Annotated in this window: 35 protein-coding genes and 11 pseudogenes; 16 read left to right on the top strand and 30 right to left on the bottom strand. The window is 57.9% G+C overall.

The features are described from left to right. Positions 1 to 158: 158 nt before the first annotated feature. From AC0L2B_RS02475 to AC0L2B_RS02465, 3 genes and pseudogenes are all read right to left on the bottom strand, one after another. Complete coding sequence (locus tag AC0L2B_RS02475) at positions 159 to 524, bottom strand: integrase core domain-containing protein (RefSeq protein ID WP_473744031.1); 366 nt, start codon at positions 522 to 524, stop codon at positions 159 to 161. Continuing rightward, positions 521 to 1,883, bottom strand: a pseudogene (locus tag AC0L2B_RS02470) (IS30 family transposase). Before AC0L2B_RS02470 ends, AC0L2B_RS02475 begins: the two are co-directional and overlap by 4 nt. Further along, complete coding sequence (locus AC0L2B_RS02465; RefSeq protein ID WP_473744029.1) at positions 1,798 to 2,481, bottom strand: IS3 family transposase; 684 nt, start codon at positions 2,479 to 2,481, stop codon at positions 1,798 to 1,800. Before AC0L2B_RS02465 ends, AC0L2B_RS02470 begins: the two are co-directional and overlap by 86 nt. A 636-nt stretch (positions 2,482 to 3,117) precedes the next feature. Here AC0L2B_RS02465 and AC0L2B_RS02460 point away from each other — a divergent pair. From AC0L2B_RS02460 to AC0L2B_RS02445, 4 genes and pseudogenes are all read left to right on the top strand, one after another. After that, positions 3,118 to 4,497 (top strand): annotated as a pseudogene (locus tag AC0L2B_RS02460) (condensation domain-containing protein); the annotation flags it as partial. A gap of 261 nt (positions 4,498 to 4,758) precedes the next feature. Further along, positions 4,759 to 5,811 carry a KamA family radical SAM protein gene (locus tag AC0L2B_RS02455; RefSeq protein ID WP_473744041.1) on the top strand — a complete coding sequence of 351 codons (1,053 nt, stop codon included), beginning with the start codon at positions 4,759 to 4,761 and terminating at the stop codon, positions 5,809 to 5,811. A 243-nt stretch (positions 5,812 to 6,054) separates the two neighbouring features. After that, entirely contained in the window at positions 6,055 to 6,996 is a 942-nt protein-coding gene (locus AC0L2B_RS02450; protein ID WP_473744027.1) for a methyltransferase domain-containing protein, read from the top strand. 384 nt (positions 6,997 to 7,380) lie between these two features. Further along, a pseudogene (locus tag AC0L2B_RS02445) lies at positions 7,381 to 7,601 on the top strand (IS110 family transposase); the annotation flags it as partial. Positions 7,602 to 7,721: 120 nt separating this feature from the next. On the opposite strand, the pseudogene AC0L2B_RS02440 reads toward AC0L2B_RS02445, so the two are convergent. Then, a pseudogene (locus AC0L2B_RS02440) lies at positions 7,722 to 8,647 on the bottom strand (D-alanine--D-alanine ligase family protein). Positions 8,648 to 9,645: 998 nt separating this feature from the next. Here AC0L2B_RS02440 and AC0L2B_RS02435 point away from each other — a divergent pair. The 3 genes from AC0L2B_RS02435 (at position 9,646) to AC0L2B_RS02425 (ending at position 13,900) form a co-directional block, all read left to right on the top strand. Continuing rightward, on the top strand, positions 9,646 to 10,374 hold the full coding sequence (locus AC0L2B_RS02435; protein ID WP_473744026.1) for an SDR family NAD(P)-dependent oxidoreductase: 729 nt from the start codon (positions 9,646 to 9,648) through the stop codon (positions 10,372 to 10,374). 170 nt (positions 10,375 to 10,544) lie between these two features. Beyond that, positions 10,545 to 11,756: an ATP-grasp domain-containing protein gene (locus AC0L2B_RS02430; RefSeq protein WP_473744025.1), complete on the top strand. Its 1,212-nt coding sequence runs from the start codon at positions 10,545 to 10,547 to the stop codon at positions 11,754 to 11,756. Positions 11,757 to 12,493: 737 nt separating this feature from the next. Further along, a complete protein-coding gene (locus tag AC0L2B_RS02425; RefSeq protein ID WP_473744024.1) occupies positions 12,494 to 13,900 on the top strand; it encodes a CapA family protein in 1,407 nt (468 codons plus the stop codon). Between the two features lie 180 nt (positions 13,901 to 14,080). Here AC0L2B_RS02425 and AC0L2B_RS02420 read toward each other — a convergent pair whose 3' ends face one another. Both AC0L2B_RS02420 and AC0L2B_RS02415 read right to left on the bottom strand, forming a co-directional pair. Next, on the bottom strand, positions 14,081 to 15,304 hold the full coding sequence (locus tag AC0L2B_RS02420; RefSeq protein WP_473744023.1) for an ATP-grasp domain-containing protein: 1,224 nt from the start codon (positions 15,302 to 15,304) through the stop codon (positions 14,081 to 14,083). Between the two features lie 331 nt (positions 15,305 to 15,635). After that, on the bottom strand, positions 15,636 to 16,643 hold the full coding sequence (locus tag AC0L2B_RS02415; protein WP_473744021.1) for a D-alanine--D-alanine ligase family protein: 1,008 nt from the start codon (positions 16,641 to 16,643) through the stop codon (positions 15,636 to 15,638). A 635-nt stretch (positions 16,644 to 17,278) separates the two neighbouring features. On the opposite strand from AC0L2B_RS02415, the pseudogene AC0L2B_RS02410 reads away from it, so the two are divergent. Continuing rightward, positions 17,279 to 17,885: pseudogene (locus tag AC0L2B_RS02410) on the top strand (transposase); the annotation flags it as partial. Positions 17,886 to 18,570: 685 nt separating this feature from the next. Here AC0L2B_RS02410 and AC0L2B_RS02405 read toward each other — a convergent pair. The 7 genes from AC0L2B_RS02405 to AC0L2B_RS02375 all read right to left on the bottom strand — a co-directional run bounded on the left by AC0L2B_RS02405 (position 18,571) and on the right by AC0L2B_RS02375 (position 28,043). Beyond that, complete coding sequence (locus tag AC0L2B_RS02405) at positions 18,571 to 19,641, bottom strand: ornithine cyclodeaminase (RefSeq protein ID WP_473744020.1); 1,071 nt, start codon at positions 19,639 to 19,641, stop codon at positions 18,571 to 18,573. Between the two features lie 1,334 nt (positions 19,642 to 20,975). Then, the gene (locus tag AC0L2B_RS02400; RefSeq protein ID WP_473744019.1) at positions 20,976 to 22,112 is read right to left on the bottom strand and encodes a M24 family metallopeptidase; all 1,137 of its coding nucleotides are present in this window, start codon (positions 22,110 to 22,112) and stop codon (positions 20,976 to 20,978) included. 410 nt (positions 22,113 to 22,522) lie between these two features. Beyond that, positions 22,523 to 23,608, bottom strand: coding sequence for an ABC transporter ATP-binding protein (locus tag AC0L2B_RS02395; protein WP_473744018.1), 1,086 nt, complete (start codon positions 23,606 to 23,608; stop codon positions 22,523 to 22,525). Further along, complete coding sequence (locus tag AC0L2B_RS02390; protein WP_473744016.1) at positions 23,605 to 24,618, bottom strand: ABC transporter ATP-binding protein; 1,014 nt, start codon at positions 24,616 to 24,618, stop codon at positions 23,605 to 23,607. Before AC0L2B_RS02390 ends, AC0L2B_RS02395 begins: the two co-directional genes overlap by 4 nt. Next, positions 24,615 to 25,547 carry an ABC transporter permease gene (locus AC0L2B_RS02385; protein ID WP_473744015.1) on the bottom strand — a complete coding sequence of 311 codons (933 nt, stop codon included), beginning with the start codon at positions 25,545 to 25,547 and terminating at the stop codon, positions 24,615 to 24,617. Before AC0L2B_RS02385 ends, AC0L2B_RS02390 begins: the two co-directional genes overlap by 4 nt. Continuing rightward, entirely contained in the window at positions 25,510 to 26,448 is a 939-nt protein-coding gene (locus tag AC0L2B_RS02380; RefSeq protein ID WP_473744014.1) for an ABC transporter permease, read from the bottom strand. The genes AC0L2B_RS02385 and AC0L2B_RS02380 overlap by 38 nt, the downstream gene beginning before the upstream one ends. An 11-nt stretch (positions 26,449 to 26,459) precedes the next feature. Next, on the bottom strand, positions 26,460 to 28,043 hold the full coding sequence (locus tag AC0L2B_RS02375) for an ABC transporter substrate-binding protein (protein WP_473744013.1): 1,584 nt from the start codon (positions 28,041 to 28,043) through the stop codon (positions 26,460 to 26,462). A 266-nt stretch (positions 28,044 to 28,309) separates the two neighbouring features. Between AC0L2B_RS02375 and AC0L2B_RS02370 the strand changes: the two genes are divergently transcribed. Both AC0L2B_RS02370 and AC0L2B_RS02365 read left to right on the top strand, forming a co-directional pair. Continuing rightward, a complete protein-coding gene (locus AC0L2B_RS02370) occupies positions 28,310 to 30,343 on the top strand; it encodes a CocE/NonD family hydrolase (protein WP_473744040.1) in 2,034 nt (677 codons plus the stop codon). A 371-nt stretch (positions 30,344 to 30,714) separates the two neighbouring features. Further along, complete coding sequence (locus AC0L2B_RS02365) at positions 30,715 to 31,935, top strand: M20 aminoacylase family protein (protein ID WP_473744012.1); 1,221 nt, start codon at positions 30,715 to 30,717, stop codon at positions 31,933 to 31,935. A 330-nt stretch (positions 31,936 to 32,265) separates the two neighbouring features. Here AC0L2B_RS02365 and ctlX read toward each other — a convergent pair whose 3' ends face one another. The 8 genes and pseudogenes from ctlX to AC0L2B_RS02325 form a co-directional block, all read right to left on the bottom strand. Then, positions 32,266 to 33,198, bottom strand: coding sequence for a citrulline utilization hydrolase CtlX (ctlX, locus tag AC0L2B_RS02360; protein ID WP_473744011.1), 933 nt, complete (start codon positions 33,196 to 33,198; stop codon positions 32,266 to 32,268). Between the two features lie 370 nt (positions 33,199 to 33,568). Continuing rightward, entirely contained in the window at positions 33,569 to 34,786 is a 1,218-nt protein-coding gene (locus tag AC0L2B_RS02355; RefSeq protein ID WP_473744010.1) for an arginine deiminase, read from the bottom strand. 1,127 nt (positions 34,787 to 35,913) lie between these two features. Then, positions 35,914 to 37,134, bottom strand: a complete 1,221-nt coding sequence (locus AC0L2B_RS02350; RefSeq protein ID WP_473744008.1) for an ATP-grasp domain-containing protein — start codon at positions 37,132 to 37,134, stop codon at positions 35,914 to 35,916. 267 nt (positions 37,135 to 37,401) lie between these two features. Next, positions 37,402 to 38,397 carry an isopenicillin N synthase family dioxygenase gene (locus tag AC0L2B_RS02345; RefSeq protein WP_473744007.1) on the bottom strand — a complete coding sequence of 332 codons (996 nt, stop codon included), beginning with the start codon at positions 38,395 to 38,397 and terminating at the stop codon, positions 37,402 to 37,404. A 230-nt stretch (positions 38,398 to 38,627) separates the two neighbouring features. Further along, the gene (locus AC0L2B_RS02340) at positions 38,628 to 39,335 is read right to left on the bottom strand and encodes a class I SAM-dependent DNA methyltransferase (protein WP_473744006.1); all 708 of its coding nucleotides are present in this window, start codon (positions 39,333 to 39,335) and stop codon (positions 38,628 to 38,630) included. Between the two features lie 373 nt (positions 39,336 to 39,708). Next, complete coding sequence (locus AC0L2B_RS02335; RefSeq protein ID WP_473744005.1) at positions 39,709 to 40,236, bottom strand: hypothetical protein; 528 nt, start codon at positions 40,234 to 40,236, stop codon at positions 39,709 to 39,711. 207 nt (positions 40,237 to 40,443) lie between these two features. Then, positions 40,444 to 40,999, bottom strand: a pseudogene (locus tag AC0L2B_RS02330) (Tm-1-like ATP-binding domain-containing protein); the annotation flags it as partial. A gap of 458 nt (positions 41,000 to 41,457) precedes the next feature. Continuing rightward, positions 41,458 to 43,401: a CocE/NonD family hydrolase gene (locus AC0L2B_RS02325; protein WP_473744038.1), complete on the bottom strand. Its 1,944-nt coding sequence runs from the start codon at positions 43,399 to 43,401 to the stop codon at positions 41,458 to 41,460. Between the two features lie 210 nt (positions 43,402 to 43,611). Between AC0L2B_RS02325 and AC0L2B_RS02320 the strand changes: the two are divergent. Next, a pseudogene (locus tag AC0L2B_RS02320) lies at positions 43,612 to 43,759 on the top strand (IS630 family transposase); the annotation flags it as partial. 76 nt (positions 43,760 to 43,835) lie between these two features. Here the strand turns inward: AC0L2B_RS02320 and AC0L2B_RS02315 are convergent. Then, a pseudogene (locus AC0L2B_RS02315) lies at positions 43,836 to 43,995 on the bottom strand (IS630 family transposase); the annotation flags it as partial. 301 nt (positions 43,996 to 44,296) lie between these two features. Between AC0L2B_RS02315 and AC0L2B_RS02310 the strand changes: the two are divergent. Further along, a complete protein-coding gene (locus AC0L2B_RS02310; RefSeq protein WP_473744003.1) occupies positions 44,297 to 45,547 on the top strand; it encodes an ATP-grasp domain-containing protein in 1,251 nt (416 codons plus the stop codon). 210 nt (positions 45,548 to 45,757) lie between these two features. Then, a pseudogene (locus tag AC0L2B_RS02305) lies at positions 45,758 to 45,862 on the top strand (IS630 family transposase); the annotation flags it as partial. A gap of 2,710 nt (positions 45,863 to 48,572) precedes the next feature. On the opposite strand, the gene AC0L2B_RS02300 reads toward AC0L2B_RS02305, so the two are convergent. From AC0L2B_RS02300 to AC0L2B_RS02270, 7 genes are all read right to left on the bottom strand, one after another. Continuing rightward, on the bottom strand, positions 48,573 to 48,818 hold the full coding sequence (locus AC0L2B_RS02300) for an exopolysaccharide production repressor protein (protein ID WP_473744036.1): 246 nt from the start codon (positions 48,816 to 48,818) through the stop codon (positions 48,573 to 48,575). A 50-nt stretch (positions 48,819 to 48,868) separates the two neighbouring features. After that, complete coding sequence (gene fdxB, locus AC0L2B_RS02295; RefSeq protein WP_473744002.1) at positions 48,869 to 49,186, bottom strand: ferredoxin III, nif-specific; 318 nt, start codon at positions 49,184 to 49,186, stop codon at positions 48,869 to 48,871. Further along, on the bottom strand, positions 49,183 to 49,386 hold the full coding sequence (locus tag AC0L2B_RS02290) for a CCE_0567 family metalloprotein (protein WP_473744001.1): 204 nt from the start codon (positions 49,384 to 49,386) through the stop codon (positions 49,183 to 49,185). The genes fdxB and AC0L2B_RS02290 overlap by 4 nt, the downstream gene beginning before the upstream one ends. Positions 49,387 to 51,944: 2,558 nt before the next feature. Further along, positions 51,945 to 52,421 carry a cupin domain-containing protein gene (locus AC0L2B_RS02285; RefSeq protein WP_473744035.1) on the bottom strand — a complete coding sequence of 159 codons (477 nt, stop codon included), beginning with the start codon at positions 52,419 to 52,421 and terminating at the stop codon, positions 51,945 to 51,947. A gap of 399 nt (positions 52,422 to 52,820) precedes the next feature. Beyond that, on the bottom strand, positions 52,821 to 53,225 hold the full coding sequence (locus tag AC0L2B_RS02280; protein ID WP_473744033.1) for a phytanoyl-CoA dioxygenase family protein: 405 nt from the start codon (positions 53,223 to 53,225) through the stop codon (positions 52,821 to 52,823). Beyond that, on the bottom strand, positions 53,110 to 53,529 hold the full coding sequence (locus AC0L2B_RS02275; protein ID WP_473744000.1) for a phytanoyl-CoA dioxygenase family protein: 420 nt from the start codon (positions 53,527 to 53,529) through the stop codon (positions 53,110 to 53,112). Before AC0L2B_RS02275 ends, AC0L2B_RS02280 begins: the two co-directional genes overlap by 116 nt. A 202-nt stretch (positions 53,530 to 53,731) precedes the next feature. Beyond that, positions 53,732 to 55,039 carry a lysine N(6)-hydroxylase/L-ornithine N(5)-oxygenase family protein gene (locus AC0L2B_RS02270; RefSeq protein ID WP_473743999.1) on the bottom strand — a complete coding sequence of 436 codons (1,308 nt, stop codon included), beginning with the start codon at positions 55,037 to 55,039 and terminating at the stop codon, positions 53,732 to 53,734. A 78-nt stretch (positions 55,040 to 55,117) separates the two neighbouring features. Here AC0L2B_RS02270 and AC0L2B_RS02265 point away from each other — a divergent pair, with 78 nt between their 5' ends. The 3 genes and pseudogenes from AC0L2B_RS02265 to AC0L2B_RS02255 form a co-directional block, all read left to right on the top strand. Then, on the top strand, positions 55,118 to 55,558 hold the full coding sequence (locus AC0L2B_RS02265; RefSeq protein ID WP_473743997.1) for a hypothetical protein: 441 nt from the start codon (positions 55,118 to 55,120) through the stop codon (positions 55,556 to 55,558). Positions 55,559 to 55,854: 296 nt separating this feature from the next. Further along, on the top strand, positions 55,855 to 56,145 hold the full coding sequence (locus AC0L2B_RS02260; protein WP_473743996.1) for a GDP-mannose 4,6-dehydratase: 291 nt from the start codon (positions 55,855 to 55,857) through the stop codon (positions 56,143 to 56,145). A 355-nt stretch (positions 56,146 to 56,500) separates the two neighbouring features. Beyond that, positions 56,501 to 56,762 (top strand): annotated as a pseudogene (locus AC0L2B_RS02255) (acetoacetate decarboxylase family protein); the annotation flags it as partial. Between the two features lie 402 nt (positions 56,763 to 57,164). Here AC0L2B_RS02255 and AC0L2B_RS02250 read toward each other — a convergent pair. Continuing rightward, positions 57,165 to 57,308, bottom strand: a pseudogene (locus tag AC0L2B_RS02250) (FAD-dependent oxidoreductase); the annotation flags it as partial.

Below are 57,308 nucleotides of genomic sequence, written 5' to 3'. Positions count from 1 at the left end.
TTCGGCATAAACTTTTTCGGCGGTGCCTGCTTCAAACTTTGTGGTGACAATAGCATTGTCGGTGATCTGCGGGCGCATAGAGTATATTACAATTATTCGAAGGATCTGTTGCAACCCGCCGTTACCCAGTGAAGTGCACCCCTCGGGTGAGACAGAGATCAGTAACAGTTCTCCGTCTCTGAGATTGCCGCAGGGGCTTCCCGCCGCAACCGCATCAGGCCGGCTTCATATTCATCCGGCGATTGATAATCAATCGCGGAATGTAGGCGCTGCTTGTTATACACGGCGTCGATGAATTCGCCGATCCTGTTCCTTGCATCGCCGATGTCGCGATAGGCTCGGCCGTCGGCTTCCTCCTCCTTCAGCGTTCGCATGAAGCGCTCGGCCTTGGCATTGTCGTAGGGATTGCCCACCCGGCTCAGTGCTCGGCTGGATGTCGTGTGCCGCAAGTCGTGCGGCGTACTCGGCGCAGGCATACTGGGCGGATTCAAGCGATCGTCGCAACACCGATTGTGTTCACTCATGGCAGCAACTCGTCAAGCGCTTCTGCCGGCGTTTCCAACGCAGGGTCTTTCTCGGCCGGCCCGCTGCCACGGCGGCGATCTCGCCGGCGCTGTGAATGCTCAGGTCGGTGCCTTTCGGGAAGTACTGACGCAGCATCCCATTGGTGTTCTCGTTGTTGCCGCGCTGCCATGGGCTTTGCGGATCGCAGAAGTAGACCTGGACACCCGCATCGATTGTGAGACGATCGTGCTGGGCCATTTCGGCTCCCTGATCCCAGGTCAGCGAACGGCGTAGCTCTTCGGGCAAGGTGATGATGGTGCGCGTAATCGCGTCACGCACGGCCTCAGCTCCATGTCCCGCGAGCGCAGGTCCGTTCTTCGTGCGCGGAGCTTTGCCATGCCCCACCAGCCGGGGAAGGTGCAGTAGCATCGTGAAGCGCGTCGTGCGCTCGACCAACGTGCCGATCGCCGAGCTGCCAAGACCGAGGATGAGGTCTCCCGCCCAATGTCCCGGCACCGCTCGATCAGCCGCTTCGGCGGGACGCTGACTGATCATGATCTCCGGTGAGACAAAGCCCTTGCCTCGCCTACGTACGCGCGCCCTGGCGACCCGTAATACACGTCCTGTTCGCAAGCAGGCCGTCAGCTCGCGGCGCAGCACTCCGCGGCCCTGAACGAAGAGGGCCTGATAGATGGCTTCGTGGCTGATGCGCATCGTCTTGTCGTCCGGGAAGTCGATCGGCAAGCGTCGGGCAATCTGCTCCGGGCTCCAGGCCCTGGCCCATCGCCGATCCTTTCGCGGGCCATGCCGGCGGCCCTTCCACGGAACGGTGGGATCATGAAAAGAGCGCCGCTCGGGGCCACGACAACGCCAGCAAGTCTCTCCTCCACATAAGTGCGCAAGGTTGCGTTGAACACAAGCTTGGGAGGCTTGGGCCGACGGGCCGATCGATCCGCATGCCACTGAGCAGTCGTCGCCCGATACTCCAACCCGCCGCTGCGGGTGGCCGCGTTGCGCCGCAGTTCACGGGAAATTGTCGAGGCGGACCGACCGATCCGGCGCCCAATCTCCTGCATGGAATGGCCCTGTACCCTGAGAAGTGCGATCTCTTCGCGCTCCACCAATGACAGGTACCGCCCAGAGAGCGGCTTCGCCGAGGATTTGAACATCGCTGGTGGCATACCGCTCGCCTTTCGGAACCATCTGGTTCCTACAGGCTGCGACACTCCGGCTTCGAGCGCAGCATCTTCGCTGCTCAGCCCCGCGGCGATCGCCCGCCAGAATCTAATCTGTTCATCGCGCCCCACCACAGGCGGCCGTCCTAATGAAGGTAATGGCGCTCGTCCAGACCGGGCCGATCGCCGCTTTCGAATGCTCATCGCAACCCCCAACTTCAGAGTGTTGCGACGACCCCTTGAATCCGCCCTGCACACTGCGATCGCTGTGATGGATGATGGATCCCGGCGCCGGCCTGCGCACCGCAATCGCTTGGTCGAGCGTCTCGATCGCCACTTCAGCCCTGAGATGGATCCCCAGGGCCCAACCGATGACTTTGCGGCTGAACGCATCGAGCACGACAGCCAGATAGGCGAATTCCTCGGCGAGGTGGACATAGGTGATGTCGGCGACCCAGAGTTGGTCGATGTCCGCCAGTTCGAGGCCTCTTGCCAGATTGGGCACGATCCGCCAGCCATGCCTGGAATTCGTCGTCATCGGCACGAAAGCGGCCCGGCGCAGGCAAAGCAAGTTGTCCTCCCGCATCAGGCGCAGCACGCGCTTGTGGTTCACATGCCAGGCTTCCCGGCCCAGCAGCACGGCAATCCGGCGATAGCCGTAGTGTGGGTTCGCCAGCGCCAGACGTTGAATGGCATCGCGCAAGCCTGCTTCCTCGCGGCGTGGCGACGAGGCCTGCCAGTACCGGTAATAGCCTGACCGGCTCACGCCAGCCAGCCCGCACATCCGCTCAACCGCGATCATCTGACAGCTTCCGAGGAGGTTAGGAGCCCAAACTGAATCTGTGCGGGAGGAGATCGACGAACAAATGGCTTAGCCGCTGTCTCTGCCTCCGGCTGGGGGTGATACGAATTCCACGGACGTTGTTCGTTCCAGCAACAAAACCGGCTTTGGCGACCAGGCGGAGGTGTCGCACCACAAGCTCGCGACGCAGCCCAGAAACGGCCCCTTCCCGCCCAGCCAGCGCCAGCGGCCGAGTGGCCGCGCTCGCCGCCATTCCACTAGGCGCTCGGCAGGAAAACCAGCATCTCAGGGTGCAGTAACTGGCAGCGGCGGTCTGCTCCGCAACGCGCGCACGCTCGTCATTTCGTCGGTCATGAGTGGTCCTCCGGATTCGCATTGGCTGCTTAGCAACCAAACCCTTATCGAAGCGGATGACCGGTGTGCTGTCGAATTTCTCTATGCCAGCAGTATTCCGTGGAAGACGTTGCTGTTGGGAATCCGACACAATGAGGCGCAAGCATTCCGCGGTTGCGGCGCAAAACACTGTTTTGCCCGTCTTGCTCGCCCATCTTCCTCGGTGGCACGCCAATTGCATGGCCGCGGTGGAGGACCCTTGCGGCCACAGCGGTGTCGCGTTCTCCGACCGAGGAGGTCTACATGAAACTTGCTCGAACAATCCAAATCAACGCAAGAGACCATTTCCTGAGGCCGATCCCGGCAATCGCAACTTTGCCGCGTCCGTCCAGGATCCCGCTGTCGTTTCCCCAGCAACGGCTTTGGGCCTTGTCGTGTCTGGAAGGTGACAGTGAGGTCAGGCACATACAAACAGGGGTTCGGCTTCGCGGCGAGCTGGACGAGGCAGCCATGCAATCAGCCTTGGACGGGTTGATGGCGCGTCATGAGGTGCTCCGCACCACTTTCGGGAAAGAGGACGGCGAGCCGTTTCAGCAGATCGGGCCGGCGGACGTCGGCCTGCCGCTGAAGCTGGATGATCTGACGGCGGCAGCGGACGTACAGGCGGCCCTCTCGGAGCTGGTGCGCCACGAAGGGCAGGCGGAATTTCATATGGAAGCGGGGCCGCTGATCCGCACACGACTGGCGCGCTTGGCAGAGGACGATCATATGCTGCTGATCACCATGCACCACATGGTCTCAGACGACCGATCGCGGGAGATTCTGATACGCGAGCTCGGCGAGCTCTACGCCGCAGCCCACGAGGGCCGCGCGGATCGACTGACGCCATTGCCCGTGCAGTATGCCGACTACGCGATTTGGCAGCGACGTTGGCTGACGGGCGAGGTCTTGGAGCGGCAGTCAGAATACTGGCTCCGAATGCTGGATGGCGCTCCATTGGAGCTGGAGCTGCCGACAGACCGGCCTCGTCCGGCGCAGCAGGAATACAGCGGCAGTTACGTCGAGTTCGTGTTGCACGAGACACTGAGTGCACAGCTGAAGGTGCTGAGCCGGCGTCATGGGGCGACACTGTTCGTGACCCTGCTGACCGGATGGGCGTTGGTACTGGCGCGGCTGACAGGTCAGAACGATCTGGTGATTGGCACACCGTTTAACAACCGGGCTCGCTCGGGACTCGAGGGGCTGATCGGCTGCTTCGCTCACACCTTGCCGCTGCGGATCGATTTGTCGGGGAATCCAACGCTGGAGACACTGTTGAGCCGGGTCAATGCCGCCACGTTTGGCGCACAGAGCCATCAGGAATTGCCGTTTGACCGGACGGTAGAATTCATCGGCCCAACGCTAAACTCGGACCAAGGCCCGATTTTCCAGGTTATACTCACATGGCGAAACAATGCTCCGGAGGCTGTGGAACTGCCAGGGCTCGAAATTGACTACGCCGATGTTGGTGATCGTGTCGCACCATATGATCTTGCGCTCAATCTTTCCGCGGTCGGTAAAACGGTTTGCGGGAGGCTGATCTATCCGATTTCGCTTTTTGAACGGCGCACAGTGGAACGGTTTGTGAGCTATTTGCAGCAGGCACTGAGCCAGATCGCGGACGACCCCGGGCAGCGAGTCTGGTCTGCACCGCTTCCGTTGGCGGAGCAACGTCGATTTCCGGTTGAGTCCAATTCGAGGGAAGCTGCCTCCCTCCAAGACCGCTGGGTTCACGAGCTGATTGAGGCCCAGACGGATCCGGATCCGGAAGCGAGCGGGGTCATCTACAAGGGCCTGAGTCTGAGCGATCGTGAGTTGTCCGCGCGGACAACCTCCGCGGCGCCCCTCACTTACCCGCCCGAAGCACCACCCGCCAACTCGGACCCGCGGCCCGACACCGCGGTCATGAATTTCATCGAGGGGACGCGCGTCGTTACCGAGGGTGAACTGCAAGCCAATAGCATCATGCGTTATCATGTCACAAACTTTTATCGTGAGCAGATCACCAGCAGCGGTTATTATGAACAGCTCAAGTACATTGTGCAGCCCTCATTCGAAGAGTTCGAGAGTCCAGGCAACCTGGATACGAGCGGCGAGCAAGATAACACGGTCCTTCCCGGCTTTCAGCACAAGTATGCCCAAACCGGGTTGTTGCTGTTGACGAACCGTTGCGCTTCGTATTGCCGTTATTGCCTGCGAAAACGCATGGTAGGCAAAGATTCCGATGAAGTAGCCGTGGATTTCGCGGAAATTGCGCGATATATTCGCATCCATCCCGAGATTACGAACGTGCTGCTAACAGGGGGCGACCCGTTCGTCCTGAGTACGGCCAAGCTCGACAAAATTCTTGATCATCTGCTGCCAATCCCGCATCTCGATTCGATTCGAATCGGCACAAAAATACTGGCTTATCAGCCCAAGCGTTTCGAGGATCCGGGCTTGCCGGGCTTCTTTCAACGGATCCATCAAGCGGGCAAGGCCGCTGTGATCGTAACACACTTCGATCACATCGGTGAGATCTCCGTCGATGCGGAGCGGAACATTTGCTCCCTGCGCGCACTGGGGGTGCAGTTCCTGAACCAAACCGTGCTTCTTGCGAACGTCAACGATGATGCCGAGATATTGGCTGCCACTTTCGCCAAGTGTCACAGAATGGGTGTGGGTCCTTATTATCTCTTTCAGGCTAGACCGGTGAAAGGCGCATCGCACTTTCAGGTTTCGCTGTCTCGCGGAATAGAGATTACGCGCGGAATTAACCAGCGTCTCGGGGGCATTCAAAAGACATTCAGATACATCATGTCCCATCACACAGGAAAGATCGAGATCCTCGACCTCGCAGCCGATGGTCGCGTGTACATGCGGTATCATCAAAACAAGAGTCCCGAAAAGATCGGAAAGGTCTTTTCTCGGCCGCACCTTGAGGGGGCCTGCTGGTTAGACGATATGCCCGAAGCATGAGGTCCGAAGCCGCGCAAGAGATATGGCGTGCTCAACGTCGGCTTAGAAATTGGCCCGCCTTAGGCTGGGGGGGTCTTCGACAGTTCTCTTGGCGTACGATCGCTACAGATCCGCAGAAGGAGTGACCCCACGGTAACGCCGACAGTCACGGAAGTTCCCACGCGGCAACAGTTCCTCGAAAGAAGGAGCCGCAAAATTCAGTCGCTGAGCGTAGCCCTCGGCTGGTCACCAAGGAGTTCTAGAATGTTTTCCATCGGTATCGATTCGCATATCGCCCGCTTAAAAAAGATAAATCCGGTGGCCTTCAGCGCCATCGAACCCCGAATAGCCAGAGAATCATTCGACTGTCTTGCCAATCCGTCGCGCAATGAGTTCACCTCGGACGGGCGTGGGTCGGATTATCTCGATAGCATCCAACTGTCGCCGCTCGCACGATCGGAGGGTGTGATGGATCTCTTGGGCAGGATGCATCCCAACGGTCGCGACGGACTTTGTTCATCACTGATCATCTGCGATCTTCTCGCCGGTGACGGATACGTTAACAAGGTAGCGCACCGGCTTTTGGGTGCGGCGCGCTGCCCGAGTTTCATCAACTCTGACCTCTCTCAGTTCATGGTAGACCGTTGCATCCGCGACGGGATGTTTGCGATATGGCAAAGCGCGACCGATCCGTTCTGGATCAAGGACGGATCAGTGGATGGTGTGCTTATGGCTTACGGCACGCACCACATCCCGCGCTCTCAGCGCGCCACCGCTGTTCGCGCGGCTGCGCGAATTCTCCGGCCGGGTGGGGTCTTTGTTCTTCATGACTTCGAAGAGGGCTCGCCTACTGCACGCTGGTTCGCTGACGTGGTGTCAACTCATTCCGTCACTCCACATGACTATCCTCATTTTACCGCGGGCGAGGTACTCGATCTGTTCGCGGCTGCCCAGTTCGATGAGGTAACCGTGCAGCGTATCAACGACCCATTCGTCTTCCACAGCGGGGACGAAGAGAGCGCTCTCCAATTATTGGCCGAATACGTCGTGAAGATGTACGGCCTGGAGAGCCTCCGGAGCGACACGCAGCGCGTGCTCGCGCTTCTTGATGAGTATTTCGGGCTCATCGTGTCACAAACCTCTCACGGTGAGTTCGAAGCACGCATAATACGCAATGCCTTGGTCGGGAGCGGGCGACGCCTGTGAAACACATTGCCGCTGTGGCTGGGGCTTGCTTCCTCGGCGTGTCTTAGCGGTCTGCCTGCGCCTAGTAAACCGGACCCGGCGCTGCCTCGAAGGCTTAATCGCGGGCAAGACGGGGCCGGCTCTTCTTGCATCAAGGGGCCTGGGAGTTTCAACGCTTCAACGATCCAGCCGCCGCGTACAGCTTGTGCGCGGTGACTGCTTGCGGCGTAATACCGTATGTCCGCCTCTGCCGGTGAGGTGGCCCGCCCTGCACTGCGCCTCCGAGGGTTGCTCGGGCGGTCCGAGCCGATCCTCATCACAGGAGGGCGAGCCCTGGCAGACTATAGGAAGCATTTGCCGGAATTTATGTCGCGGAGCTGAGGAACGCCATCGCGATTGCGGACGCTGGCCGGGAGCGCATGGACCTGTAGGGATCTGCCAAGGGTCGCCGCGAAGAAGCCCTACTGTCTGGAGGAGGCATTGCCAAAGGTGCGGGAGATCGCCTGGAAGGCACAGACCCCCTGACCGCCCGCTATCGAATGTTGAGTGGACGGGGCAAGAGGACAACAGTGGTCTGGACCGCGATCGCCTGCGAACTGGTCGGCTTCATATGGGCCGTTGACCGGGGAGGCGCAAGCAACCTGATCGCGTCGCCGCCGCGACACACATCATTCGCGCATTGGCGGAGGTACCGCTTTGGCCATACCGTCATCGGCCGGTTCTGCTGCTCCTCGCTTTCAACGAGGTCAGGGCATTGCCGTTCCGAAATAGCGCGTGTGAGCGACGTCCAGAATGCGATTGACCAGCCTTGAGAAGCTGTATCCAGCGGTGATCGCCGCCGAGGCGTAAGCACTTCCCGTATCGAACCCCGGCATAGTGTTGATCTCCAGGACAAGCGGCTGGCCGGAGCGGTCGATCCGGAAGTCGATGCGAGCGTAATCCCGGCATTGGCAGGCTTGGAAAGCCGCAACCGAAATATCCCGCAGCACCGTCGCAAGGCTGCTTTCGATCTGAGCCGGGCAAACCTTCGGCGGCGGCGCGGCTGCCATGTGCTTTGCTTCCCAAGTCACAATGCGGGTTTCGCGATCGCCGAAGTCCTGCTCCACCAGAGGCAGGATTTCGGGGTCTTCGTTTCCCAGCAGCGCGACGCAGATCTCTCTCCCTTCGATATACTCTTCCACGAGCGCATCCTGGGCATATTGCGTGACGATCACTTCTACAGCCTGCCTTAACTGAGCGGGTTCATGTACAAGTTGCACTCCGCAGCTGTCGGATTCGTGGCGCGGCTTCACGACCAATGGGAATTGGATGAGCTGCTTTGTGATAACCTTGTCGAGCGCCAGCCCATGCCCGAGCGGGCCCGATCCGGTGTACGGACGCCGGCCATCTCGAGCTTGGCTGGGACGTGGGTGAGACGGCACTCGCCCTGAATTCCGTATGCCATGTTGAAAACGATTCCCGAGGGGCGGCCTTGGGACTCAGGTGGCATGAATCGCTGGAGCGTCACGAGAAGTCCCTTATCGCCTTCGCACAGCAGCGTCTCGTGCCCGCCCTCTTGCAGTGCCGCCGCCACGCTTTTGCTCGTCTCACAGCCGAACTTGCCGGGGCAAGGCTGACCAAACCGGTCGATCACGCCGGTATTATCATCGTTCCGCACGATAGCTATCCGCACGAGCTGCTCCTTGGATGTTTGTCCCGGTGTCAGACCTCCTCCGTCGGAGACTGCGACACCGTTATCGTTACATTAGATCCGTTCACAGTGTGCGACGCAATCCGCGTGCCACCGCGGAGATTGTGCGAGCGAGAGGAGCAAGACCATATGTTTCGTGCCGCGCTACGGAACACTTGCACCTCTTCGTGTCGGGTTCCGAACACCGGCGGCTTCAACAGGATGCGCGGACGTACGGTAATGCGGACATTGAATGGCGGTTGGCCGGCGCTTTATCCTTCTTCGTCCCTGGATGGTGGGATGATCCCGTGGCCGACGAAATATTTCGCACAGGGTGTCATGCGCCAATGGTGTCGAGCCAACTGGAGCGGCCGCGCTGCGAACGCCCGCTCAAATCGCGCGTGGGCCGCCGGGCGGTCGGATCACGGCGCAGGTTCAGTCCACCTGTCGCCGCCACATCCCCCAGCAAGCAAACTCCCGCCGGCGGCGCCGTAATCACTTACCCTGCCGATAATCTCCCGCCCGCCAATTCCGCGCATCACTCGCCGTTGCCGCAGGCCCGGAGATGACGCGAGTTTACCCCTAGGAACACCGGGGGCGGGGACGTCCGCCACCGCCGGACTCTTGAGCGCGAAAGCCGAATGGCTGAGCGACTCGACCCCGCCGGCACCAATTGTCAGCTTTGTCGAGCCCGTGACATGGCAGCGTTCGACTTACGTGTTCATCGACCTTTGGTAAGCCATTGAATAATTTTGCAGGAACACATTTCTTACGCTCCTTCTGGTCAGTTGGCACGGCTTTTGATGCTTGCTTGCAGCTAGGCCAGCAGGAGCTGCCGGCGGCGGTGGCTTTGCGGAGCACCTGGCTAGAGGAAGCTTAATAGACGAGAGGACCCCTTCCCGGTGAATGGCGAAACTAAGGCGTTCCACGCGGAGCGGCGGGAGAACCGGTTGGCATGCTCCCAGCCGTATGACGCGCGCGAACGGCGGGAAGTATATGGCATGACCAGGTTCGCCGGCAAGGTTGCCTTGGTAACCGGCGCCAGCAGCGGCATCGGGGCGGCAATCGCCGACAGACTTGCCAGCGAGGGCGCTAGGGTCTTTGCGGTCCAGCTCGAGGAGTCTGCTCATATAGAAACGATAGTCGCAGACCTTTGCGACCCCGATATTCCGGCCGTGATCATTGACAGTGTCGTTCAACGGGGCGGCCGCTTGGACATCCTCGTCAACAACGCTGGGCGAATGGTTGAAGCGAGCGTGGATGAGACGGGGCTGGACGAGTGGCGACGCACAATGGCGCTCAACCTTGATGCTCCTTTCCTGCTAATCCGTCACGCCATGCCTCATCTTTGCAGAAGCGGCGGTACCATCGTCAATATCGGCTCAATAGAGGCGTTGGCGTCGAACCCCCGGCACGCGGCGTATTCTGCCTCCAAGGCGGGGCTGCATGGCTTGACGCGTGCCGTCGCGGTCGATGGCGGGCCAGAGGGGGTGCGTTGCAACGGGGTTGCTCCTGGCTGGATCGATACGGACCTCAATCTCAATTTCGTCGCCAGTATGCCCGAGTGGGCACGCGGACGGCTGGGTGCCATTCATCCCTTGGGTAGAACCGGGCGTGCCGAGGAAGTCGCGGCTATGGTCGCATGGATTGCCTCCGACGAGGCTGCATTCGTCACGGGCCAGATTTTTGTCGTCGATGGGGGCCGCACTGCCAAGCTAAGTCTTCCCTAGAGGCAAGTTATTTTCCGCTAAACAGGTCTTAAACTCATTTAACAAAACCTTTGCGACGTCATGTTGGCCAAAATGGTAACTTCGCAGTAAAATCAGAGCTCAGGCGCGGCCGAGAATTTATGTCTCTTCAAGCTCGCATCGTCGCACTACATCCAACGGAAAATCACGCCATGGGAAAAAGAGCGCTCGTCATGGTTGAAGGGAATTCGTATAGTGGTCCGCTATTCGTCCAAGCAGCTCGTCGTCTGGGTCTTCATCCAATTACCTTGTCAGCGGATCCAGCTCAGTACGCTTATGTTGCCGCGGGAGACTGCAAGGCAATCCGTTGCCAGACAGACGATCTCGATTCACTGATCCGAGAATGTTCCCGCCTCGGGGCGACTTACGACATCGCGGGCATTACGGGCGCCTTGGACGCTTTCTACGCGACAGTTGGCAAGCTCTGCCGGCATTTCGATCTGCCGGGACCGAACCCCGCATCCATTGAGCGATGCTGCGACAAATTCCTTCAACGTCAGCTGCTCGCGGAGGCCGGCGTTCCAATACCTGCTTATCGCCTTGCAGTGAATGCCGCGGAGGTGGAAAGCGCTGCCGCGGAGATTGGCCTGCCCTTAGTTATCAAGCCGGCCATGGGCGCAGGCAGCAGCGGTGTCCGATTGTGCCGCGACGCCGATGAGGTGGCCGAACATACGGCCTCTCTGTTGGGCGGAAATCACATATGGCAATGTTCGCCCAAGATATTGGTCGAAGAGTTTGCACAGGGCTCCCATTATACGGCTCACACAATGGGAAATGCGATTGTTGGGTTTTCCGTCGATGACTTCGGTCCCCCGCCGCATTTCGTCTTTCGCGAGACAATGTTTCCAGCGCAGCTTACAGATGACGAGCATGCGCGTATCACGGGTATTTCGCTGGGCTGTTTGCGAGCTCTCGGCCTTGGCTGGGGGCCTACGAACATTCAATTCCGTTGGACCAAGCGTGGTCCAGTCGTCATTGAGGTCAATCCGCGTCTCGCTGGCGCGCCCGATCCTCAGCTGGTTCAGCTGGCTTACGGGGTCGATCTCGTTACCGAGCATATTAAGCTCGTCATCGGCGACGAATGGGATTTGCGCAAAAGCCGTTCGCAGACTGCGGCCGCGCGATTCCTAATTCCTGAACGTGATGGCATCCTCGATTGGATAGAGGGCGGCAGTCGGGCGGCTGCTTTGCCGGGCGTCGTCGAGGTCAAACTGTATGCTAAACCCAAGATGCCGATCGTCAGGAAGGGCGACTACCGGGACTGTATCGGACGTGTCATCGCAGCTTCATCCAGTCGTGCAGAGACAGAGGCAATACTTCAGCGTGCCGCCGACTCAATCGACTGGTCAATCAAACCATTTTGAGCGCCCACGTACCAAACTGCAAAGTTGCGGATTCCCGGAATTGACTACGATCGGGAGAGAGACAGGATTACCGGTGACAAGGCTCACGCGTGATCGCGGCCTACCTTTGTATCAGTGAATAACTTACTTCGCCGAGAGGAAGATCCAGCGCACGCCAGGCGATCAATCCGTCCACAGAATCGCAGCGTCACCAATCAACTTAGGATGAAGGTGCGGATCGGCCGGTGCATGGCGTCGCCGAGCACGCTCCCGATCCGGCGATGGTGCGCTCGCGATGGAGTTCGTAGTGGCGCCTGTCGAAGACATCAAAGTCGCTGCCCTGCCCTACCGACCTTTGATCCGTCACCTGACCAGCGGTCACCGATACCGATGATGCGCACACCTCCGGCGAAGCCTCCGCCGAATGGACACGTATCGAACTCACTTATTGGAAGGGTGCCGTCAAAGTCCATGGGAGCGACCAGTAATCCGCCCTCGCTAATTCAGATGAGCGGGCGAAATAACATCAATCGCGGGCTTACTTTTTCGCCTACTTTCGATGCAGGCAGTCATGCTAAACCTTCCTAGGCGGAAGCTGGTCCCCAAAGCCTCTTAGGGTCCGTGGCTAAAGGCCTCCCGACGTCGAGTCGCAGTTGTGCATGCTGATCATGCGCTTGTCGTATGCTTCTGCAACTGGTGCTCGCTATCTATTCAACAAGAGCCGAACGTTTCATCGGATAGAGCATAGGAGCATAACTTTGGAAGAACGCAACCATCAGGATGGCTATAAACTCCTTCAGCGAGCTGATTTTGATTCCGTCGGGTCAACAGCCACTAGCGTTGCGGACGGCTTCACAATGATAACAGTTGGGGACCTTATCGTGTCACGGGCCTTGACTAAATTGGATGATCCTGGGTTCAGCGCTGTTGTCAAGATACTGAGGGATGCGGACGTCACATTCGGCAATCTTGAGACGAATATCTTTGACATTCGTTCATTCGAAGGGTCGCCTCAGGCTGAGCACGGTGGTGCATATCATGTTAGCCTGCCAGAGCTCGGTCCCGACCTAAAGAAAATGGGCTTCGACATGCTGAGCTACGCCAATAATCACACATTTGATTGGGGCGTGGAAGGTATGCGCGAGACATGCCGAATACTCGACGAGAATGAAATCATCTACTCGGGAGTAGGCGAGACTTTGGCGCAAGCGGGATCTGCGCGCTTTTTTGACACTCCACGTGGTCGCACCGCGCTACTCTCTTTTTCTTCAACATTCCTGGCTATGTCCCGTGCCGGTGCCCCGGCTGGTGAAGCACCCGGCAGACCGGGGGTCAACGCTCTGCGTTTGTCCCGAAAGATTGTGCTTCCTCGAGAGATGCTTGAGAGCGTAAGGCGAATTCGCGATGCACTTCCCGGCTTCAAGTTCATGCCTGATAATGCAGACGAAGTTACTGTTGCTGAGATAACCTATAAATTAGGTGCTCAGGCTGGTTATAGCTACGAACCCAATGCGCGAGATGTCGCAGAAATCCTGAGAAATGTCCGGAGAGGCAAGCAGTTTTCTGACTTCTGCCTTGTCACGAACCACGGGCATGAACCGGGCAATTGGAGTCAGGATCCGCCTGACTACGAACGAGCGTTCGCGCACAAGGTAATAGACGCTGGGGCCGACGCGTACGTGGTACATGGGCCACACCAGCTAAGGGGCATTGAGATCTATAAGGGACGTCCAATTCTTTACAGCCTGGGTAACTTCATAATCGACGACCTCCGCACGCCTGTAGGAGCGGATATGTTTGAAGAACGAGGAATGGATCCGCGGATTCATACCGATGCCGAAGTATCGGTCCACGAGATGGCAGAAGGATATCACGACGATGTCGCATTCACAGACCCTGTCTTCTATGAAAGCGTGATTGCGATCAGCAAATTCGAGCAGAACCACCTTGCTGAACTGTTCCTCTATCCAGTTGAACTTGGTTATTCTCAAAGATTTGCGAACCGAGGTATTCCCCGGCTTGCCGCCGAAGGACAAGCGAAAGCCATATTGGAGCGTCTGCAGAAGCTATCAGAGCCGTTCGGGACCAAAATCGTCATCAGGAACAATATCGGGATAATCGAGATGGGCTCTGCCTTGCCATCACGCGGCTTAAACGCGCCATAACATTCGCTCGATAAAATCTGGAGTTGCGGCACGCTCGGGCGCCATGTTGCAGATGGCTGGGCGTCGGGGAGACGGGGGACCAGTCAGCTAGACGCTCGAACACGCCGCGATCAAACATCTTCTAGGTGGCCACCACTCCCGCGACTATGTCATGTTCGAACCCCACTCAGTAGATTGTCACTACCGCGACAATGGCGTAATCGACCAATGGATTAAGTCGACCGCTCGCTGAAGGATCGTCTCGGCCTCAGCAGGACAGGACCCAACTGCGATTACGTGTCCAATACAGTCCCGGGCATCACCTTTCCTAGTTATCCGCGTCGGCAACTTCGAATACAATTTGACGTCGGCGACCCCTGGCACAGCGGCCGCCCGAATGTGCCCACCGATCCAGTCGAGGATGCCATCGCGATCGGGGACCAGGATCCGCGCGGCCGCAGTCCGCGAATGGCTTTTCCGCAAATCCAATCGCTCGCCGATCACAAGCTTAATGTGCTCCCTAATGAGATCTATCCCGTAGGCCGCATGGACCATTTGAGGATCGGGGGCGCCAGCGATACGCGGATTGACTTCTATGACAACCGGGCCACGGTGGGTCCAGCGGAGTTCAATGTTTGTCGGCCCCCAGCCAAGGTCGAGGGCTCGCAAACTCTTCAGGGAAACATCGGCGATACGTTTTTGCTGATCGTCGTTCAGCAGGGCCGGCATGGTGAATTGACGATAAACAAATTGTGGTAGAGGGCCATATTCTGCCGCGACAATCCCGACAATCTGATCTCCCATCATCTCGACCGTGTATTGGGGGCCTTCTACAAACTCTTCAACCAGGATTCTCGGGGAAGACCGCCATATGTGCTTGCCTCCGAAGAAATGACTCGTGTGTTCGGCCAACTCCTTGAAGTCGCGGCACAACCGGACACCGATGCTGCCGTTGCTCGCGGCTGGCTTAACAATTACCGGCAGGCCGATTTCGGCAGCATTTCGTTCGACCTCTCTCGCATCATGTGCCAAACGAAAAGCAGGTATTGGGACGCTGCCATCGGCAAGGCACTGACGTTGAGTGAATTTGTCGCAGCATCGTTCAATAGCTGCGGGGTTCGGCCCTGATAGATGGAAGTAGCGGCAGAGCCTGCTAACTGTGACATAGACCGACTCGTCGTCGCCCACCAAGCCGGTAATGCCAGCAATATCATAATTTGCACGCAGACGGGAAATTTCGTGGATGACCGCGTCCAGATTGTCTGTATCGACCCGGATGGACGTAATACCTTCTACAAGATAGTCATACTGAGTCGGGGCCGTGGACAGCGTAATTGGATGAACACCCAGACGCTCGGCAGCTTCGACGAACAGCTGACCCATGCCCCTGTGGCCTTCAACAATGATGAGCGCTCTTTTTGCCATTTAGTCCCTCTTGTGCGCTGGTCCGAGCAAGACGGTCGTCATCCGTGACAGCATGCGAGGTCTTGGACCTGAACTGACCGTAACATCGTCAGCGACTCTCCGTTGCAAAGAGTTTGTGAATGGTTTTTGAAGACCCTGTCTCAAAACTTGGGAAAACCTGCGGCTGCGGCCTAAGGAACTCCCCCGCCCCGCGTTGATGGTGGAACGACATGTTCGAGCGTGATCGCGCGCTCCGTACCTGCTCTTTCAGCGGCCGTCGAGGAGGCAAGGTGATCCAGCATGGCGGCCATGTGCCTTCCGGAATTGCCCATTATTCCGGTTAATCCGAGATCTAGGAGATGCCGATTCCGAAATATCGCGTGTGAGCGACTTCGAGGAGGCGATTGATCAAGCTCGAGTAGCTCCGTCCGGCGGCCCTCGCGGCCATAGCATAGGCGCTGCGCTCGCCGATCGACGGCATAGCGTTGATTTCTAGGACAAAGGGCTGGCCGGAGCGATCGACCCGGAGGTCGACGCGCGCATAGTCCCGGCACTGGCAAGCACGGAACGTCTCAACCGAAATATCCTGCAGCTCCCTCGCTAGCCTGCTCCCGATTTGCGCCGGGCAAATCGTCGTGAGCCCCGCGACCGTCGTGTACTTCGCTTCCCAAGTCATTATACGCGTTTCATGGTCGCCGAAGTCATGCTCCACCAAGGGCAAAACCTCGGGTTCTCCGTTCCCGAGCAGCGCGACATGGATTTCTCGCCCTTCGACGTATTCTTCCACGAGCGCATCCTGCGCATATCGCGTGACGATACCTTCCACAGCCTGCTTCAGCTGAGCGGGGTTGTGTACGAGCTGCAAGCCGAAGCTGTTGTCTTCGTGACGCGGCTTCACAATCATTGGGAATCGCAGGTCGCCGGTACTCTCGGTGCCGCGGCGCATAACGCAATAGTTCGGCGTCGCCAAGCCCCTACTGCGGATGAGCGTCTTGCTGATGACCTTGTCGTCCATGAGTCCATGCCCGAGTGGGCTCGATCCGGTGTATGGAACGCCGGCCATCTCGAGCATAGCCGGAACGTGAGTAAAGCGATATTCCCCCTGAATTCCCTCTGCCAAGTTGAAGACCAATCCGGAAGGGCGGCCGTCCGGATCGGGAGGAATGAACCCTTCGAGCGTAGCAAACAGTCCTTTGTCGCCTTCGCAAAGCAGCGTCTCGTGACCGCCCTCTTGCAGTGCCGCCAACACGCTTTCGGCTGTTCCTGCCGGCGGCCAGGGCTGCGGGGCCTGCGGATACGGTTGACCGAACTGGTTGATCACGCCCGTAGAGTCAATGTTCCTCACAATGGCTACCCGCATGAGCTACTCCTTTGGTATTTGCCTGCCGTCACGATCATGCGCTCGGACTTAGTTCCTTGTGCGGAACAGCCCGTCTGGTCCCAACGTGCTTACACGGAGTCATGCAAAGGGTGTGCCACTGACGAGTTGTGCGAACCAAGGTTGAATCCATTTGTTTACGCCCGCGCCGGCGGAATACTCACCCCTCGGATATCCGGTTTCGCACATAGACGTCTTCAATCGGACACAGCTGAACACCAGAACGTGCAACATCGAATTGCGACGGTCGGCGTCTCGTGCCTCCCAACGGGAGATCTCACTTATTATCTGAATTGAAGTTCATCAGATCATTTGGCCTAGTGTGCCGCCACTGGAGCGGCCTGTTAGGGATTGAGGAGCTGTCAACGGGGTGTGGCCCCAGTTTTGATCTGTGCGCGGCGGTGACAAATTAGGCCGTGGAGCGCTGGCCAAACGCGGGTGCCGGCGGAGTAAAAATCGCGGCCCCACAGGTGGTGTGGTGTAGCGCGGCTGTAGCGAAGCCACTCGCGAGCGCGCCCTTTATAGCGCTGTAGCGAGCGAGCGGCTTAGCGGTGGTCATCGACACCTCGCCGGTAAGGCCGGGTTGCTGACACCAACCTGATTCGAAGGAACCATCGATGACCGACGAGATGATGAACCTGCGCACGTTCGTGGAGAAGACCCCAGGTTCCGATCTCTTGCGCGAGATGATTGGCTTTGCCGCCGAGCGGCTGATGGAGCTGGAGGTTGGGGCCGCCCACCGGCGCCGCCTATGGCGAGAAGAACCCGTTGCGCACGGCCCAGCGCAACGGCTATCGCGAGCGCGACTGGGAGACGCGCGCCGGCACCGTCGAGCTGCGGATCCCCAAGCTCAGGAAGGGCTCCTATTTCCCCGGTTTCCTCGAACCACGCCGCAGGGCCGAGAAGGCGTCATCCAGGAGGCCTACGTCCAGGGTATCCCGACCCGCTCGGTCGACGACCTGGTCAAGGCCATGGGCATGAGCGGCATCTCCAAAAGCCAGGTCAGCCGGCTAGGCGAAGAGATCGACGGCAAGGTCAAAGCGTTCCGGCCATATCTGTGGATCGACGCCACCTACCTGAGGGTGCGCCGCGGCGGCCGCATCGTCTCGGTCGCCGTCATCATCGCTGTCGGCGTCAACGCGGACGGCCGGCGCGAGGGGCATGGAGGTCGGCACGTTTGAGACCGAGCCGGTCTGGACGGAGTTCCTGCGCAAGCTGACCCGATAGCCCCGGCCCCATGCCGGATAGAGCGGCGACCAAGGCGTCAGTTACACCACTCCCTAGGAGACCATCGGAGTAAAAAAATGTCCAGTGGTTAGGCTGGGAATATTTGCCGTGGAATTCTACGGCGCCGTCCGGGCATTTCGTCTTCGTGGGGCAACAGCCGTCGTGAGGAATACGGCCCGAAAAGGCTTAAGAAAGCAGCGGCAAAGGAGCCCGCCAGAATTTATTCAGCAGTTCCCGGCCTTGACCTCGGCCGACGTGCTCGACCGCATCCACGATCACAGGATCAATCGTCTCGGTGAGTTAGCCTTCACATATCCGAACATATTCGGGCGGCATCAGCCGGATCGTGTCACCGGAAGCTCCGAGTAGCCGGCCCAAATAGCGCGCCGCAGCATGCTTGCATAGCCACAACGCAAGGCTCCATATTCCCGACCGTGTCCGCAACGCCGATACGACGAAGGCGCAGAACAACAGCGCCAGTCTCCTCCAGCGCGACGAGGCTGAATAAATTCAACCAAAAAATCTTCCAAGCACAAATGTCGATATCGTCCGTTCTCTCTCGTTCCAAACAACGCAAGCCTAACGGATCGCTCCAGAGAGCAGCAGGCCATCCCCTAATCATAGCGAATCCGCTTGCGGAATCCTCAATCCAATACCTGAGTCAAGTCGTCGTCCACACCGCCTAAAGAACGTTTGGTATCGCCGCAGAGTGTCTGTTCGCAGCGCGCAGGATCATGCCGAAGAGATCGCGGGGCTCGTCGGGATCGGCGAGCAGATCGAGCTCCTCGTAGAGACCAGTGTCCTTGATACGGTCGCGGACATATCGAAGAGCGGAGAAGTCTTCGATTGCGAAACCGACGGAATCGAACAACGTGATTTGGCGTTCATCGGAGCGACCGGCCGCCTTGCCCACGATGACCCGCCAGAGCTCGATAACCGGGTGATCCGGTTTGAGTTGCTGGATCTCTCCTTCAATGCGCGTCTGGGGCGGGTATTCCACAAAGATCTCTGAGCGCAGCAGGATGTCGTGATGAAGCTCCGTCTTGCCGGGGCAGTCACCACCAACAGCGTTGATGTGAATGCCGGGGCCCACCATGTTGTCGGTCAGGATCGTTGCATACTGCTTGTCAGCGGTGACGGTGGTGATGACCTCGGCCCCTTCCACAGCCTCCTGCGAGGAAGAGCAGGCCTTGATCTGGAAGCCCATACCGGCAAGGTTCTTCTGACAGCGAGCCGTGGCAGACCGATCAACGTCGTAGAGACGGAGCTTGTCGACGCCGAGGAGAGCTTTGAAGGCGATCGCCTGAAACTCCGACTGGGCACCATTGCCAATGATCGCCATAGTGCGCGCGCCTTTGGGTGCAAGATATTTCGCGGCAACGGTCGACATGGCCGCGGTCCTGAGCGCCGTCAGGATCGTCATTTCGGTTAACAGCATCGGATAGCCATTGCCGACATCAGCGAGCACACCAAAAGCCGTTACCGTCTGGCGGCCGGAACGGGTGTTCTTTGGATGACCGTTGACGTATTTAAAGCCGTAGGTCTCACCATCGCTGGTCGGCATCAGCTCGATAACGCCGTCCGCACTGTGCGAGGCGGCACGCGGCGTCTTTTCGAAACACTCCCAGCGCCGGAAGTCTTCTTCAATATAGGCAGCTAATTCAATAAGGAATCGCTCGACGCCAGTTAGGAGTACCAGCTTCATCATATGGTCGACACTTACGAATGGGACGGTATTAAGCTTAACTTGCATTTTGTTGACTACCTATAATGCGTGACTAATGACGATTGCAGCAATATCAACTATAATGACCGAAATGTGACTGAGGCAGCGCGCACTGAAATGCATTGAAACTATTCTTTCTGTCAATACCTCGGGCAATCGAGGAATGGACATGCATGGCGGAGGTTCTGGTCGATGCTTGCCAGAAAACAAACGGAGTTGGTTGCATCATCACGCACTGACAGTTACGGAGCCCTCCCCCACATCGCTCCAACAAAATGGGCATGCCCACACCCATGCCGCCAGCGATGCAAAGTGTGGCCCCGCCTGGCCAAGCGGCCTTTCATTTCGAAGAGGAGCGGATTGGGGATCGGGCTGTGTCCTTCGCAAACAGGGCGCACTGGCGAAAGGCCTATCATTTGTGCCAGGCATCGACTCCACGACCTCATAGAACTTGACTGTATCAGAGGCCTCGCGCCTGGCCTGCTTAGCTCTGCTGATGTGACTTCGCGTTTTCGAACCAGCTCCCGCGAATCCTTTATTATCTTGAGCAGCATATTCGAACAACTTCATGCTGACTTCTACATTGTGCTCACCTGTGAGCGTTCATGAATTGCTCCGACATCGATATGGAGTGCGAAGCCTTGGGACACGCTGGACGACTACCGAGAAACCACAGGAAGGCCAAATGCAAAAAAGTTATCCCGGTGTTGACAAAAACTTTGGCGGCAATGTCGACACCCGCCTTGGCGTACCTGCTGCGGTTAGCCGATGTTTCGTGGATCGACGCCGATCAGGCAGGGCAGATTTCTCGGAGTGCCTAGCGCCCAACGTATGCTAGGTTGAGACACTCGTCCGTCGGATGCAAACGCCTGCCGAAATATAATCAACTCGCACGTTATTTTTTGCACCGAGTCTCCGCTGATGTCCTAGTCAAGGGCTAACGGGTGGCCTTCCAAGACCTGACAACGTCTTGCTGACAGCCTTTGCCGCCAGCCTCTTTGTCGATGTGGAGCCGCTCCAGCAAGGACTGCTCCTAAAGCTTGCTGTTTGAGGTGCCGACGCCGAGCTACTAATCGAGTGGTGCTGCGTCCCCCACTGGCCGGGCTGAACGTTGGGACATTCCTGGTCTTGGCGCTACGGCTGGGGTGGCCGGGCGAAGCTGGTCCGGGTTCCGCAGCCGGCCGCTGGGTCAGGAGCGCATGGCTGGGATGCTGCCGCAGAATGGCCAAGGACTAGAAGAAATCCATCGCTTCCGAGGAAGCCTGGAATATACTTCGCCCACATTCGTCTGCTCACACGCAGGCTCGCAAGAGCTTGATATTAAAAACGTCTTTTTGATTCGGCTCTAAAAATCGGGAGCCTTAGTAGAAAAGCTTACGCTGCATCCCAGTCAATCGCTTTCCCCCTCCCTGCGTGACGAGGATGGTTTCGCTGAACGCCATGCCTGCTGCCCAGGTATACATGTGAAAAACCTGGTTTTCCTGTAGTGTCCAGTCGCTGCTTGCCCGGAAGACGCGGGTAAAATCTGTAGTACGGGGTGGGTGCTTCAACCCTAAGGTGTAGCCGGTTACATTGGTATAACTGTCACGGACTCGAGCAGACAACATCCCCTCCCGAACGATCCGGTCCACCTCCTTTGCGTTCGCCCCGGGCGTCATGGCACGGAATTGTTCATCCTGAATCCCGACCATGGTTTCTGCTATTCGCATCTGTTCATCAGTTGGGCTACCAATTGATTTCGGGCGCATCATTCTCGAAGTGTAGCCGCGAAAGAATGGAATGGGTTCCACATGCAGGATGTCCCCTTCGGCTAACGTGCGGCCGGCTAGTGGGGCATGTAGTATTCCCGAGCGAGGTCCCGACGCCACCACGGCGACTTGCGCATTGTCCGCACCATTGCGCCACGCTTCGCCTGTCATGGCGACGAAGACCTCGCGCTCGTTCACACCTGGCCGAGCTACTGCAAAGCCTGCCTCGGCTGCGCGATCGCAGATTTCCGCAGCGACCTTGAGGCAAGCAACTTCAAGTAGGGTTTTGACCTGGCGCAATTCCCACATAACGGAGGAGAAGTCGACGAACCCGGCCTCCGGCAGCAGTCTTTCGAACTCTAGCGCACGGTTCACAGTAAGAAAATAGCTGTCGCGCTCGACGCCGATGACTGAAGCTCCATATCCGCGGGCTCTGATCGTCTCGGCCACCACTTTGACCGGGTTGTCGTCGTCCACAAACGCCACGTATCCAGTAAGCCAGCTCGATTCGCTGAACGCAGAAGCGTCCAGTGCGCGGATGACAGCGACTGGCTCGCCTTCAAGTGGGACAAGTACGGCTTGATACATCGCCGCGGTGGGTGCGTAACCGCAGAAATAGTCCATATGCTCGTGTTGGTCGACGATGAGCAGATCAATGCGCCGTTCAGCCATGACCGTGCGCAATACCAGAAGTCGCGCCTGATATTCGTCGACAGGAAAGGGCGGGGGAAAGAGAGGAGGCAGAGCCATTCGAAGGGTCTCCATAGCGTATGCAAAGTCAGGTGTTGCGACACCAACTTGCCGTTGTGGCATCGGGAGTTGAAATCCATGAGCACAGTGCGTGCACTTGCCAAAATCCGCCCCCGGCCGACATGCGCGCCGAGCTAGGCGCGTAAGCGGCCGTGCAAAATCCGGGCCGTTGCGAGTGTACCGTCACGGGCAATCTTCATTCTTTAAGATCGCGACCTGACGAGCAAACGGCACCCCGCGACTCTGCCCATGACTCAACTCTAGCGAAGTTGGAATGACGAACTATACGAGCCGTTCGCGGCGCCCGCCTCACCTCGATATAGTGGGATGGGCGTTCGAACCGGAGCCCGGGTTCAACAATCCAGGAAAACCTGTCCAAGCGTGGATCTATATCACCGCTCAGCCTCACTTCAGCCGCCGCTTTCATTCTTGATACATGAGTGGAGCCCGCCATACGTCATTATCGGGCTTTTCTGGTAAATGGCCTTGCTAACTGCAACAGCGACGCCGCCCCTTTCGCTGTGCAGCGGAAAATGGCACTTGAAGCTGTGCCCATCTGGATTTCTTGCAAGTTCGGGGAAGATGTGGCTGCAAATCTCCTGGGCGTAGCGACAGCGCGTGTGGAACTCGCAGCCGGATGGCCGCCGACGCAGGCTCGGCACCTCACCCTTGAGCTCTATCCGGTTCAGCACCGCATCCGGATCAGGCTCGGGATTGGCCGCAAGCAGCGCCTCGGTGTAGGGATGACGTGGGTGCCCAAAGATACGCTCGGTCGAGCCGACCTCAATAAAGCGCCCCAGGTACATGATCGCCATACGGTCGGTCATGTGGCGCACAACGTTAAGATTGTGCGTGATAATCAGGATGGACATGCCGAGTTCGTTCTGAAGCCGCGCGAGAAGATTGAGCACCTCGCCCTGCACCGAGACGTCGAGGCCGGCGGTCGGCTCATCAGCAATAATCAGGTCCGGATTCAGTGCAAGAGCACGCGCTATACCCACGCGCCTGGCCTGACCTCCGGAGAGTTGATGGGGATAGCGGCGAGCGAAATCCGCCGGCAAGCCGACGATTCGAAGCAGACGCTCGGCTTCTGCTCCGATATCGCGACCCTCTAGTCCATGGATCCGAAAAGGCTCCGACAAGAGCGATCGGACAGTCAGTCGCGGCGACAGCGAGCCGATCGGATCCTGAAACATCATCGCCATCCGACGCAAGTAGGGCTTGCGCTCAATCCCGCTAAGTCCCTCAATTTCCTGTCCGTCGAAGGTGATCCTGCCGCTCAGAGCCCGCTGCAAGCCGATTATCGTGCGCGCAACAGTCGATTTCCCTGAGCCGCTTTCCCCGACAAGGGCGAGTGTCTCGCCCTTGCGGATTTCAAAGGACACACCGCATACTGCGTCGATGAAAGGGGCATTCGTCTTGGTTGCGAGCGCCTTCAGCGGACTCATGGTGCGAAAGCGGACGCGCAGGTCCTCAACCCGAAGCAGCTCGCTCATGCCGAGACCAACCGCTGTTCTTCGAGGAGATGGCATCGGGCGACTTGGTCCACGCCAATGCGATACTCGACCGGGTTCTCTTGCACGCAGCGGTCAAATGCCTGGGTGCACCGGGCGCGGAATATGCATCCTTTTCTGCTGCCGAGGAGAGTTGGCACCTCACCGGGGATGGTTGGCAGAGTGCGCGTGCTTTTTTTGATACGCCCTGGATCGCACTCAAGCAGCGCCCGGGTGTAGGGGTGAGCAGGATTGTGAAAGATGTCCCGGACTGGTCCCTCCTCCACCACTTCGCCCGCATACATGACGGCGACCCGGTCGCACAACTCAGCCACCGCTCCGAGGTGATGGGAGACAAACAAGACCGAGCAGCCGATCTCCTTTTGCAGTTCTTTGAGAAGACGGATGATCTGCACTTCCAGCGTTGCATCGAGCGCGGTGGTTGGCTCGTCAGCGACGAGGAGAGCTGGTTTCACAAGAAGCGCCATGGCAATGCAAACGCGCTGACGCATGCCACCTGAAAAGTGATGCGGGTAGCCACCGATGCGGCTTTGGGGGTCGGGAATGCCAACTCTGTGAAGCATGTCGATGGCACGAGTGCGCTTTTCGCTCCGGCTCCCTAGTTCGTGGTGCTGGATATCGATCATCTGGCTCTCGATGGTCCGCACCGGATTGAGTGCGGTCATGGGGTCCTGAAAGATCATGGAGAGACGATCGCCGAGCAGGCTCCGTCGCGCCTGAGCGGGCATTTGGAGCAGATCTCTACGTTCGAACACGATGCTGCCGGCCGTCACATCTGCATTTTCTGGAAGTAGGCCCATCACTGTATAGGCGAGCGTCGACTTTCCAGACCCACTTTCCCCGACAATGCCAACCACCTGTCCGGGTGGCACATCGAGCGACACATTGCGCAGCGCGTGGACGCGCCCGCGCGGTGTGCCGAAATCGAGATCTAGATCATGGATCTCAAGAAGCGGGTGACTGGATGAGAGCGGCGGTCCGTCGTGTCTCATAGGTCTTTCCGCAATTTGGGATCGAATATGTCGCGCAGCGCCTCACCGAGAAATGTGAAGCCTAGCGTTGCGAGGACGATGGGAATGCCGCCCGCGATGACAAGCCATGGGGTCTGGTTGATGTAGCTATAGCCATCGTTGAGGATCGCTCCCCAGTCAGGCGTCGGAGGCCGCACGCCCATTCCGAGGAAGCTGAGACCTGCTTCCCAAGCGATGACCGCCGGCACGTCCATGCTCACGAGGATAAGAAGGGGGCCTATCACATTGGGCAGAACATGCACGCCAAGGATACGCGTCGTGCCTGCACCCATGCTGCGCTCTGCGGCTATGTACTCACTGCTACACAGCGCCTCGGCCTGGGTACGCACGACGCGCGCATAGATCGGTACCGATGATATTGCGATGACAAAAATAACACTACCCAGACTTGGTCCCAAAAGCGCGATGATGGCCAGTGCGAAAATGATCCCGGGAAACGAGCGGATGGTATCGAAGAAAAGCAAGAGCAAATTGTCGAGCCAGCGAGGACCGAACCCTGCAATCAGACCAAGCACGACGCCGACCGCCAGCGCACTGCCGAGGGAGGCGAAAGCGACAAGGAGCGGGATGCGGCCGCCCATGATGATGCGCGAGAATGTGTCCCGGCCCAGTTGGTCCGTGCCCAGCAGAAAATCCAGTGAAGGATCCGCCAGACGCGGCCCGACCATAATCCGGGTCGGATCATGCGTGATAATCAGCGGAGCGAAGATTGCGGTTCCTGCTATGAGGATGACGAGCACTGCTCCGAGCACGCCCAGACGGTTTCTGCGAAATTGCCGCAGGAAGGTACGAAGGGCGCCTCTGTCGATGGCATCGCTGGCTCGAGGAGCCATAGCTTCAACGCTTATCATGTCAGAGCTTTTCCCGGGTTCGCGGATCAAGGAATGCATTGATTAGATCCGAGATCGTCGTGGCCGCCACGATCAGGACCGTGGTGACGAGCACGATGCCCATCACTATCGGATAGTTGCGCGTATTGACCGCGTTTACGATCAACGCGCCGATGCCAGGCCTTGCGAAGACGACTTCGATAAATACCGCGGACGAAAGAAGCCACCCGATGCCCACCCCCAATATGGTCACCGTCGGTGGGATCGCGAGCGGCAGCGCATATCGCGTAACGATACGCCATTCGGAGATCCCGAAGGACCGGGCCATACGCACGTGGTTTTCTCCCGAGATCTCAAGCATGGCTGCCCTTACTAGACGAGAAATATAGCCAACCCAGCCAATCCCTATGGCAAAACCTGGGAGGATGAGATGGCTAAGTCCACCCCAGAAGCCATTTCCGGCTCCAATCGCTGGCAACCAGCGCAGATTTACCGCAAAAATCAGCAGCGCGTAGACCGCCATAACGAAGGAAGGAATTGCTATCGCGGCGACGGTGACGACGCCGGCCACCTTGTCGACCCAGGAGTTGCGCCGCATCGCCGAGTAGCAGCCGAGCGGCACGGCTATCACGACCGCCCAGAAGATCGACACGAATATCAGTTGGACCGTATACGGCAATTGCTCGAAGACAATGTCGGCAACAGGTTTGCGGCTGAATACGTCGAAGCCGAGATCGCCATGGAGCAGCCCGCCGAAGAAAGTTGCGATCTGCACGATGAACGGCTTGTCCAGCCCCATCTCCTCGTGGAGTTGCGCCCTCATTTCGGGAGTAGCCCGCGGTCCGAGCAGAACCGCGGCAGGATCGCCCGGCACGGCACGGATCATCAGGAACAGAAGTGTCACCGCGACCACAACGATTGAAATCGCGAGGGCGATCCGCTTAAGCAGATAAAGCCACACCTTACCACACTCTAAGCTGGCTCGAAGTCGATATACAACGGATATCCGTCGGGGCGCGTTGCGGGCCGCATTTTTGTGGCGCGATACAAGACTGGGCTAGCCCCATGAGTCAGGAATCGGTAGGCGCCGGAGTGCTCCATGAGATCCTCCATTTGCTGGTAGAGCTTCGCCCGTGCATCTGAGTCTTCTATTGTGGACGCCTCGGCGAACAGATCGTCAAACCGCTGGCTGCGGAAGCGCTCCCAGTTCCAGATACCCACCTGATCCTGCACGAACCACGCCGTCGCGTAATGAGGGTCCGGGAGACTTGAGAAGTCATTGATGATGAGCTGCAAATTTTTCCAACGCTCACCTTCCGACTCCATGCCGGTTGTCCAAAAGGAGCCAGAATTCTGGGCATTGACCTGAACCCCGATGCCGATCTGAGATAATTGCGCCTGCACCGTCTGGGCTATCGCCATGTAGGTGCTGTCATTGACGCAATCGATCGTCATGGCCAGATCGCTTACACCGGCCTTCTCCAGGAATTCCCTGGCCTTGACCAGATCGCCTTCTGGCGGTACAAGCGCCTTTTTGCGGTGCCCAATGATACCCGGAGCGATGGGGCCTGTAGATACCTCTGCCTGGCCAGAATAGGCAACTTCCAAAATCTGTGGCACGTTGATTGCCCATTGGATCGCCTTCCGGACGTTGATGTCCTTCAGGTTGGGGTGATCCATGTTCATGCCGATCCAGACGTAGCGGAGCGAGCGCTTTTCCTCGATCTTACTGTCGGCGGGCGGATTGCTCTTAAAGTTCCCCAGCGAATCCAGACTGATGCCAGTCATATCAATGTCGCCCGCCTGGTAAGCACGCTCCGCCGCCTTGCTATCGCTGATCAGCGCGAGACGAATTTCGTCAAATCCTGGCTTCGGACCCGACCAGTCCGGATTACGCGTCAAGATCAGATGCTGGTTTGGCTTCCAATCGGCGAGCACATAGGGGCCGGAGAAAGCCGGCGGATTTGCGCCGAAATCACCGCCGTCCTTGGTTGCCTTCATCACCGCTTCCTCGGAAACGATATGGCCAACTCCGTAAGGGAACGCGATGTTCCAAACCGGCACGAACGGTGCTTTGAATACGATCACTCCCGTGTAGTCATCCTCCACATCGACATGGTCGAACGTACCCCAATCCACGGTGTCGGGCGATTTGTGCCTGAAGACGCGCTCGAAGGAGAATTTGACGTCCTTGGCGGTCAGCTCGCCGTAGTCGCCGGTAAACTTGATGCCTTTCTTTAAACGAAAGCGGATGTGGGTGGCGTCGACCTGCTCCATTTTCTCGGCCGCCTCTAACTCCCAGCCCCATTCGGAGCCCGGCTTGAATCGCGTGAGTTTGGAATAGATACAGTTCATCACGTCCACTTCGGAGACTGCGGAATAGAACCCGGGGTCAAGCTTCGAAATATTACCGCTTGAAGCAGCAGTGAGGACCTTTCCCTCCGCAGCCCAAATCGCGCTTGAGAGCGGCATCCCAGCAGCGGCGATGCCCCCCGCAACCACGGAGCTGGTTTTGAGGAAAGCCCTACGGCTTATGCTACGATTATGATCATTCATGGTTGTTCCCCTTCATAATGAGCAACTCGGAGCTGGCTGCTTTCGTGTGGTTTAGTGATCCATAGCAAGCGCCTGCCTGCTTAGCAGTCGAAATAATCTCAACTGCGGGGCTATTTTTTTTCGGCCGATAGGAAGGATAGCCCATGGTATCCCGACATAGCGGGCTCATGCCACCGGTATTCGCGAGAGAGCGTGCCATACTCCTCTTTCGAAGCAGAAACGGTTCGTCGATGGCGATAAAAATTTAGCAACAGGGGTACCCCTTGGTGTATTTTGCGGCTGACCCAACACCAATTAAACTGCTTGAAAATCTCTGGATTCCGCTCGCGGACGGAACACGCTTAGCTGCGAAAATCTGGTTGCCGGAAAACGTGGCTTCCAATCCAGTTCCAGCAATCCTCTGCTACATCCCCTATCGAAAGCGCGATGGGACGGCACTGGGAGACGCACAGATGTTTCCCTATTTCGCGTCGCGTGGTTACGCGTGCATCCGTCTGGATATCCGTGGCACAGGCGATTCCGATGGTTTGTTCGAAGATGAATACGTCAAACAGGAGCAGGACGATGCTGTAGAGGCCATCGAATGGATTACCCGACAGGCCTGGTGCAGTGGCAATGTGGGAATGATCGGCATCTCTTGGGGTGGAATCAGCGCGTTGCAGGTTGCTGCGCGGCGGCCAAAGGGCTTAATGGCCATCATTACGCACTGCTCGACTGACGACCGCTACGCCGACGACGCGCACTACAAGGGCGGCTGCGTCCTGAATGATACATTGGTTTGGGGGACGCATTGCTTCGCGCAAATGGCTCAGTCGCCAGATCCTGACATCGTCGGAGACGATCGTTGGCGCGATATGTGGATGGCACGACTGGATAACGCTCGGCCTACACTAATTGATTGGCTTTCTCATCAGCGCCGAGATGAATACTGGAAGCATGGCTCAGTCTGCGAAAATTACGATGCGATTGATTGTGCTGTTTTCACTGTCGGTGGATGGGCGGATGGGTATCCCAATACCGTGTTGCGGCTACTTTCAAACCTGAAAGCACCACGCCGGGGGCTGATCGGACCTTGGGGGCACAAATATCCTCATGTGGGCGTTCCTGGTCCCGCGATCGGATTTCTTCAGGAATGCGTTCGCTGGTGGGATCATTGGTTAAAAGGTAGGGACACCGGTATAATGCAGGAACCGATGCTCCGCAGCTGGATGCTGGACTGGGTAGAGCCGAGGGCACATTATGACGAGCGGCCGGGGCACTGGATCGCAGACCCAAGCTGGCCGTCTCCGCATGTAACCTCTCGGATCTTAAGGCTTGGATCCGGCACGCTGTCGGAACACGAGCTGTCGGAAGCTAGTCTTGAGATTAGCTCCCCCGAGATGGTCGGGATAGCAGGCGGAGAATGGTGCCCCTATTCACTTGGGGGACCTGGTTCACCAAGCCCGGACATGCCGCTCGATCAACGGTGGGATGACGGTGGTTCCTTGAAATTCGACGGCGAGATTCTGGACGAGGCTTTGCCGATCTTTGGCGCGCCTCTAGTTGAGCTGGCGCTCACCTCCGATAGATCGACTGGCGTGCTAGCTGTGCGTCTTTGTGATGTGAGCCCGTCAGGCGAAGTCACACGTGTGACTTACGGATTGCTTAATCTATCTCACCGCAACGGTCACCACGATCCCCAGCCTATGGACGCTGGAAAGTTGTACATTGTCCGAATTGCGATGAACGGCATCGGGTACACTTTTCCGCGGGGGCATCGGATCCGACTGTCTGTCTCCACTGCTTATTGGCCAATCGCGTTTCCGGCACCGGCGCGCGCTACATTGACCATAAAGGCCGAAGCAAGCGCTCTGCATCTGCCGATCCGGATGCCTCAACCCGGCGATGAGCACCTGCAACCTTTCGCGCCGGTGGAAATTTCTTCGCCCATGCCGAGCACGGTGCTGGAGCCGGGCAAAGTTGAACGGTTCGTCCAGATTGACCCGGTGGTAAAGCAGGTCACTGTCACGTTGAAGCGCGACATTGGCTCGATACGCCTTGATGGCATCGGTACGATCGTTGGCCTGAAAAAGCATATAACCTATACGGTCGCCGAAAACGATCCGACGACAGCCCGAACTGAAGTTTACTACCGGTTTGAGTTGGGGCGCGGCGAATGGCAGACAGCGGTCGCGGCGCGGACAGTTATGACAGCTAGCAAATCGACCTTTCACCTACAGGTTGACTTGGACGCGTACGCAAAACGTGAGCGCATTTTCTGCAGATCGTGGTCGAAGGACATTCCGCGCGATCTTGTCTAATCCAAATGAACGAGATGAACGGCCAAGAAGGCACCAGGAGAAGCGTCCGTTGGCGCGCCAAACTCCACGTCAAGCGTTTCCTATGAGTCATCTCTCAAGCTGCAGATGGACCCAGAGCTTTGCGCGGCCGCCATGATGAGGATGCCAACCGAGATGAGTCAGGGGAGCACGTGTTTCTTGGACAGACTTGCCACCGGGCAATATGAAATCTCAGCAGTAGAGAGGCTCGGATGGCAACCTGGTAAACTCATGGAAAGTTCTCGATCACGGCGCCAAAATGTCACCGGCCGGCGGCATCAGACGTCGCGCTTCCGACCAAACGTTGACGCAATCGTAAACGAGCAAAGCTTGTTGAGCAGGAAGTCCTAAGGATGAAAATAATACCCGAAATAGCAGCTGCGCAAAACGAAATCCGGGCGATTCGCCACTGGATGCATGCCCATCCAGAACTTGGTTTTGAAGAAGCGGAAACAGGTGATTTGATCGCCAAAACGCTGGCGGGCTGGGGAATCGAGATTCACCGAGGGCTTGGGCGCACCGGCGTAGTCGGAGTGCTGCGAGCGGGTAACGGAGGGCGCTCAATCGGATTGCGTGCCGATATGGACGCGTTGCCGATTGAGGAACTGAACACGTTCTCTCACCGCTCTCAGAGCCCCGGCAAGATGCATGCATGCGGCCACGACGGCCACATGGCTATGCTACTGGGCGCGGCGCGCTATCTCTCGCAGACAAGAGATTTCAATGGGACAATTGTGTTTATATTTTCTCCCGCAGAGGAAGCTGGCAATGGCGCTAAACTGATGGTGGATCAAGGACTCTTCGACTTCTTTCCAGTAGATGCGGTCTTCGGTCTCCACAATTTTCCGGGGATGCCGGCAGGTAGTTTTGGTATCAGGCCCGGGTCGATTTTAGGGGCAAGTTGCGATTTACGCATTGTCGTGAAAGGCGTCGATGGTCACGCCTGCTATCCGCATGAGTGCAAGGATCCGATATTCACGGCAGTGCAAGTCTACAACGCACTTCAAGGAATAATAACACGAAATAAACCTCCACTCGACCCGGCAATAATATCCCTGACGCAGTTTCAGGCGGGAGGCATTGCGAACAATGTTGTTCCCGCTGTTGCAACACTCGGAGGTACGGTGCGAGCGATGACGGTCGCCACGCTGGAGATGATCGGAGCTCGACTGCGTACCGTCGTAGATAGTATTGCAGCTGCGCAAGACTGCGCCACCGAACTCCACTTCGATATTGAGTGCCCACCGACCGTCAACACGCCGGATGAGGTGCGTTTCGCGGCGAACGTTATGAGATCGATCGTTGGCGATCCCAATGTGAATGAAGACGTTGAACCAGACCTAGGGGTTGAGGACTTTGCATTTATGCTGCAAGCTCGGCCCGGAGCCTACGCATATTTGGGCAACGGCAACGGAGAGCACCGTGGGTCCGGAGCTGGGCCTGGCCCCTGCGTAGTCCACAATGCCAGTTTTGACTTCAACGATAACATACTCGGAATTGGATCGACATACTGGGCAGAATTGGCGCGACGGTGGCTCAGATCCAATGCAGGTGCCGAGAACCGACTAGACTAAACGGCTCCAAGAAGGGTTTCACGAATGCTTGTCCCTCTTAGCGCTTCTTGCGCAGATCCTCGCTCGCCGGCTTGCGGACGAAGCGCCCCACGGCGGCCGTCGGCGGCTCCATCTCACCGAAATACCGGATCTCTCCATCCCGTCCTTCTTCGACAATCGCAGGAGCATGCTTGGCTTTGGACGCATCGACACCGAAGTTAGAAAATGTTGCCTTCCGTCGCGGCCAATCCTCCCTTTGCCTTGGGGCTCGGCTCGGCACTCCGAGCAACCCGTTTGCTTACAGCCGCAAAGACTAAGGGCAGGGCACCACTCAGACCAGGGCCAACACGTCTAGTCGCGTCGCGTGAGATGAATGCCCGCAATCGTGCATCGTACAGAACCGCCCGCCCGCTCGACGGTTGGAATTGCCAACGGTAACAGTTTCGCGCTCTCACTGATGACGTCAATCTGTTCCGGCGTTAATGTCAAGAATGCGGTGGTCGACAGGGCTAGGATGCGCCCGTTTCTGCCCTGGAGCTCAATCGCGTTGCCTGCGAAACTCTGGATCTGGCGGTTTGTAAGGCCGATCACCCGGCGCCCGGCCTGTTCAAAACGATGGACGATCTCGTGCTGTGTCACTGGGTCAGTGATCATGTCGAGCCCGATCATGGCGAAATCGGTCGCGACGCACATCAGTACATTCGTATGATAAATGTCTGCCCCACTGGGGTCTTTCGCCGAAAAGAGCATGGGCTCAAAGCTGAATTGGTTGCAGAACCTCTCCAGCACGATCGGATTCGTCCGCTCGGATCTTACCGCATAAACGACGCGGTGGATATGATCTAGCACCATCGCACCCGTGCCTTCCAAGAAGAGCCCGTCCGGTTCAAGGCCAGAATAGTCGATTACCGCCTGCACTCTATAGCACCTCTTCAGCATCTGGATAACGTCGCTCCGGCGCTCTCGTCGGCGGCTCAGAGCCTTCATCGGATACACCGCTACATAGCCGCCCGGGTGGGTTGAAAACCAGTTGTTCGGAAATACTGAATCCGGAGTGTCGCTGGCCTCGTCCTCGAATAGATGTACAGCGACACCCTCTTCTTGAAGCATAGCAGCAGCGCGGGTGATCTCCTCGTACGCGAGCGGCGACAGATCATTCACATTATGTTCCGCTACCTGAAATCGATTGTCAGCCGCAGTCTCGGCATTGACCATGAAATGATGCGGACGGACCATAACCACGGCGGAAGGAGCCTGAACGGAGAATTCTGAACGTGGTGCCATGAGGAAGACTCCGATCGGATTGGTGAGCGCGGATGTCGAGGAGACCTCTCAGGTCATCCCCGAGGCGGTGAACAAAATCCGGGTTGCAACAGAGCGATCTCGTACCTGGTGTCGCAGTGACGCGCTCCAGTTCGGTTGCCGGATCCCCCCTCGATCCTGAGCGTATCGGCGCATTAAAACCAACGCCGGCAAATCGGTGCATTAGGGCAATCCCACCGATCGCGTCATGTGCACCGGCTGTGCTTCGCCGTGGACGCAACATCACCGCCAATATCGAGAGATGCTCATACGCGGATTCCCGTGTGATTGGAATATGGGTGAAGATTTCAGTTAAAAACCGCATTGCCGGAAAATCCGGTTCTGTTGTTGGTTAGATATGCTGGCGCACCAGTGGACAAGTCATGCAATGTCCGCCGCCGCGGCCGCGACTGAGTTCTGAACCGCCGATAGTGATTACCTCTACACCGGCGCTCTTCAGCAACGTATTCGTGTATGCGTTACGGTCGTAGGCAATCACAACACCCGGCTCGACGGCGAGCACATTATTGGCGCCATTCCACTGCTCCCGCTCCGCGGCGAAACTATCGCCGCCAGTCGCGACATTACGGAGAGCCTTCAGCCCAAGCGCCTCGGCCACTACAGACAAGAAGGGTCTTGCCTCCTTTGTGACGTGGAGCGCCCCCTCGGGATTGCTCGGTCTCAGGGAAAAAGTCTGCAATTCCTCAACAACCTGAGGGTATGTCGTCACTAGGTCGCGGTCGCAGAACGTGAAGACTGTGTCGAGATGCATAAAGCTGCGATTCCGCGGCATCAGTGCTGCGATAACGTGCGTCACTTTTTCTGCCCTGAACAAGCGGCGCGTAAGCCCCTCGACCGCTTGGGGCGTGGTTCGTTCGCCCATCCCAATCAGCACGACGCCGCCGCCAATCGGCATCACATCACCACCTTCTAGGCTGGGGATTAGACCTGTCCCGTCGGGCGACAGGTACGCAAAGCCGGCGTCGCGAAACCGCGGATGGAAGCGGTAGACGGCCTCGACATTCGCAGCTTCAGGCTGTCGCGCGGGCGAAAACATAGTGTTGACCGAGACGTCGCCATAAATCCAACAGGAGCTGTCACGTGTGAAAAGCTGGTTCGGCAATGGCGGCAGGACGAAATCCTCCGGCATCACTGTTTGCGCTCGCAGCCCGCGTGGCAGGAACGGGATTTCCGCAGCGAGAATTCCACGAACCAGAGAGGTGGCGAGCTGATCAGGCCGCATCTCTTCAAGCCAACCGCGCAACTCATCGGCCATATCTTGGCCCAACGAGGAGGCATCAAGACGGCGGTCGAGCAGCCAGCGGCGCGCTTCCTGTGAAGCCACAGTTTCCGAAAGCAGTTCGTCGAATGAGTGAACTAACACGCCAAGATCGCGCAAGGCCTCTATGAAGATGTCATGCTCTTCTCTGGCGCGTTTCACCCAAGGCACATCGTCAAAAAGGAGGCTCTTGCAGTTCTGCGGGGTGATGCGGTCGAGGCCAAGGCCTGGCCGGTGCACCAGCACTTCTCGCAGCGGTGCGACCTCAGAATGGACACCCAAGCTCATCATTGAAAGTTACCTCAGAAGGGCGGAGCAGGTCCGCTCTCGTAGACAGCTAGGCATGTGTGTCGAAACGGCACTAATGGCTGCCTCGGTGCTCGATGCGCGACGCCCAGAGTTCGAAGGGACACCGCGCAGGCCAGCGACGAGAGAGCGTAGCGGAATGAATGATGTTTGGCGCGTTGCCCGCGAGCCGCCGGAGGATGCGCAGCCACCGGATTTTACAGTCGCGAAGAAATGTCCGAAGAATGTCGTTTCGGTGGGGCTCTCAAGCAAAAACTTCGATACGGACATCGATCGGGCTCCGTCGGTGCTGAATGGTCACCTTCAAACCGCAAGCGCCATACCAAATCGAAAAGCCATTTTATTCCCATGCGTCGTCTTTGCGCGCCCGATTTCTGGCTGTCCCGCCTGTCCTCTACCGGCAAAATTTTGTCCGGCTTGCAACAATATGAGTGCTCTTTGGTTGGGGACGCCGTCGTTTCCCAGACAAACCCCGCACAAATAGGCGGCTTCGGCCGGCCTGATCCAGCCAAACGATATGAGCGTGATGTGTTTGTAGGACCCCGCCAGTGTAGCGGCTGTATAGCATGCGGGGGTTGCCCGGGAGTGCCGAGGCGAGCCCCAAGCAAGAAGAGGTTCGGAATGTCGGCGAGATCGAGGCTACGCTGGCGGCCTGGCGCGCTTTGTGAGCAAGCTGGAGAAGGGGCAGTATGGCCTGTTCCATGAAGCCGGCAGTGCTTGATCGGGTGCGGGTTCGGACTGCACCGAGCGAGGATCTGCGCAAAAATGCCAGCAGCTTCTTCGTACTTCTGCCATCGCCTGCTCGCTGGCTCGCGGCGCAGAAGTTCGGCCATCTGGCCCCAGCAGATCGGGTCCAAGACCAGGTCGACGTGATCAGCGAAGATCGTGGGGTCGATGTTAACAATCTGCTACGAGCTCAAGTTCTATGGCCGCGCGCGTTGGCGGCCCCGCGTCAGCAAGCTTTCGTAGTCAACCATAAAAGATCCGACGACCGATGCGGAGGCTACAAGATAAGGTGGCGTTTCATTATCACCACAGAGGATGACCCGATCTCCCTGGCGAGGCTAGCGCCACCTTTGCTGGTGCTCCGTGGTTAGGAGCGTACATCTTTTCTATTCGTCAAGGGTCTGAAGCGGTTTTATCGACCAGTCGATTAAATCGACGGCGCGCTGAAGTATCGCTGTGGTCCGAGCACGGGTGGGCGAAGCGGCAATGACATGCCCGATCTTATCTCGCTCGTCGCCCTTCCTAACGAGCGGCGTCTTAGGTGGCAGATGAAGCTTGACCTCGGCGACTCCTGATAGGGCAGCCGCTCGACTGTGGTCGATCCAATCGAGGATGCCGTCGCGATCAGGAACAAGAATCCGGGCGGCTGAGATATGCGAATGCCTTCTGCGCAAATTGCAGTCCTCCCCGATGACAAGCTTGATGTGCTCAGCGACGAGATCGACACCATAAGCTGCCTGAATGAGTTGAGGGGTGGGCGACCCAGCAAGACGCGGATTGACCTCAATGACGGTTGGACCAAGGTTGGTCCATCGCAGATCGATGTTGCTTGGCCCCCAGCCGAGGCCGAGAGCTCGCAAACAGCTCAGCGAAACATCGGCAATACGCCTATGCTCGTCATCGGTGAGCCGAGCTGGTTGGATGTACTCCCGACAGACGAAATGCGGCGGGGGACCGAAGTCGGCGGCGGCAATACCAATGACCTCGCCTCCCATTATGTCGATGCTGTAGTGGGGGCCGTTTGCGAATTCCTCGACCAGTACCCTCGGGGAAGACCGCCATATATACTTGCCCCCCAACAGATGATTCGTATGCTCGGCCAACTCATCGACATTGCGGCACAATCGGACACCGCTGCTGCCCATACCCACCGCTGGCTTTACAATCACCGGCAGGCCAATTTCCGCCGCGGAGTTTTCTACGTCCGTCACATTCGCTGCTACACGATAGGCAGGCACTGGAACGCCAGCGTCCGCGAGGTGCTGGCGTTGAACGGATTTGTCGCAGCACCGTTCAATCGCCGCGGGGTTCGGCCCCGGTAGATCGAAGTGCTGGCAGAGCCTGCCAACCGCCGCATAAACCATCTCCTGGGGGCTCGTAATACCAGCTATGTCATAAATCGCACGTAGCCGGGAACATTCTCGGATCAGCGCATCGGTATCGCCTCTGTCGAGCCGGATCGCCTCAATTCCTGCTGCCGCGAGATAGTCGTGTAGAACTGGATCGGCCGACAGTGTAATTGGGTAAAGATTAAGACGCCGTGCCGCTTTGATGTATAGGAGACTATTACTTGCCCCTTCAAGTAAAATCAGAGCCCTTCTAGCCATGTACCACGCCCCTACATTCTTTGGCGCCCGTCCTTGCGGCACCCCCCGCGGCCACAGGGCGTATACTTTTACCAGCGCCTAACCTACTCCTCTCCAGTAACTTGCCATCGCAGAAACGCGGCTTAGCAACGAATCCGATAATCTTATCTAGAATTTTTCTGCAGGGCTCGATCCCGCTCGAGGCTCGGTGATGAAGCGGCGTTGCGGGCCTGCTACAGAACGAACCGCGCCAGGCAGTTTCATCGAGTATGTACCAGTCCGCTCTCATCATGCTTTGCCCAAGTGAGTATAACTTGCAGCGAAACGCCCGAATTTGTGCTCGCCGCAAGCCACCGGGTTGTAGTGAAGTGGGTTGCTGTCCGTGACACATGAGGGCAATGGTTCGATCACCGCATTGAAATCAGCGTCGACAAAGAAGGGGATCGAGTATCGCTCGCGGCCCGAGCTATTTATCACGCGGTGCATGTTGGCCAGGTAGAGATCGTTCGTGAGCCGCTGAATCAGATCGCCAATATTGATTACGAATGTGCCGTGGATCGGAATGCCCTCGATCCAATCGCCATCTCGGTTCATGACCTGAAGACCACCCACGTCGTCCTGCGCCAAGATGGTCAGGTTGCCGTAATCGGTGTGGGCACCAATACCGATGACCTCTTCGCTAATATAGCCACTCTGCGGCGGGTAATGGAGCAGGCGCTGAATGCTGATCGGGTTCCGCATGAGGGTTTCGAAATAGCTTTCCGACAGGTCCAGACTGAGCGCAATGCCCTTCAAGAGTTTTCTCGCGAGATCCAACATCTTCTGATGGTATCCGTATGTCAGGTCCCGAAACTCGGGCAGACTTGAGGGCCATTGGTTGGGGCCAAAGAACGGACCCTCCAGGGTCGAACGTTCAGGTCCGAAGTCAAAGCACTCCTTCAGGTCTTTCGTTTTGCCCGGATCGGTGTTCTCCCCGAACGGCTCAATGTATCCGCGGAGGGCCACATCGGATTTGCTAATGTGCAATGTCATCTTCTGCGACATGGGGAGATCAAAGAACCGACGGCTCACATCGAATACCGAATCCACGAGATCCTGAGGAATACCGTGGTTCTTCACATACATGAACCCGGCGTTTGACAAGGCCCAATGTATCTCCTTGGCCACCCTCTGTTTGTTGCTGCCATCGAGAAGCGGCGCTATATCAACCAGGGGGATCTTGTCAAAGTTTTCGCGTTTCGCGCGCAGCTTGTCATCCAGTCTGACCACTAGATCCTTAGACATGATTACACCTTTGTTTGACAATGGGAGTCGCAACTTCGGGGCATTTCTTATTTAGCTGGCAGCGTGACGAACCGTCGGGAAGCCTGAAAGGCCGTGCCGAGAATTCTTTCGGGTTGCCGTGCTCAACAAAGCGGATGAACCCGACTCCTGGCAGCATGCGGAGGCTCTCGCGCTCTTCGTTGTCGCCTTGCATCGCTTGCCAGCTTCGTCAGCGAGATTCGATAGCGTAGTCATGGCCCCTGTTCCTCTGACAGGCTGGCCTTCTCGAGCACCTGGAAGACCCAGTAATGCGCGTCCTCCTCGGCGGTATATCTGCCGTCATTTAGACGGTGTGCCGGCACAAGGACGCCCGCATCCTGCAGACGCCCCACCTCGTCATTAAAGGATGTGGTCTCCGCGTAGCTCTTGCGGGTGCTTGCGATGATGAACCCGTTTGGGCGCGTGAGGCGGGCCAGTTCGCGCAGCCCCGCCGGTCGGACATGCCCGAGCGTGAAGACGCCGCAGCAGACCGTGATGTCGTAGCTCGCGCTGGAGTAATCGGAGAGCGGCCCGTTAAGGTCGACATCGCCTTGGACATGGCGGTAGGCGCGGGTTTGGCGGGCCTTTTCAGCCATCTCCTCGGAGAGGTCGATCCCGTCGATCACCCGGAAGCCCAAGCGTTCCAGTTCCACGCCGACGAGACCTGTTCCGCAGCCGGCGTCCAGGATTGCGATGCCATTTCGCTGCCTGGCCAAAAAGGCCGTCTGCACGACACCCGCCAGTTCCGCCACGATCATCGGCCCGCAGTACTCGTCGCGGCAGACATCCAACTCGTAGGAACTGGCCCATCCGCGATAGAAATGGGCCAAGCGACCGACGTCCCCGTCGAGGGCGTGGGAATCCTTGATGCGCTCTCGTGCGGCTCGCTCCTGTGCCGTCTGCTGATCGCGGGTGTTCATGACATTTCCTTCCTATTGGGCAGATGGTCAACGGCTGGGCCCGGTCGGCACCTGCTGCCGTCTCGCAATCAGGGCTTCAAAACTCGTGCCAATGTGCCCGAAGGCGGAAAAAAGCATCGTTGTGGCTGTTCTCGGTCTGAGGCAATGAAATTGGCTGAGCGAACCTGTGTCGTGGCTTCGACAAAACGACAAAATGTCGAACTCCGCCCTTGAGACTGTTTATGTGAGATCGCCGGAGAGCCGCAAAGGCAGGCGACCCTCCCGCGCATGGCAGCTCTGCGGGGAAACTGCTTGGGAGTGGCGAGCCGCGGGCCCATGCCCGCAGGACGGCAACTTAGGGACGAGGCACGCAATTCACGCTCTACTGGCTGAACTAGTAATTGACCACGCTTGCAGGAATACGGATGAACACGACGGGTCCTTCAGCAGAAACGGCCACCCTAGTGGATTGAATCGCCAACGTCTGGTATCCTCGGCCTGCGGCTGCGATAAGCTCCGAACGGGTCGGACGTTTGATGCAGGTATCAGTGCTAACGAAGGACCTCTCCAAAGTTTGTGACAATGAGTTCTGCAAAATGCGGACCGTAATGTGGAGGGGACAGCGGCTCAGTTTTCGCCTGTCGATGTGACGGATCGTGCGTTCAAGAGGTGCGAACAGGGCAGCATCGGCTTCAGGATCGTGGAAGGGCTGACCGGGCGCATCGATCGCAGAGACACCTTGTTCCGGGATGAGGCGAACCGGCACCTCACAGAGGCCCGCATCAGGGTAACTGTAATACCGTATGTCCGCTTCTGCCGGTGAGGTGGCTCGTCCTCCTGTGATGAGGATCGGCTTGGCCCGCCCGAGCAACCCTCGGACGCGCAGTGTAGGGCGAGCCACCTCACCGGCAGAAGCGGACATACGGTCTTAAGGGTAACCTGCGGATTATGGACATGTACCGGAAAGAGCGAAAATGACTCGGGACCGCATCTATGGCACCAAAGTTGACCATGTCGAGCGCGCCGCAGGAGCCCAAATTAGGCAGCCCGGGCGAAGGCCCCGAAGCGATCGGGCGTACAGGGGAAAACGCCTCCAACCAGATAGTCGCACGCTTCGGTGGTAGACACATCAATCCCGCCGACAGCAGGCCAGAGTCGGCGAGCTTCTCAAGGACTGCTCGAAGTTCGGCTCCAACGCCCGGGTTACCGCCTGGACACTGGGCGTCGTGACACCAAACATTGTTAGGCCGATTGCCTGCCTTTGGTCAGCCGCGGTGCCGACTTTGTTAAGTACCATCCCGGCAATGGAATGGGCAGCGTTGGCGAGGACCACACGCGAGATGCGGTTTAGTCCCGGCACGTCCGTCACGGAATACATCATGCTGACGTCGGTTGGCCCCACGTAAGGGTGACATTGCCGGAGGCGACAGTCGAAACGAGCACCTTCGGGGACGCCGCTCGGGAGTGCACGCATAGCAGGCGATCAGAGCGGTTCCACCTGATCCGCCGGCGCCGATGATGCCGTCGACGTCCGCGCGTGATCGAATGAACTGCACCAGCGCCTGCGACATCGCGGCGACTGCCTTGCCCCGGTCCTTGAGTTCCTCGGCCTTCGGCGAGTTTGGATGGAAGCTCGCCACTTCTGACGGTAGGACGTCGAAATCTGAGGGGTCGCTGTGAAACTCCGATAACGAAACGTCGACCTGGACGACGTTACAGCCTGCACCACGGGTAAGGTCTCGGAGCTAGCGCAGTTCGCTGCTCTTGGTATCGTAGATGTCTACCACGTAGACTGCTCTCATAATTCTCCTCCTGCCCGTCCCTCAGCCGCTGTCCTCGCCTGCACAACACCTAGACGCCACGCCTGGAGCAAATCATTTAGCGCAAACCGATGTTTGGATGAAATTGGGCAAGGCCTCGGTCCGCCCCCATTGACCTGCTTGTGAAGGCTAGGGCCTATGACAGCGTTGTGCTGCTTCGGATCTATGTCGCGCTCGCAGTCGGGTTACCCTAGTGCGCATTCCGCCGGCCACGGCACACTAAGAAGCGCCGATGCAACGCTCTGGCAGCTTGGGCCAAGTTTCAGATATCCGAGAGAGCCTTGATTCGCGCGAAAATTCATCATGTACTCCCCCCGACAGATTTAAAGCAGCCCGCGCGGAATGGTTTCGGACCATTCTCTTGCGAACACCTCGATTTCCTCCGGGCCTTCGGTGGCGCGCACCTGGCGGTGTAGGTAAAAGTGTTGACGGTCGCAGCTCATGCTGTGTTTGGTTTGGATTGCAACCTGCCACCGGTCGCGTTTGAAGGTGAAATTCCATTGGCTTTCGAAGCGAGCCGTTGCTGGATCGTCCGGATGGATGGCGTAGTGCATCCGAACATCGCTGCCTACGGCCATTCCGTGATGCGGATTGACCTTCTGGCCGAAGTCGTCGAACGTATCCAGCACTATCGCGCCATCCTCCAACGCATGCGGCTTTGAGGTGCTATTGGCCGGACGCAGCTGCTGGGCTTGTAGCTTGGGATACTCCCGCGGCGGACCGGGGTTCAATGGCGGGATTTCCTCGATAACTGTTCGAATTGGCAGGTGCAGCGCGCTATTTTCCAGGTGCAGCGTGACCACGGCATTCTCAGGCGCTGGCCAGACGATCGGCCAGTAAGATGTCGACAGCGCCAGCCGCATGACATGTCCGGCTTTTAGCCGATGGGCGCACTCGTTCAGCTCTATCTCGGCTTCGTAGACCTGCCCCGGTACGAGCGCTTGCGGTCTCTCATGGCTGGCAAAATGGGTCAGATTCAGCGCCCGATAGGTGATCCGCTGAGACACGCCCTGGGGTGAGACGTCGCACAGGCGCGCCACGATCTGAGCCACAGGTTTATCAACTGAAAAGGCGAACTTCACCTTGGGACGACCAAGCAGTTCCATCCTTTCTGTCAGCAGTGCAGTGTCAAAGCAGGTCGACAGGCCATCATCCGCTGCCTGATCCTCGGCCAGTTCGTTGTCGATGCGCATGCCGGGGCAGTAGTACCCTCCTGCCTGGCCGACGTGCGCGGGGCTTGAGACAGCTATCGTCCCACCGGTCGCATTGTCCTTCAAACCATCTGACGTCAAGAAAAGAACACGGACATTCACGTGGGGCGAGGGCCAGCTCTGCTCCGCCACCCAACGTCCAGCCCGCGGGCCGTACTCCTTGCTCGGATTGAAATGCTCCTGCATGTAAACACGATACGCGGGCAGATCGTCCGCCCCGTTCTGTTCTCTCTTCAGCCAACGGTCGAACCAGCGAAGCGCTTCTGAATGGAAATCTGCAGGATCGAGTTGTGACAGGTGGGGATAGCTGTGTTCCCAGGGCCCGATCATGACTTTGCACGGAACCCGGAGGTTCGCTGCCAACGCCGGCGGCGCATTGACATACGCGTCCGCCCAACCGGTGATTGCCAGAACCGGCGTCTCTATGCGCGACCAATCCTCGCAAACTGAGCCGTGCTTCCAGAATTCATCCCGCGTGGGATGACGCATCCAGTCAACGGCAGAGAAGGGAACATTTTCTAGCCGTGCGATCCAGTCCTCACGCCAGTCCTGGCGAAATTGAGGATCCGAAGGACGGGTGAGATAGGCACATAGTTGAGTAGCCCAGTTAACATTCTCACTGAGCAGACAGCCGCCCATGAAGTGGATGTCATCGGCGTAGCGATCGACTGTCGAGGCCATGCTGATCACCGCCTTCAGCGCGGGTGGACGGCGATAGGCCAGCTGCAAACCGTTGAACCCGCCCCAAGAGATGCCTACCATTCCAACGTTGCCGTCGCACCATTCCTGTGCTGCGATCCAGGCCAGAACCGCCTCGCCGTCGCTCAACTCCTGCTCGGAATACTCGTCGTCGAACTGCCCCTCGCTGTCGCCCGTTCCGGCAATGTCGACGCGTACGCACGCATAGCCCGCTTCAGCAAAAACGCGATGCGTCGATTCATCCCGCCCCGCCGTCCCATCGCGCTTGCGGTAGGGCAGGTATTCAAAAATGGCAGGCGCCGGCCCTTCAGAGGCGGGAAGCCAAATCCTGGCCGCCAATTTGCGCCCGTCCGGCATCCGTATCCATTCGTTCTCAATGACTTTAATTGACATATCGCCGCTGACCTTCGCCTTGCGTGAAACCTTGGTGCGATGAGACGCTAGCACGAGCGTTCTCGCTGGAAATCGCGCAAAAAAGTAACCTGTCGCATGATCTATTTCGCTGTGCGGATTCGTCCGACCGCCGGTCAAATGGTCGAAAAATCGTGTGTCCGCTCCCGGTGCCGCCTCGGAGCAGGCCGCGCCGGCACCATGACCCAAAATTACAAGCGGCACGGACCCACTTCCCTCCTGCAGCTCTCGACGTGCTGGAGGGCACGGTGGTGGCCGGTGCATGCAGCGCCATCGCCATCAGCAATTCATCCGCTTCTTTTCCCGTCATCCGCGCGGCGTCTCGCCCCGCGATTCGGCCAGCGTCAGGGCGACGATCCGTCCGGCCCCTTCCGGCCGAAGGGCTTGACACGCGAGGGCCGGATCTTGTCGCGCAGAAGCCCATCGACGCCTTCGTCGCAAGACCGCTTCCTGCCAACGCCAGACCGCCGTCTTGCTCATCGTGCCGAGCCCACCTGCTGTGGCCAGCACAATCCTGTCGCTCCAGACGTGCCTCTGAGGGATCCGAAACAATGGCTTACAGCCGGTCACGGTCCGCGGTGGTAACTGGGACAACGATCCCGATGCGCACCCTCAAGACTCGCATGCAAAACCGCCGACGGAAGTCACATTCTGACCCGGCCGTCACACTCCCACTAAATCTAGCATGTTCATCCAACTCTTCTTTTCGAAAGTTCACAGAACCTTCGCAACACCAAGCCCCTTGTCGTAATACGCTCGCCACGAGACATTGAAGTCAGGCAAGACTCAGAGCTGATCCCGATTAAGGGCAGGCCGCGGCACCGCACGCAATGGAGGGACAATGGCAAGAAGAACTCTTATCCTTCTTGAGGGCACAAGGAGTAATGGTCCGCTATACGTCCAAGAAGCCCAGCTCCTTGGCCTTCGCCCAGTTACTTTGTCGTCGGATCCGGATCGGCATGAATACATCTCGACAGACGGCATTGAGGCAATCTGTGTCGATACAGATAACCTCGATGCGCTAATCCACGAATGTTCACAGCTATGCGCGACCGATCATATTGCTGGTATTACAACCACCGACGAGTCGGTTTACGCAACAGTTGGTAAGCTCTGTCGGCATTTCAACCTACCGGGGCCGAACCCCGCATCCATCGAACGATGTTGCGATAAATTTACTCAACGTCAGCTTCTAGCTGCGGCCGACGTGCCAATACCTGCCTACCGGCTCGCTACGGATCCGACGGAGGTGGAGAACTCCGCCCTGCAGATTGGCTTTCCGGTGATTGTTAAGCCAGCCGTAGGCAGCGGCAGCATGGGCGTCAGATTGTGCCGCAACCTCGATGAGTTAACGGAACACACGAATTATCTGCTGGGAGGCGAGCATATATGGTACTCTTCGCCGAGCATTCTCGTCGAAGAGTTCGTAGATGGCCCTCAGTATACCGTCCAGATAATGGGAAACTCGACTGTCGGAATTGTCGCCGCTGGCTATGGCCCTTTGCCTCACTTCGTTTATCGTCAATTCGCCTTCCCAGCCCTACTGGATGATGACCGTCGTAAGCGGATTGCCGACGCCTCGCGGAGCTGTTTGCGAGCCCTCGATCTTGGATGGGGCCCAACGAACATCGAGCTCCGCTGGACTAAGCGCGGCCCGTTTATTATTGAAGTCAATCCGCGTCTTGCTGGCGCTCCCGATCCTCAATTGGTCCAGGCTGCTTATGGTATCGATCTTATTGCGGAGCACATCAAGCTCGTCGTCGGCGAGGAATGGAATTTGCGCAGAAGGCATTCGCGGACTGCGATTGCTCGTTTCCTCGTGGCTGATCGCGATGGCATCCTGGATTGGATCGCTGGCCACAATCAGGCGGCTGCTGTGCCAGGCGTAGCCGAGGTCAGATTCCATGTGAGACCCAAGTCGTCGATCGCCAGGAAGGGTGATTACCGAGACTGTATCGGGCATGTCATCGCGGCCGCATTTAGCCTTGCTGACACCGAGGCGATACTTCAACGTGCCGTCGACTTAATCGATTGGTCGATCTCGCCCTTTCCAATCCTTGGCGAGCGGGAACAATCACCGCCCCCCCCTTAACTCCCCGCACCGGCCAAGTGGTGCAAAGATCGTTCGTCCGCTGATCGATCAATCATTGTCAAGCGAATTAGTGGGTTTCACGAATTTTGGGCGATGCGGAGGGCCCTGAGAGGCGATCTTCGGGTCCCGTGTTTTTGCGGTCCTGGGTGGAGCCAAAGTGCCCTGGCAGGCTGCATCAAGGTTCGCGGTTGAAGATCGGGGTACGAATTGCGCTCACAAGGTCGGCGGCAAGACTCATGTCTCGATGCGCATGAGGCCTTCCTCGTCGGCGTAATGGAGGAACGGGAGGACATCACGCTGAACGAGATGGTGGAGGCCGGCGGCTGAACCGCCGAGAGGAAATGGCGCTATCGGTGATAGAAGTAGCCTGAAGGCCAAGGTAGTGATGCGCTAGGTCGAGCGCTAAGGCCGAAGGTCGGGGCGGCATGGTACATCGTTCCTCGAAACCTGCCAACATGCCACAGGACGCCGCTACGTCGACCGCCGAGCGCGTCGGGCGTGCGGCGGCAAGGTTGGACCGGCAAGGACATCGCCCACAGGTCGGCGTCTCGCTCACCACCGTCAGCCGGGTTCTCAAAGCGTGCCGGACTATCGCGGCTAACTGATATTGACCTGGCCGAACCGGTCCGACGCTACGAGCGCGAGCATCACAGCGAGATAATCGTACCCATACGGCCAAGCACGGCCAAGGCCGCATTGGCTATGGACTAGGAAGGATTTCCTGCCGCAGGTTTGGACCTAGCGTCACCAGTAGCCCTAGCCCACCGAATGGCAGCCGGGACGCTTCTCTTCGGCCATAGAAGGAGCGTTCCCCTACCTTTCTGGTTTTATGCGCCGCCGCCACGTAAAACGTCTGGCGCCGCGCGATATCCTCAGCACGCGCGGAAGCGTCGGAACAGGATCGCACGCCGGGTGCTCTGGTCACGGGCTGTTCCGAGGTTCATGAGCGCCAAAATGACTATTGATCTAAGCACCTTGCTTCACATGCGCAGGCAACTTGCCCGAGTTTTTAACCTGAGAAGCTGCCAACGAGAATGGCCGATCGACGCAGTCCATGTTTCTCGCCTCTGCTGCCGAGACGTTCCAACCGGGTCGAGCCAGCCTAGTCGGTAGATGGACTGTCGGTGAATTGTTATTCCGGTGGTAGCCAGCCTTACATTATGAAAGCGTGGCCGATACGATCAAGTGACTGGGGTTAGCCCTTGGACGTGGCGGCACCGGACCGGCGCTCGATGCGAGTATTGACGCCTGTTAACCGACCCACCGCATCACCCGCGAGTCGAATCGAACCAGCGCTGCACGGCGCCGATTGTCTCCAGCGACACCACAAATCACCAATATCACACTCTCGCTTGCGCCTGATCGCAACATCAGACCATCATGTTCGCCGTTTGACAGCACTCTCCGGCTGCGCAAAAGAGACTTCGTATGTTCGGCCAACTCGTCGACGCTGTGGCACAATCGAACACCGCTGCTGCCATTGCCTATAGATAACAACCGGCAGGCCAATAGCCATCGCACAATTTTTGACGTCCGCCACATTCTCCGCGACGCGATAAGCAGGTGTTGGAACGCCGGCCTCCGCGAGGAGCTGACGTTGATTGGATTTCTCGCAGCATCTTTCGACCGACGTTGGGTTTGATCCCGGCAGGTCGAAATACCGGCAGAGATGGCCAACTGTCGCATAGGCCTCTTCCTCGGAAGCTGATAATTCCAGCGATGTCGTAGGTCAAACGTAACTGGGAACATTGACATACAAGCGCGTCGAAATTGTACCGATCGACACCATTACCTTATTTCCTTCCGTCGAAATGCAGTCGTACTGGGCTTGATCGGTGACCAACGAAATTGGTGAAGTCCAAGGCGTTGGGCCGCTTGAACATATATAATATTACTTTAGAATACAAGTGTAACAAGAACTATTTTTTTTCCACTTGATGCTGCTTCTCCATCGTACATGCCCCGGCTGCTACAGTAGATTCTGAGTTAGACTCCTGACATGATACTTTTCTCAAAGAGATCAATCCAATCGCTTCCAGGCTGTAAATATTTGTAAACTTAAATCGGTAGTATTATTTCAAACAACATATCGTTCCTAATAGTATTTCGGAAAAGGCGGCTCTGGTAGCATGGAAATCCTGGCAGTCGCGGCCCAAAGTGACGGGCGACTTCTAAATTAGTTTCCGCGAGGAAGGAGTTGCTGGCCCCGTTCGGTACCGAGCGGCGGCGCCCCGTTTGCTAGGAGAGCGGCGTCAACGCGGGCTGAACAAAGAATCCGACTACCTGTTCGGAGACCAGTTGAGGCCGGTACTTAGTACGGTCAATCTGAGCGTGGTTGTGCGCTCGCTTACAACCATCTATCGTACAGACCTGCGCGGCGGCGCTTCTCGCCTCCGACACTGGAGGAGGCAGTCAGTCCAGCTCGCGATCATAATGACCGCGATGCTCGCCTCGCGTCCCGCACCGGGGTTCGCGCCAGGTGAGACAAAACCATGTGCTCGGGATGACTGCAGTGTGACAGCACAAGAAGCCGTGAAGGAGGAATTGCCGCCTGCAGAAAAGAGCGCCGGGAACTGTTAAAACTCGATGAGTTCGACATCCCCGTGGCTGCGGCAGCCATTATTTCGACCCGCAGCGAAGGGCTGCCGAGATCTACCGCGCAACAGCAGCGGGTTGGAGGAGCGAACGAAGCGATCCACCCTTTCCAAACCTGGTCCAGGCCCGCAGGTCCGCGATAGATGTTATCCATATTGAGCAGTAAGCAAATGCGACTTTTCGCTTAAGCGACCCGCATGCCGGCGTGCTGGCGGCTATGTGCCTGGCCAACCTAATTAGCTGCACCGCCCCGCATTAGACGGCTCAGGATGTGCGATCTCTGGCTACTTCAAGCCTACTATTTCTTGGACGTTAGCTCGATCTCCATGGCTGTCCCAATTGGCGTGAAACTGAGTTCTGAACTTCTGACTGCGCCACAACGGAGCGGCGACACGCCGCCGCAGGAACGAGCTGGCACATCATTCATTGGTCACCTCATGAAGATCTGTTGCCTGCTATCCAACTTCCCTGCCCTACCGAACTGCTCCGCCCTTTCACCTGCTCGAAAAGCACAGCTGGACCGCCAGGTCAAAAAGAGGACGCTGCCGAAATAAACCACCTGGAGCAGCAGCGAGCAGGCCAGCATCGCGACGACTGCTAGAGGGATCGAATGCGAAACTAAGTAAACAATCAAAGTGGGGCCGCAAACGACCAGCCCTAAGAGCCGACAAAACATCATGAAGGGCAACTGCGTTCTCCTGGTTTGTCTCGTCAAAATCATGCTGCTCATGCTCCGATCTGGTCGGCCGCGACGTGGGTCTGGCAGTTCTTAGGGCAGACGCGCCCGCATGCTCCGCAACCAATGCATCGGCCGGCATGGTCGACGACCATGATCATGCGATTGAGCTCACCATCGAAGTCGTCGTCACCGCCGTCGCAGGCGCCGAGGATTTCACCCGCGTCATCGACGCCGTAAAGATGCATGACCTCCCGCGAGCAGACCTTGAAACAGCGGCCGCAGCCGATACAGATCTTGCCATCTATAGCGGTCAGATATTCCGGCACCCATGTGGAGCCGTCGCGGCTGATGAATGTGCTCGTCATCCTAATTTCTTCATTGTAGCGAGCTCTCTCCTGGCACCATCCAACTCGGCATAAACGGCGTGCGTTTTCTCGGCGACCTCCTCTATCTCAGTCCATTTGACCGGGAGACCCTCGGCAAGGTCGCGCAAGTTCGTTTTAGCAATTGCCGCGTGCAGCTGAAGCTTCCGGACTTTCTTCACCATCTCATCCAGGTTTGACATGATCCTCCCTCGAAATCGGTTTCCTCACACCCGCGCCACGTCGGCTATAACTGCAGTCGCATCGTCGACCATCTACCGGCATCCGCGAGTTTCCCGATAGTCTCAGAGCCGAAACGGTGGACGTCTCGACAAAACGACCAACTGCCGACCGTAAAAAGCACGCGCCCGTTGCCCCATCGGTTTCATCTATGGTGTTGGCAATGCCACCACGCCGGACCGCTCCCTCGATCGCAAGCCTCCACAGCGCCCGGATCCGGATCGGCAACGATCGGATCTTCCGGCGCAGTTCCGTCGTGATGATGAAGTCGGCCAGCAGCTCGGGGTCCGATTTGCCTTCGCAGAACCGTACGACTCGTGAGCACGAACCAGCCGCACAAGGCATTCAGCGAACGGGGTGGCCAGGGCCACCTGGTCCTCGTTCACGGCAGGGCAAAGCGTGCCGCACTGAAAGTTCGTGATGGGCTCCCCACGTAGCCAGTCGTCAACTTTGATTGGAGGAGTCGGGGACTCAATACGCAACACCTTGTTGTTCTCCAAATTCCCACACCTTTCCTTGCGTTTATGCGCGTGCTGGTTCTTCTCTCAAAAAAGCAACACACCGGTTGGGGAGATCATCACTCGTCTTGCGCATTCGCATGCGGTCAGCCCTCACCCGCTATTGCCGCATCTCAACCAGCAAAGGCCGTGCCAGCGCGCCTAGCCCCGCATTAAGTGCCTGGTAGGCCAGGAAAAAGGTCCACGCCACCAACACGGCCGGTTGTCTTGAATCTGACATGTTTTCTGCTGCTGTCAGGTTTTGGACACGCATCAATCATGCGTCAGTCGCTTAGGACAGTGAAGAGCTTGGCCGTCTTGCCTGCAGTGAGATTGGCACCGGCTGATCGAGCAACAGCACCTCGGCGCGCTCGAAGGTTCGCGGACCACTGCGTTCCCGCGTGCAGCGAATGCCTCCCCCGGCTCATGGCTGATCTTTTCTCCTAGACCCGAGTTGATAAGCCCAGCGGATACTGCGTATGCTGTTCCGCTAGATCAGCATTCGCGATCCGATTTTTCGCGACAGACCTAGGAAGCATTGCAGGTCCACCACCGCGGGTGGGCGGCTTAGCATCTGCTCCGCTCGTGGGGAAACGGATGCCGATGGCGCCGCGAGTCCGATGATGGTGATGATGATGCGGCCCAAGCCTGCTTTCCCTGCTGTTGCCGTCGAGGAGGTCGTGGATCTCACCCGACCCCATGCGGAACGTAAATCGCGCAGAACGCGGGGCACGACGATTCGGAGGCCTGGATCAGCATGTGTCTGGCTTATCGCTTCTGCCCATCGGCACCGCATCACTGCCTAACACGGGCGGCATTCGACTCGGAAACGGCCATGCCCCCGCGATGACAACCCGACACCGGGATCGACAGCCACCCGCAATTGAAGGGCCAATCACAGCCTGGTCGTTGCGCAATCTGATGCCCTCACGTCCCCTGACCCAGGAGACGCCTGGCGCCTTATCCATCGGGCCAACCGCCCTGGGGCCGATCCAGGCAATTGAGGATCGAGCATTGGTCGGGCGTAGGCTGGCTTGCGAGCTCGGCCTTTGGTTGGGAGGACCGGCTTAGGACGCGCCTACGAAACTGGACGTGGCGAGGCCACACTGGAGTATGCCTCTGAAATGATGCTGCGCTAAGTCAAAGCCAAGCCTATCCATGACAACACTGCCTTCGCAGAAATGCTTGCAAAGCTGAGCTTTCAAGCTCTCGACCATTGTGATTAGGAATCGAAAAGTGCGCGGCTCGCAAGATGTCGGACATGCAATGAGCCGATTTGATGGCAGCGATTAAAAAGGCGTCGAAGGTCTGCGAGTTTCCGCAGCCACCTTCAGCCGGAGTTTCCCTTGCGGGGGGAGCGATCAACTGCTTTCCTCATGCGGAAGACGGTCGCGTTTGTGGAGAGCTTAGCTCCATCCGCCGGCGTGATCTCGTCGAACCTAGCGGGCTCGCACTGTGCAGGGCCTGCGTCTCCGCCCAACGCGACTGTCTCAGTTGCCGCCCAGGCGTCCAGCCAGTCCGCTGAATCAGCTTGTCCGGTTTGCGGACTCATACGGCCTCCTATTCAAGCTTCAGCTGAGCAAAGCAAACAGATTCTCGCCCGGCATAAATCTCTATGATTGCTTCCCGCGCGAGCCCTCATCGCTCAGTAGCTGACTTTCCGTTCCTTGAACCGGCAACGGGTCTCGGACGCATGGAGGCCGACCACGACATAGGGATCATGCTCAACCGGAAACGCACCATGGATTTCCAACATTTCCGAAAAGCCATGCCATGCCCCAGTCATCAACCAGAGCGGGCGTGAATCTTACCGCCGAGGCCAAAGCTGTCCAGAGCGCGGACGCCGCCGCGTATGATTGCTTGCTAGCCTCATAGACATAGTTTACCACCCGGATGCCAAGTGTCCTCATATCGATTTCTGTTGATTGAGAACAGAATTATCGGATCTGTCGTAGAACCCTAGCACAGGTCCGAGATCAAGGATCATCCCCGGCGCAAGGCGCCGAACGGACGTGGCCCATCTTTCAATTGAGACGCCATCGACGCCTCGCGCCAGCGTGCTGGCAAATCGCGGCATCAGCGGTGCGAGTGTCTGCGCCAGGCTCGCAGCGGCCGTAGCCTGAAGCACGAGCGAAGTCCGGGTGCGGGCGGGATAGAGACGTCGCGCCGCTGCATAGTCTTGCGCCTGACGGGAGATCACGCAATCGCGCACGAAATCGTATGCCTGCGCGGCCGCGCGCCTGACCGAGAAGCCATCGTCCGAATGGGCGCGTTCCATCGCCGCGCGATGGATCTCTAGACATCGACGAATTTAGATCTGCGTCCCCATCGTTGCGCAGCACATGCGCTTCAAAAGGATGGAACAGAACGACGTCGCCGGCTTTGACCGAGATTTCCCCAAGGTCGGTCGTTACCTTGCCCGCGCCAGACATGACCACGAAGGCCTCGATTTCGTCGTGCCGATGGGGCTCGCATGTGACGCCGGCCCAACCTTTCCGAATGAAAACCCCGTGCCAGTGCTTCCCGTTCCAGCGTGGCCATGTCGGTACCGAACGTCCGCGACAGCTCCGTTCGAGAAAACGTGGATTGGCGCATGACCAACCTAAGCTGTTGAAGCAGTAGTAACTTCGGCTCTGGCCCCGAGGCAGGCGACAACCGGTGCGCCAGTAGCGCTGTGGGCGTCACAGAAGACAGCCCCTCGACCACCCCACAATCGACATGCCGACGCATCGTAACGGGCTACGGGTGATGCTCTACTAGCCGGCAATCAGAACACCCATGCTCTCCGCGCATTATTCGATCAGTTTCGTGTGCATGCCTCGTTTGGCACTCAATCTCGATAAAAAATGCCGTTTGGGGGCTTGAGTCTGTCGAGATCGGCCACTTTGCCCTCGAGCGGATTAAGAGCGCTTAAGCACGTTGTATTCAGCGCGTGTCGGTCCACCAGCTGAAGCACGCTGGAACACCAAGTAGAGTGTCCGCCTGGAACGATTGCTTTTGTTCGGTTTTGAGTAATGCGGTGCGTAATCATCGAAGATGAAGATGTCGCCCGCCTTCCATACTACCGGTTCCCAGGAAAACATTTTGGCGACTTCAGGATCCATCACCCCGCCGGCATCCATGGGAAATACTCTTTTCTTGTGGTTGCCAGGGCTGAAGAAAAGTCCGGCGTTGTCCGGGTCGGAGCCGTCAATGCCGATGGCAACGACCGCATGGACCATCCGGTCGGGCACCCTGTGTGGAATGTGATAAATGCCTTGATGCGGGCGATAGCCGCCGCTGTCGGGATAGTGGAAGATCATCAATTCCTTGAGCCTGCGCGAGCCTTCGCCGAGCAATTCTTCGACCGCAGACTTTATGCGCTGATTCTTGTAGTAGCAAATGACGCAATGGATCATGGAATTCGAGAAAATTCTCGACCTTAGAGGTGATCTTTCGATTGTCCGTCGTTTTCTCGAACCACGTGAGCCATTTATTATCGCTGAGGTGCCAGCGTGATACATCTTCAACAAAGCTGGAGATACGTTCCAGAGCTGCGGGATCGAAGAACCTTTCGAGCCTGACATATCCGTCTTTCTGCCACTTTTCTCTTTGTGCATCAGTCAACACTGCGAAGAGCCTCCTGTTGGAAAGACTGCTTGGTCAAACATTCCGGTTAGGGCAGTCGGGCGCTGGTCAGGTTGTGGGTCGACGGAAATAGTACTCCACGGCATATGGGACGACGCTAAGTGCGTCTCGCTCTCAGGCCTCCGCTGCAGTGAAGGCGGAATCATTCCTTGGATGCCACCGCCAATGATCAGCAGTTGGCCGGTCATATCCCGCTGCCCATTTCTTCTGCGACGGTGTGGGACCAGCTCTCGACAGAGGTAGGGCTGATGAAGCCGGGATGCTCGGGGTTGGCGCGCGGCGCGCGCCCCAGAAGGCTGTCGAGGATGCGACGCGCTCGCCAGGCCAGCAGGCTTAGATTCGGATCAGCCAGCCCACGCTGTCCTAGGCTCGCGTTCTGTACGAAGATGCGTCTGTCACGCGGTCCGTCCCAGCACACCGAAAAATCTTCGCGAATAGCCAATTCGTTGTCGATCTTTTCCACCCGGTCCGCCATCGGTTCCAAGAATCCTGGCACCGCGTTCTCGTAACCGGTGGCCAGGATGACGATGTCGGCCGTGACTTCTTCGACCTCCTCCATGCCGTGCTGCAGGGTGAGTCTGTGGCCCGCGCCGGCGTTGAGGCAGTGCGAGACAGTGCAGCCCGGCCGCAGTGTGATATCGCATCGGTTTGGCTCTAGAAACGCGTGGCGGTATAGCGCCTGATAGATCGCGCGCAACGTGCTTTCCGAAATGCCGTCCGAAGCAAGCACGAAGCGCCGCAGGAACAGCTTGCGCTGCGACTCGCTCATTGCCGCGAAACGATCCGAAAAGCAGGGCATGAACAACTCGTTTGTGAACGGGCTGTTGTCGATGGGCAGGTAGTTTTCGCGTTGCGAGGCCCAAGTGATCGAGGCAGGTCGCCGTTCTCTTGGCAGACCAACAAGGTGCAACAGCACCTCGGCTCCGGACTGTCCCCCGCCGACCACGCAGACATGCTTTTTGTGCACCTCAGGTTGAATGTGCAGCAATTCAGATGAGTGGAACAGGTTGCGTCCAGTCCAGCCCTGAAACTGAGGCGGAATATGCGCCTGCTTGCCAATGCCGACCACGACGTTTCTGGCGCCGAGAACCTCGTTATCGGTGTGCACCCGAAACTCGCCGTCAAAGCGGATTTGGCGCACCGTTTCGCCGCCGCGGACAAGCGGGTTCCTGTGGAAGGCCCAGTTCAGGTATTGCTCGAACTCAGCTCTGAGCACGGCCTCGAGGAACTTTGCATTCAGGAAGTGGTACAGACGCCCGTTCTCGTGCAGGTAGTTTACGAAAGTGTAGGCTGATCGCGGATTCACCAGCGTGACCAGATCCTTGAAGTGGCTGACCTGGAGCTCCGAGGAATTGAATGCAATGCCTGGGTGCCAGCGGAAGTCGACTTGCCGATCCAGGAACAGTGCCCCTTGCCCGATTTGCTCGTGTATTTGACACGCAAGGCTCAAATTAGAAGGCCCAGCACCCACTCCAACGCAAGAGAGTTCCACTCGCTTGCTCCTATAGGTGTTTCCCTATTAGGCGACGTTCGCGGCGAATATCGGCCATGACCATTGGGCTTACTGTCCATGCGGGCATTCTCGACCTCGGTGCTGCTGGATTTGCTAGAGTTTGATCGCGCTTTCGTATTGTCGGGTATGAAGCCCATGGATCCCGGCCAAGTGATGAGATCGACACTCATGTCCACGATTTGTGGGCGTGGATGGGATCGACGTCTCTCCGCCCGCTTCGATGATCGCGTCTCGGTCAGCGAGATGCTTTCCAACCGTATTCCGTGTTTTAATCGGGCGAAGTCTCCCGCCTCCACCATGATGCGCCGACCTTTGACCGACTTGGCGGTCAGCGAGGGCACGGTCTCGAATGCGGCGACAGCATTTTTCCCTAAGCCTGCTCATAGGAGGGCATCCGCTGATGTGTTCGGAAGATCCTCTGCATCAAACGTGCCAGAAGGAAACTTTCATGAAATAACGGTTAGCGGGTTTGTGATCCTGTCGGGTATCCGACAATGAGGGGGAAACCTTGCGCCGGTGGCCGATTTGCCGCGTCGCCGTCCTCTTGCCAGGAGCCGGTAGCTAATAGGGCAGCTCCGCATGGGAATTTTCTCTTAGGACGGCCAGCAACCCAGGTTCATGGACTGTGGCGCGGAAAAAGGCTCTTGCCCCTTCTCGCGGCGGGAATCTGAAAAGACGCCTTCGGAAGCCGGGGGCCGCAGGAGGTCTCTCCCGCCTTGCGGAAGATGGAGGCGAGATCCGGATTTTGAGACGCAGAATCCAGCTAAAGACAGTCACACAGCTATGTCGAGGCCGTGCCCATCCTGCAGCACCACCAGCCTGACGGTGCTCGCGACCAGCGAGACGCATTCGGTCCGCAGCTTTGTCGAGGCTGCCTCCAGGCGGGTCGGGAAGGAGATATTCTGGGAAGGCGCGAAGATGTTGACGAGTTGGGCCGCGAACGCAGGAATAACCAGGCGCTGATCCAAATAGACAAACGTTGCTTCGGGCCAATCGAGGTTGACCTGCTGATCGGTGATGCCTCCAAGGCGGCCATCAAGCTCGATTGGAAGCCGACGACTACTTTCGATGAGCTCGCCTCGTAAATGATCGAGGCCGACTCCCGCGCGTACGGGATTCACGCTCGCGTGACGCGAAAAACGCATTGATTTCGCCGGGCATTTGCAGGCCAAAGCAGCGTTCGCCGGCCCGCCTCTCTCACGCGGTCGGCCGGCACCCAGTCAGCACCCTGTCGTTTGGATCGGCAAATTCACACATCCTACAGAGCAGAAAACCATCCGCTCCGTTCATGCGATCGACGATTTCGCAAAAAATTTTAAAGAGATCGCCGTATTCGTCGCATAGGAAGGTTGCCCAGTACGTGACGCCGCTCAAAATTCATGGAGCAGAGAGTAACCTCGCCGTTCGGAAAGAGAACATTCCGATACTGTCGTTCGTCCCGGCCCATGTCGCTTCCGCAACCGGGAGTATCTGATCATCGCATATCGCACCGATCCGCAAAAACTGCGCGACCTTGTGCCGGAGCCGCTTCAGGTGTGCGAGCCTCTGGTCGAATTCGAGTTCATTCGATGCCGGACTCGACGGGCTTCGGCGACTACACGGAAGGCGGACAGGTCATCCCTGTCTCCTTCTGTGGCCGTAGGGGGCCTAGACCCACTGCATGTTTCTCGACGACCATCCGCTGATAGCGGGCGGACACGAGTCCTGCTCGCCGTCGTGCGCCGTCACTGCGATGTCGAGAATGGCCTGCACTGGCAGCTCGACGTGGTCTTCTGCGAGGGACGACTGCCGGACCAGAAAGGATCACGGCCCCGAAAACCTCGCTTGGCGCTTCTGCCTCAATACCTTTCGAACCGACAGCAAAAAGGACACCATGCGTGGCAAAATGATGCGTGCAGGTTGGAACGTTGCTTATCTCTTCCAACTCATGCCTCAAATGCGATAGCCCTGCCCCGTGTGGGGGGAGATTGGCCGTCATCGCTGCTTTCGCCAATCTCCAAGGCTAGAAGTTTGGAGCCGCCAGTGAAGCTCCCGATCTCCCCCCTCGTGGGTCCCACAAGGGGGAGATGGCCGGCAGGCCAGAGGGGGCGCTGTCCCGCCAGCGTTAGATCACATTCAATTCCCTGAAAGCCCGCCCCTCAGCGACACGGCTGTATCCGAACGCCGTGCAATCCACCGTGCGAAAACCGCCATGCACGATCAGCTCGGCCAGCGCCTTGCCGACCGCCGGCGCCTGCTGCAGGCCGTG

The sequence above is a fragment of the Mesorhizobium sp. WSM4815 genome, from assembly GCF_055811575.1.
Note: the sequence above shows the minus strand (reverse complement) of the source record. Positions and strands in the feature narration are given on the sequence as shown.

What these genes read in the sequence shown, in the direction of transcription:
- AC0L2B_RS02475 (WP_473744031.1), bottom strand. Translation starts at nt 524, where the DNA reads ATGAGTGAACACAATCGGTGTTGCGACGATCGCTTGAATCCGCCCAGT.
- AC0L2B_RS02465 (WP_473744029.1), bottom strand. Translation starts at nt 2,481, where the DNA reads ATGATCGCGGTTGAGCGGATGTGCGGGCTGGCTGGCGTGAGCCGGTCA.
- AC0L2B_RS02455 (WP_473744041.1), top strand. Translation starts at nt 4,759, where the DNA reads ATGAATTTCATCGAGGGGACGCGCGTCGTTACCGAGGGTGAACTGCAA.
- AC0L2B_RS02450 (WP_473744027.1), top strand. Translation starts at nt 6,055, where the DNA reads ATGTTTTCCATCGGTATCGATTCGCATATCGCCCGCTTAAAAAAGATA.
- AC0L2B_RS02435 (WP_473744026.1), top strand. Translation starts at nt 9,646, where the DNA reads ATGACCAGGTTCGCCGGCAAGGTTGCCTTGGTAACCGGCGCCAGCAGC.
- AC0L2B_RS02430 (WP_473744025.1), top strand. Translation starts at nt 10,545, where the DNA reads ATGGGAAAAAGAGCGCTCGTCATGGTTGAAGGGAATTCGTATAGTGGT.
- AC0L2B_RS02420 (WP_473744023.1), bottom strand. Translation starts at nt 15,304, where the DNA reads ATGGCAAAAAGAGCGCTCATCATTGTTGAAGGCCACAGGGGCATGGGT.
- AC0L2B_RS02415 (WP_473744021.1), bottom strand. Translation starts at nt 16,643, where the DNA reads ATGCGGGTAGCCATTGTGAGGAACATTGACTCTACGGGCGTGATCAAC.
- AC0L2B_RS02405 (WP_473744020.1), bottom strand. Translation starts at nt 19,641, where the DNA reads ATGCAAGTTAAGCTTAATACCGTCCCATTCGTAAGTGTCGACCATATG.
- AC0L2B_RS02400 (WP_473744019.1), bottom strand. Translation starts at nt 22,112, where the DNA reads ATGGCTCTGCCTCCTCTCTTTCCCCCGCCCTTTCCTGTCGACGAATAT.
- AC0L2B_RS02395 (WP_473744018.1), bottom strand. Translation starts at nt 23,608, where the DNA reads ATGAGCGAGCTGCTTCGGGTTGAGGACCTGCGCGTCCGCTTTCGCACC.
- AC0L2B_RS02390 (WP_473744016.1), bottom strand. Translation starts at nt 24,618, where the DNA reads ATGAGACACGACGGACCGCCGCTCTCATCCAGTCACCCGCTTCTTGAG.
- AC0L2B_RS02385 (WP_473744015.1), bottom strand. Translation starts at nt 25,547, where the DNA reads ATGCATTCCTTGATCCGCGAACCCGGGAAAAGCTCTGACATGATAAGC.
- AC0L2B_RS02375 (WP_473744013.1), bottom strand. Translation starts at nt 28,043, where the DNA reads ATGAATGATCATAATCGTAGCATAAGCCGTAGGGCTTTCCTCAAAACC.
- AC0L2B_RS02365 (WP_473744012.1), top strand. Translation starts at nt 30,715, where the DNA reads ATGAAAATAATACCCGAAATAGCAGCTGCGCAAAACGAAATCCGGGCG.
- ctlX (WP_473744011.1), bottom strand. Translation starts at nt 33,198, where the DNA reads ATGGCACCACGTTCAGAATTCTCCGTTCAGGCTCCTTCCGCCGTGGTT.
- AC0L2B_RS02355 (WP_473744010.1), bottom strand. Translation starts at nt 34,786, where the DNA reads ATGATGAGCTTGGGTGTCCATTCTGAGGTCGCACCGCTGCGAGAAGTG.
- AC0L2B_RS02350 (WP_473744008.1), bottom strand. Translation starts at nt 37,134, where the DNA reads ATGGCTAGAAGGGCTCTGATTTTACTTGAAGGGGCAAGTAATAGTCTC.
- AC0L2B_RS02345 (WP_473744007.1), bottom strand. Translation starts at nt 38,397, where the DNA reads ATGTCTAAGGATCTAGTGGTCAGACTGGATGACAAGCTGCGCGCGAAA.
- AC0L2B_RS02340 (WP_473744006.1), bottom strand. Translation starts at nt 39,335, where the DNA reads ATGAACACCCGCGATCAGCAGACGGCACAGGAGCGAGCCGCACGAGAG.
- AC0L2B_RS02335 (WP_473744005.1), bottom strand. Translation starts at nt 40,236, where the DNA reads ATGTCCGCTTCTGCCGGTGAGGTGGCTCGCCCTACACTGCGCGTCCGA.
- AC0L2B_RS02325 (WP_473744038.1), bottom strand. Translation starts at nt 43,401, where the DNA reads ATGCCGGACGGGCGCAAATTGGCGGCCAGGATTTGGCTTCCCGCCTCT.
- AC0L2B_RS02310 (WP_473744003.1), top strand. Translation starts at nt 44,297, where the DNA reads ATGGCAAGAAGAACTCTTATCCTTCTTGAGGGCACAAGGAGTAATGGT.
- AC0L2B_RS02300 (WP_473744036.1), bottom strand. Translation starts at nt 48,818, where the DNA reads ATGTTTTGTCGGCTCTTAGGGCTGGTCGTTTGCGGCCCCACTTTGATT.
- fdxB (WP_473744002.1), bottom strand. Translation starts at nt 49,186, where the DNA reads ATGACGAGCACATTCATCAGCCGCGACGGCTCCACATGGGTGCCGGAA.
- AC0L2B_RS02290 (WP_473744001.1), bottom strand. Translation starts at nt 49,386, where the DNA reads ATGTCAAACCTGGATGAGATGGTGAAGAAAGTCCGGAAGCTTCAGCTG.
- AC0L2B_RS02265 (WP_473743997.1), top strand. Translation starts at nt 55,118, where the DNA reads ATGCGGGCATTCTCGACCTCGGTGCTGCTGGATTTGCTAGAGTTTGAT.